Raw genomic sequence first — 57,181 nt, 5'->3', positions numbered from 1 at the left:
GCCTTATCGCCGATCTTGCCGGTGAAAGCGTTGGAATTGCCCGAGTTCACGATGATCGCCGCACCGTTGCCGGGCGCCGCCTTCAGAGCCAGTTTCGCCTCGCAATCCCGCACACAGCCCGAACGGGTGGTCGAACGGGTGAAGGCCCCGGCCATCACCGTGCCCGGGGCAAGCCGCACGAGCATCACATCCTTGCGGTTGCGATATTTGATCCCGGCCCCGATCGAGGCAAATTCCGCCCCCCGGATCACAGGCAGTGCCGGGAAACTGGCCGGAGCCAGCGGCGACACCGGATGCGCGGCCTTATGGACCACCGCCGCGACCTCGTTCAGCGCGCCCGAGGCCGCGCCGGAGACCGCTTCGGTCACGCGGTCTTTCAGCTTGCGCACCTTCTTCTTCAGGTTCTTCGCTTCGGCTTTCCAGTCAGTCTTTGCCATTCTATCCCCCGCCGCTCAGTCAATCAGAGCGTTGTTCTTCAAAAGAGCCGGATCGATCCCCTCACCCGGCTTTGTGATTGTCGCCGCGCCGGTCAGCTCGGTGATCTTCGCCGCAATGGCACGTTCCTCGACTTCGCCCGCGAGCACATCGCGCACCTCGTCCAGCGTCGGCGCCGGGCGGTCGCGGCTTTCATGAACCAGGATCAGGTGCCAGCCGAAATCGCTCTGCACCGGATCGGTCACTTTGCCTTGGGTCGCAGCCGCCACCCCATCCGCGAAGGGCTTCACCATGCGGTCCAGCGTGAACCAGCCCAGCTCGCCCCCCTGCTCTCCCGACCCCGGATCATTCGATGCTTCCTTCGCGAGAGCCGCGAAATCCGCGCCGCCATCCAGTTCGGCCTTCAGCTCCTTCGCCTCGGCCTCGGTCTCAACCAGGATATGCGCCGCACTGTATTCCTTTTGTGGCACGTAATCGGCGTATTTCTCATCCCAGGCCTTTTGCAGGGCTGCATCGGTCACCGCCGCACTGGCCACATCCGAAATCACAATCCCCGAGAAATAGCCGCGCTCGTTATTGACGATCACCGCCTTGTCGCGCGGGCTTTTCTGGCTATGGGCCTGAGCCAGGGCCTCTTGCTGGATCAGCTGTTCCAGGATGCCCTTGAAGAGAACGTCATCGGCGAGGCTCAGATACTGGTCGGGCAGGCTTTCCCGCAGGGCGATCATCTGGCCGAGCGTGATCTCGGTCCCGTTCACGGTTGCAACCACGGTCGCGGCGGTTTCCCCCTCTGCCAGGGCCGGCCCGTTCGCAAGCCCGGTCGCGAGCCCGGCGAAAGCAGCGGCCACCCAGAAAACGGCAGCCCCCAGACGCTTTTCTATGGCCATTTCAGCTTCTCCCGATCTGCCGCAGAGCCTGCGAACGTTGACTATGATCCTTGCAGCCCTTACATCGCGACAGTCGCGTGATCGGGGCGCAAATACGGACCTACCCGGCTTTTCTATGGAAGGCGTTAAGGGCGGGCAAGTCACAGCCTCACGAGATCACGCAGGAACGACCGCACGGAGAGATCATGCTGGGTCTGGGAACGCTCGCGAAAAAGGTCTTTGGCACCGCCAATGACCGCAAGGTCAAGGCCACTCGGTCGCTGGTCGCCAAAATCAACGCGCTCGAGCCGGAATTTGCCGCGCTGAGCGATGAGGGCCTTGTCGCGAAGACCCGGGAATTTCAAAAGCGCGTGCAGGACGGCGGCGAAAGCCTCGACGATATCCTGCCCGAAGCTTTCGCGAATTGCCGCGAAGGGGCGAAACGTTCGCTGGGGCTGCGCGCCTTTGATGTGCAGCTGATGGGCGGGATCTTTCTGCATCAGGGCAATATCGCCGAGATGCGGACCGGCGAAGGCAAGACGCTTGTCGCGGCTTTTCCGGCCTATCTCAATGCCCTGACCGGCAAGGGCGTGCATGTCGTGACCGTCAACGACTATCTCGCGAAACGCGATGCTGACACCATCGGCAAGGTTCATGCGAAACTCGGTCTGACGACCGGCGTGGTCTACCCCTGGCAGCCCGACCCGGAAAAGCGCGCCGCCTATGCCGCCGATGTCACCTATGCGACCAATAACGAGCTCGGCTTCGACTACCTTCGCGACAATATGAAGGGCTCGATTGAAGAGATGATGCAGCGCGGCCATAATTTCGCGATTGTGGACGAGGTCGACTCGATCCTGATAGACGAAGCCCGCACGCCGCTGATCATCTCGGGGCCGAGCCAGGACCGCAGCGACCTTTATCTCTCGGTCGACCGGCTGATCCCTTCGCTGGTCGAAGAGGATTTCACCCTCGACGAAAAAGCCCGCAACGTCACCTATACCGAAGCCGGCAACGACCATATCGAAGAGCTTTTGCGTGAAGCGGGCGTGCTGCCGGAAGGCCAGCATCTTTTCGCGCCGGAATCGACCTCGATTGTGCATCACATCAACCAGGCGCTGCGCGCCCATAAGATGTTCCACCGCGACCAGCAATATATTGTCCGCGATGACGAAATCGTGCTGATCGACGAATTCACCGGCCGCATGATGAAGGGCCGCCGGTTGTCGGACGGCCTGCATCAGTCCATCGAGGCGAAAGAGGGCGTGACGATCCAGCCCGAAAACGTGACGCTCGCCTCGGTGACGTTCCAGAATTACTTCCGCCTTTACAACAAGCTGGCCGGCATGACCGGCACCGCCGCGACCGAGGCCGAAGAGTTCATGCAGATCTACGGGCTGGGTGTGGTCGAAGTGCCCACCAACCGCCCCGTGGCGCGCAAGGACGAACACGATCAGGTCTACCGCACCGCCCGCGAAAAATTCCAGGGCATCGTCGAGACCATCCGCGAGGCGCATGAGATCGGTCAGCCGCTGTTGGTCGGCACCACCTCGATCGAGAAATCCGAAGAGCTTTCCGCCATGCTGAAAGCCGAAGGTATTGCCCATAACGTGCTGAACGCCCGCCAGCATGAGCAGGAGGCGAAGATTGTCGCCGATGCCGGCCGTCTGGGTGCGGTGACCATTGCGACCAATATGGCCGGACGCGGCACCGATATTCAGCTCGGCGGCAATGTCGAGATGAAGGTGATCGAAGAGCTTGACGCCAATCCGGATGCAGATCCGGTGGCGCTGCGCGCCCGGATCGAGGCGGAACATGCCGATGAAAAGGCGAAGGTGCTCGACGCCGGCGGGCTTTTCGTGCTTGCCACCGAACGCCATGAATCGCGCCGCATCGACAACCAGCTGCGCGGACGTTCGGGCCGTCAGGGTGACCCGGGGCGGTCCTCGTTCTTCCTGTCGCTGGAAGATGACCTGATGCGGATCTTCGGGTCCGAACGGCTCGACAAGATCCTCTCGACGCTGGGGATGAAGGAAGGCGAGGCGATTGTTCACCCCTGGGTCAACAAATCGCTGGAAAAGGCCCAGGCGAAAGTCGAAGGCCGCAATTTTGACGTGCGCAAGTCGCTCCTGCGGTTTGACGATGTGATGAATGACCAGCGCAAGGCCGTGTTCAGCCAGCGCCAGGACATCCTCAGGGCTGAACATGTCTCGGAAATTGCCGAGGACATGCGCCACCATGTGATCGACGACATGGTCGATGAATTCATGCCGCCGAAAACCTATCCCGACGCCTGGAACCTTGAGGGCCTGCGCGAGGCCGGCCGCCAGCGGCTGAACATGGATATGCCCATCGAGACATGGGCCGCCGAAGAGGGTGTCGATCAGGCCGCGATGGCCGAGCGCATCATCAAACACTCCGACCGCTATATGGCTGAAAAGCTTGAAGCTTTTGGCTCCACAACCATGGTGCAGATCGAAAAGCAGGTGCTTTTGCAGGCCATCGACGGCAAATGGCGCGATCATCTTCTGCGGCTGGAACACCTGCGGTCGGTGATCCATTTCCGCCAATATGCGCAGCGCGATCCGCTGAACGAATACAAGACCGAGGCGTTCCAGCTGTTCGAGACCATGCTCGGCAGCCTGCGTCTGCAGGTGACGGAACAGCTGTCGCGCATCCGCCCGCTCTCGAAAGAAGAGCAGGATGCGATGATGGCGCAATTGCTGGCGCAGCAACAGGCCGCCGCCGGGATCGAGGTCGGGCCGGCCGCTGCGCCTGCAGACCCCGCGCCCGCCGAATCCGCGCCGGCAGCCCCGCTTGCGTCAGGCTTTGACGAATCGGACCCTGCCAGCTGGGGCAATCCTGGCCGCAATGATCCCTGCCCCTGCGGATCGGGCGAGAAATTCAAACATTGCCACGGCAAGCTGGTCTGAAAATCCGGAAAAAATGACATAAAAGGGGCGGCATTAACCGCCCCTTTTCAATTCGGTGGTTCCCTTATGGGAAACATTCCACAGGCTCGCCACGGGATTGCCGCGATCTCTCGCGATATTGGCACCAATGCGGGCGATTCCGGGTATGCTGACTATGGGTACGAAACGCACTATTTTGCGCGTGACGGTGGTTCTCTTCCTTGCTCTCGGGGCGGGGCATCTTGTGCAGACGATGCATAAGAACCAGCCCGGGCAGGTGGCAAAGTCTGGTTCACTCGGTGGCCTGCAACAGGTTGTCGCCGGGGCAGAGCACCGGATCCGTCCGAAATCCGGGGATGACGCGCGCTCTGCCGTGACAGTCATCCATCCACCGCAGATCCAGGATGAGCCCGTGGCCGCCCCCGCCAGACCGGTGCGCAGCGATGATCAGTCCGCACTGACCGGTGGCACTGACAGATTTGCAAATATTGCGCTGCCGAGGCCTCTGGCCGCCATCACAGATCCTGGCGTCTGAGCATCACACCGCTGGGCCTGGCTCAGCTGAGGCCGGTTCCCTCCATTAAGGTGTTGAAGAATCCGGCATCGCAGCAGAAAATGGCGGTGGTGAATTAATCCCGGTGGGAAAAGATGCTAACGCGGCCAGGCGCGGCGATTTTCTTCGCTGTGCTGTTTTTCCTGTCTCACTCGCCTGTCGTGCAGCCCGCCCAGGCGCAGGATATCACGCTGATCTCGCGTGAGGGGAGTATCGTCCTGCCCGGCAGCCTTCAGGGCTATGATGGCGAGTTTTACCGGATCGAAACCGCCTGGGGGCTGCTGACCGTCGATGGCCAGGGCGTGATCTGCGAGGGACCCGCCTGTCCGGATCTGACCACCCCTCATGCCGATATCCGCGTGGTCGGCGCCCCGGATGCCGGGGCAAGGCTGTTGCCCGGCCTTTTCGGCAGCTTTGCCGCCGTGCGCGGATTGGCCTTTCGCGAAGTGGCACCGCAGAATGGTGCCTCATGGGCTGCGCAAATCTACAAGGCACAGGATGAAACCGTCCTTGCCGATGTCTCTTTCTCGCCAATGCTGCCGGGCCAGGCCCAGGCGGCGCTGGCAAGTGGCGCCGCTGAAATGGAACTCTCCGCTTCGCCCTCGCGTGCTTCGGGAGCGCGCCCGATAGCGCTGGACGCCCTGGTGCCGGTTATGGCCCCGGGCAATCCGACGCCGAAGATCTCGACGGTCAATCTGGCGAAAGTTCTCGCCGGTCAGCTGAAGAACTGGCGCGATCTCGGCGGGCCGGACATGCCGATCGTCCTTCACGCGCTGGAGCCCGATACCGACATGACGCGCGCCCTGTCGGAACGCCTCGGCGCGCCGATAAAGGCCGATATTGTTCACCCCGATATGAAGAGCCTCGCCGAGGCGGTGGCGAAAGACCCCTGGGCCCTGGCAATCACCGGACGTGCCGAGATGGCCCCCGCGATTCCCGCACCGCTAGTCGACAGCTGCGGCTTTCCACTGCTGCCGCTGCCGATTTCTGTCAAAGCCGAGGACTATCCCCTGGCTTTGTCACAATTCCTGATCCCCGCCCCGCGTCGCATTCCGGTCTTCGCGCGCGAGTTCCTGGAGTTCACCGCCACCCCCCGCGCGGGCCATGTCGTATCCGCGGCCGGCTTTATCGACCGCTCTGTCGAAGCCGCGCCGATGACCCAGGACGGTCTGCGGCTGATCAATGCGATCCTCGGCGCCGGCGATGATGTGACGCTTGGCGATCTGAAACGGCTCGCCGAAGTGATGAACGGCGCTGACCGGCTGTCGCTGACCTTCCGCTTTGAAGAAAACACCTCCATTCTGGATGCGAGCAGCCAGGAGAACCTGGCCCAGCTGGCGCGGATGATCGCGTCCGAGAGCTTCCCCTCCAAAACGCTGATTCTTGCCGGATTTTCTGACGGCAAGGGCGAAGCAAGTGCCAATAAGGCGCTTTCGGCGGAACGCGCCGAACGGGTGGCTCAGGATCTGGCGGATCTTGCACCGGATCTGCGGGCTGATCAGATACCCGTGACCGAAGGTTTTGGCGAGGCGCTGCCGATGGCCTGCGATGAGACTGTCATTGGCCGCCGGCTGAACCGGCGTGTCGAATTGTGGATCGTGCCGAATTTCACGCCTGAACCGCTCTGATCAGAGATAGCCCTGCGAGCGGAAGCTCATTTCCCTTCCCTTGCCGATAACCAGATGGTCGTGAAGCGTGATGTTCAGTGCGCGGCAGGCATCCTGAACCTGAAGTGTCATGGTGACATCGCAATCCGAGGGCGTCGGGTCGCCCGATGGGTGGTTGTGGACCAGGATCAGCGCCGAAGCGTTCAGTTCCAGCGCCCGTTTCACAACCTCGCGCGGATAGACCGGGACGTGATCGACGGTGCCCCGCGCCTGTTCCTCATCTGCGATCAGTACATTCTTGCGGTCGAGAAACAGGATGCGGAACTGTTCAGTCTCGCGATGCGCCATCACCGTATGACAATAATCCAGCAGCGCATCCCAGGAGGAAAGCACCGGCTGGTTGATCACCCGCGCCCGCATCATCCTCTGCGCCGCCGCGCCGACGATATGCAGCTCCAGCGCCACTGCCTCGCCAACACCCTTCACCTGCATCAGCCGGACCAGCGGCGCCGTAACCACGCGGTTGAAATCGCCAAAGGTCTCGAGTAGCAGACGCGCCAGCGGCTTTACATCCTGCCGGGGGATCGCCCGGAACAACAGCAGTTCCAAAAGCTCGTAATCGGGCATCGCCACCGCCCCGCCTTCGAGAAAACGGGTGCGCAACCTTCGGCGGTGGTCCTGGATATAGCTCGGAAGCCGCCCACCAGGCGCAGTTGCCACCGGCGTGGCAAGGGCCTCATCCCCGAAAGGGAGGAAGGGCGGCAAGGGTGATTCTGCGAAGGAATGATGCTGTGCCATGGCAGCAGATTGCGGCCGAGCAGTTTAGAAAGACTTAACAACACAGTTAACCACGGAAATATCCACAGCTGCATGCGGGCGGCAAAAAGGCCGGCCCCGCCTGCGGAACCGGCCCTATATCATCAGGACTGAACGGGTCAGCCCTTCATCCCATCCCAGAAGCCTTTGACTTTCGAGAAGAAATTTGACCCCTCCGGGTTGTTTTCTTCTGAGAGCTTCTCGAATTCGGTCAGCAGCTCTTTCTGGCGCGACGTCAGATTGACCGGCGTTTCGACCCGCAGTTCGATCACCATATCGCCAACCCCGCCGCCGCGCAGCGCCGGCATGCCCTTGCCCCGCAGCCGCATCTGTTTCCCGGATTGCGCCCCGGCGGGGACCTTCACGCGGCTCCGTCCGCCGTCGATGGTCGGCACTTCGACCTCGCCGCCAAGCGCGGCGCGGGCCATGGAAATCGGCACCGGGAAGAAAAGATGCACGCTGTCGCGCTGGAAGAGAGCGTGCTCTTTCACCTCGATAAAGATGTAGAGATCGCCGGAGGGTCCGCCGCGCAGCCCCGCCTCGCCCTCACCGGCGAGCCGGATGCGGGTGCCGGTCTCGACACCGGCCGGGATATTCACCGACAACTGGCGGTCTTTTTCAAGCCGCCCTGCCCCGTGGCAGTTTTTGCAGGGGTTCTTAATGATCTGACCGGTGCCCGAGCAGTTCGGACAGGTGCGCTCGACGGTAAAAAAGCCCTGCTGCGCCCGCACTTTGCCCATGCCCGAACAGGTCGGGCAGGTCTGCGGCTCGGCGCCGCCTTCTGCGCCCGACCCGTGACAAATATCGCATTGCACCGAGCCCGGCACCGAGATCGTCTTATGGACGCCCTTCCAGGCTTCCTCCAGCGACACCCGCAGGTTATAGCGCAGGTCGGATCCGCGCTGCGCCCGTTGCCGGCCACCACCGCCGCCGCCGCCCTGGCCTCGCCCGCCCATAAAGTCGCCAAAGAGATCCTCGAACACATCCGAGAACGCGCTCGCGAAATCGCCCTGCTGGTTAAAGCCGCCGCGCTGGCCACCGCCACCCATGCCGCCCTCGAACGCCGCGTGACCAAAGCGGTCATAAGCGGCTTTCTTCTCGGCATCCTTCAGAACGTCATAGGCCTCGTTCGCTTCTTTGAACTGAGCCTCGGCCTCGGGATTGTCAGAGTTGCGGTCGGGATGAAGCTCTTTCGCCTTCTGGCGATAGGCTTTCTTCAACTCATCAGCGCTGGCCCCGCGGGATACCCCGAGAACCTCGTAGTAGTCGCGTTTTGCCATAGCAAAAGCCCTCTCCTGACCGGCGAAGGGCGACCCATTGGGCCGCCCCCGTTTCCGGTCAAATCGGAATTACTTCCGCTTGTTGTCGCCAAGATCCTCGAAGTCGGCATCGACGATGGTGTCATCATCGACCGGACGCGCCGCGTCGCCATCATCGTCGCTGGCCTCGCCGGCCTGCGCCTTGTAGATCGCTTCGCCAAGCCGCATTGCCGCCTCGGTGAGGTTCTGGATCCCCGATTTGATCTTGCCGGGATCTTCGCCTTTCAGCGCCTCTTCCAGCGGGACCATGGCGAATTCAATCGCCTCAACCGTCGACGGATCGACTTTCTCGCCGTGTTCCTTCAGCGATTTCTTCGTGGAATCGAGCAGGCTCTCGCCCTGGTTCTTGGCCTCGACCAGCTCACGCCGTGCCTTATCGGCATCGGCATTGGCCTCGGCGTCGCGGACCATTTTCTCGATATCCTCATCCGAGAGACCGCCCGAGGCCTGGATGGTGATCTTATGCTCGCGATTGGTGCCCTTGTCTTTCGCCGACACCGACACGATGCCGTTGGCATCGATGTCGAAGGTCACTTCGATCTGCGGCACACCGCGCGGCGCGGGCGGGATCTGTTCCAGGTTGAACTGGCCGAGGATCTTGTTATCCGCCGCCATTTCGCGCTCGCCCTGGAAGACGCGGATCGTCACAGCCGACTGGTTGTCCTCGGCGGTCGAGAAGACCTGCGATTTCTTGGTCGGGATCGTGGTGTTGCGGTCGATCAGGCGGGTGAAGACACCGCCCAGCGTCTCGATGCCCAGCGACAGGGGCGTCACGTCGAGCAGAACCACGTCTTTCACGTCGCCCTGCAACACGCCGGCCTGAACGGCTGCGCCCATTGCGACGACTTCGTCCGGGTTCACGCCTTTATGCGGCTCTTTGCCGAAGAACTTGGTGACCTCTTCGATCACGCGCGGCATCCGGGTCATACCGCCGACCAGAACCACCTCGTCGATATCGTCCTTCGACAGGCCCGCATCTTTCAGCGCGGCTGCACAGGGCTTCATCGACTTGACGATCAGGTCGCCAACCAGGTTTTCCAGCTTCGCACGGGTCAGCTTGACCACAAGGTGGAGCGGCTGGCCGGTGTTCTTGTCCATCGAGATGAACGGCTGATTGATCTCGGTCTGGCTTGCGCTGGACAGTTCGATCTTGGCCTTTTCAGCCGCTTCTTTCAGACGCTGCAGCGCCATTTTATCCAGCGTCAGATCGACGCCGTTGTCCTTTTTGAACTCATCGGCCAGATACTGGACGATGCGCATGTCGAAATCTTCGCCACCGAGGAAAGTGTCGCCATTGGTCGATTTGACCTCGAACAGGCCGTCATCGATTTCCAGAATGGTGATGTCGAAGGTACCGCCGCCAAGGTCATAGACCGCGATGGTCTTGGTCTCTTTCTTATCGAGACCATAAGCCAGCGCAGCTGCGGTCGGCTCGTTGATGATGCGCAGCACTTCGAGACCGGCGATCTTGCCGGCGTCTTTGGTGGCCTGACGCTGAGCGTCGTTGAAATAGGCGGGAACCGTGATCACGGCCTGGGTGACGGTTTCACCCAGATAGGATTCAGCGGTTTCCTTCATCTTCTGCAGGATGAAAGCCGAGATTTGCGAGGGCGAATACTTCTCGCCGCGCACCTCGACCCAGGCGTCGCCATTGCCCGAATCGACAATGTCATAGGAGACGAGCTTCTTGTCTTTTTCGACTTCGGCATCGCCGATGCGGCGGCCGATCAGACGCTTCACCGCGAAAACGGTGTTCGAGGCATTGGTCACAGCCTGGCGCTTGGCAGCCTGGCCGACCAGACGCTCGGTCTCGGTGAAGCCGACGATGGACGGGGTGGTGCGGGCGCCTTCCGCATTCTCGATGACGCGCGGTTGCGAGCCATCCATGATGGCGACGCAGGAGTTGGTGGTGCCGAGGTCGATACCGATGACTTTGGCCATATTTGTATCCCTTTCTTCAGGCGATCTCCCCTGTCGCTGCCCGGAAACTTCGGCACAGGATCAGGGTTATGGATTGGAACGGGTGACGCATCACCCTTTGACTGGCCGTATATAGGCAGGGGCAATTCCGCCTGCAACGGGACATGGGCGGAGTCTGCGGCGATTTTTCACGATCCTGTGCCTGATCTGCACGCAATCGGGCGCCTCACAGGGCAAGGCTCAGCGCGCGTCAAGGGTGCAGCAGCCCTGGAAGGCCCGCGCCTCGCCCTTCGTCTGGCGCGCGACAAAGGCTTCGAAGCCGTAAACCCGGTCGGACATGCCGTCAGAACAGGTGCCGCGCGTGACGGTCAGGCTGAAGATCTCGGCCGCACCGCTTGTGGCTCTTCCGGCAAGGGTCACGAACCAGACCATATCCCCCGAAGGTGTGGCGAAGCGGGGTTCGGACAGGTCCAGCGCAGACAGCACCACAAGGGATTGCGGCCTGTCCTCCGGTGCGGCCCATGCGCCGCTTTGCGTGCCGGTCCCGGCGCCACTGTTCAGGCTCCAGAACGGTTCCGTTCCGTGACAGAGGAAGGGGCGCGGAGTCGCGCGGGTCGCCACCGGCAGCGGGCGCAGATAGCGCATCGCAACCCAGCCATTGCCCTCAGCGGTGCCAACCTGACCCCATTTACCGCTTTCGCTCAGCCGGATCACTTCGACCCCTTCGGTGCCTGGCGCGATGGTGCCAAGGATCGCCGCCCCCGCCTCAGGCGCGGCCCGGATGTTCAGCACATCATCAGCGGCCACGCCCTCAACAGAATAGAGCGCGGGCAGGGTCTCGGCCCGCAAAACCGCGCCCGCAGACAGAGCGATAATGGCCAGGGCCGCAACGGCGAGACCCGTGAGAAAGCGTCGGATCACCGGCGTTTCCCCCAACTGGCCGAGGCATATTTGCGGGTGAAGAACTGGCCCATCAGCCCGATCATCAGACAGATCATCACTGCCCAGATCGGATATTCGATATTGGTATAGCGCGGCTGATAATTCAGGAAAATATCGCCACGCGCCTGGTCAATCGTGTGATAGAGCGGGTTCCAGTCGAACTTGCTGCGCAGCCAGGACGAGGCCTGATTGGCCACGAACATCTTGCCCGAAGCGATCATGTTCGCGCGCTGATAGATCGTCGACAGAATGCCCACCAGATCCGGTTGCCAGGGCTTTGCAGCGTAGAAGATCAGCCCGATCGCCGCGCCCGAGGCCCAGGACAGGATGAACATTCCCATAGTGCCGATCGGGTCGAAAATCGTGATCGGCCGCATCACCGCATGATAGACGAACAGGATGACCCCGGCGGCGAATGTCTGCTTATACAGCGCCGCCAGCGCGGCTGAGACCACCGCGATGATCGGGTTCATCGGCGCATGCATCATCATGGCCGAGGCCGGGCTGTCTGCCGCCGCCACGGCGCCAAGCGCTTTCACATGGGTCAGGAACATGAAGACGCCCGACATCACGTAAAGGATGAAATCGCCGCGCAGCGCCAGCCGCCGCATCCCCAGCAGATCGAACATCACCACAAACAGCACCAGCACCAGCACCGCCTGCAGCACATTCATCACCAAAGCGACCACCGCATTGGAATGCGAGCCGCGCAGCTGGCGCACCGTGGCGTGGTAGATCACCTCGATAAGCTCGAAGCCGGTCCGCATATGCGAGATCCGTTGCGCCTCTGGTCGGAACATGGATGGTGCCCTTGCTGCCTCTGGCCGTCGCGCCGTGCTTCGCTGCCGAACCGCGGGCAGCGCCCCCTGCGGTCGGCCGACTATCCCCTGGAAAAGCGTCTGAAACGGGGCAGTTCCTGGAAATCTCGCAGCGATTGCTTGCCGATCCCTTCCTGCGCGAGGATAAAGGGCTGCAAACCCTGTGGCAACAGGCGCCATTTCGCGCCCCATCAGACCCGACCGGAGCATTTAATGGACTTTGACCGCCTCGTCACCGTCATCCGCCGCCTCGCGCTCGAGGCCGGCGACCGGATCATGGAAGTCTATAACGGCCCGGATTTCGAGGTTAAGGCCAAGGGCGATTCGAGCCCGGTGACCGAGGCTGATGAGGCCGCCGATGCGCTGATCTCGGCCGGGCTGCGCGCGGAGTTTCCAGACCTGGTGCTGATCACCGAGGAACAGGCCGCAAGCCATGCCCTGACCGCCTCGACCTTCCTGATCGTCGATCCGCTGGACGGGACCAAGGAATTCGTGCAGCGCCGCGGGGATTTCACCGTCAATATCGCCTATGTCGAAAATGGCGTGCCGCGCCATGGTGTCGTCTATGCGCCTGCAAAGGAACGGCTTTTCTATACCCTGGCCGATGGCACCGCCGTCGAGGAGGCCGGCCCCTTTGACAAAGACCTGGCCGGCGCACTGACGCCGCTGCGGGTCAATGCGGCGCCGGATAACGGCGCGCTGATGGTTGTCGCCTCGAAATCGCACCGCGATGCGGCAACGGATGCTTATATCAGTCACTATGCGGTCAGGGATTCGAAAAGCGCCGGTTCCAGCCTGAAATTCTGCCTGGTCGCGACCGGTGAGGCCGATCTCTATCCGCGACTGGGCCGTACCATGGAATGGGACACTGCCGCAGGAGATGCCGTATTGCGCGGGGCCGGCGGCGAGGTGCTTCATTTCGACAGCCACATGCCCCTGACCTATGGCAAACCCGGCTGGGACAATCCTTTCTTCATTGCCCGCGCGCCCGCAGTCTCACTTAAGGATCCGGGCTGAACCCCATTGGCTAAGGTTTGCCCAATTCAATCTGAGGCAGAATTCGCCTCACGCTTTCGCGCTGTACTTTAGCAGAATCTCGCCTAGAAACACGTTGGTGCCAAATTCAGGACAAATTGTTCTGGGAAGAGCTCAAATTGAGGTGCACATGCTGCGCCGGAATAAACACGAGTGCGATCATGAAGCCCCAAAAAGTCACTAAAGCCGTCTTCCCTGTCGCTGGCCTCGGTACCCGTTTCCTTCCTGCCACCAAGTCGGTGCCCAAAGAGATCATGACCCTCGTCGACCGCCCGCTGATCCAATATGCGATCGACGAAGCGCGGGCTGCAGGGATTACCGAGTTCATTTTCGTGACCTCGCGCGGGAAATCCGCGCTTGAGGATTATTTCGACCGCGCCCCCGAGCTTGAAAGCGAGCTGAACCGCAAGGGCAAGACCGACCTGCTGAAGGTGCTGGAAGACACCAATATGGATTCCGGCGCCATCGCCTATGTCCGCCAGAACCGCCCGCTTGGCCTTGGTCACGCCGTCTGGTGTGCCCGCCGCCTGATCGGGGATGAGCCTTTCGCGGTGCTTCTGCCCGATGACGTGATCGCTGCAGAGCAATCCTGCCTCGCGCAGATGGTCGAGGCCTATCAGGAAACCGGCGGCAATATGGTCGCGGCGATGGAAGTTCCGCCGGAGAAAGCATCGTCCTATGGCATGCTCGATATCGCCGAGGACCGTGGCTCTATCGTGCGTGCGAAGGGGATGGTCGAGAAGCCGAAGGCCGGGGATGCGCCTTCGAACCTCGCGGTGATCGGTCGTTACATCCTTGACCCGAAAGTGCTGCACAACCTGCATGAAACCAAGCTTGGCACCGGCGGCGAGATCCAGCTGACCGATGCCATCGCGGAAGAGGCGGGCTGGGGCGGCACCGGGGTTTACGGCTACCGCTTCCGGGGTATGCGCTATGACTGCGGCTCGAAAGCGGGCTTCCTGCAGGCAACCGTGGCTTTCGGCATGTCGCGCCCCGATCTGCGCGATGAATTCACCGCCTATCTCAATGACATGATGGCACAGCTGAAGGCGGCTGAGTAACCGCATGACGGCGGGCGCAGCCCCCCGCCTGACATATGCGATCGGCGAATTGCCGGCCGCTGAAGACAGCCGCCAGAGCCTGATCGTGGCCTGGCGGTTGCGCAACCGGCGCCGCATGTTGCTGGCGCGGGCGCTGCGCAAAAGGCGCGAACTCACCCGGCTGACCGATCGTACCGGAGCGATCCGGAAAGGCGCCATCCTCTGTGCGATGGTGGTCAGGAACGAGGCGGCGCGGCTGCCCTGGTTTCTGGCACATCACCGCCGGCTCGGCGTGGATCATTTCCTGATCATAGACAATGCCAGCACGGATGGCAGCGAAGCCCTGCTGCGCGATCAGCCGGATGTCTCGCTCTGGTCCACCACCGGCTCTTACCGCAAATCGCGCTTCGGGCTGGACTGGCTGAACTGGGTGCTGATGCGGCACGGGAATGGCCATTGGTGCCTCGTGCTCGATGCCGATGAACTGCTGGTTTACCCCTGGCACGAGACCCGGCCTCTGCCCGCGCTGACCGCCTGGCTGGACGGCAAGGGCCACCGGTCGATGCCCGCGATGATGCTGGATCTCTACCCCGAAGACCGGTTGGGAGAGCGGCCCTATACCCCCGGCACCGACCCGCTTGATCTGTTGCAATGGTTTGATTCCGGCAATTACAGCCTCAAGGTGCAACAGCCGCTGCGCAATCTCTGGATCCAGGGCGGCCCCCGCGCCCGGGCGTTCTTTGCCGATGATCCCCGTCGTGCGCCAACCCTGAACAAGATCCCGCTTGTGAAATGGTCCTGGCGCTATGCCTGGCACAACTCGACCCATTCACTGCTGCCGGCGCCGCTTAACCATGTCTTCGACGAAACCGGAGGCGAGATGACCTCGGGCGTTTTGCTCCACACCAAATTCCTGCCTGAAATCATTGAAAAATCCGGTGAGGAGAAAGAGCGCCGCCAGCATTTCGCCGATCCCACCCGCTTTGGCAGCTATTATGACGGGCTGATCGCCGCCCCACTGCTGAAGACCGCGCAATCGCGCCGTTATACCGGCTGGCGGCAGCTGGAGGCGCTTGGCCTCATGTCACGCGGGGGCTGGATATGAGCCGCCGTCCGCTAAGGTCTTTCAGCCTGGTGAAATGTTTACTTTGTGACGGCATTTCTCTAGCTAACAGGATAGCAATTTCCATAATGGAAACAATGCGAGGTGACAGAAGCAAGGCTATGGTGCCGGTTCATGTAAAACCCAGTCCAGGCCGTCGAGGTGAGGGCGGACGACAGGCCCGGCGCTCCCCGGTCCGGGTCGGAGCGCCCGGCTGCGACCGGAGGCCCGTATGAGCCTGACCGGATCTTACCGCCTGCGCCTGCGCCGCAAGCGCCTGATCGGCCGCGCGATGTTGCGGGGCCGCGAGCTGCGCCCGATTGCGCTGCGAACCGATACGATCCGCAGTGGCGCCGTCCTGCTTTTTTGTACCCTGAGAAACGAACGGATTCGCCTGCCCTGGTTTCTGGCCTATTACCGCGAGCTCGGCGTCAGCCATTTCCTTTTCGTGGACAATGACAGCGACGATGGCAGCCGCGACTATCTCGCGAGCCAGCCGGATGTCTCGCTCTGGACCACGAAGGCCAGCTATAAGAACAGCCGTTTCGGCATGGACTGGATCACCGCGCTGCTGCGGCGCTACGGTCATGGCCACTGGTGTCTGACCGTCGATGTCGATGAATTCCTGATTTACCCGTTTTGCGAGACGCGGCCCCTGCGCGCGCTGACCGACTGGCTCGACACCAGCGGCATCCGTGCCTTTTCGGCAATGCTGCTGGATATGTATCCCAAAGGCCCGGTCCAGGATCAGCCCTACCGCGAGGGCCAGAACCCTTTCGAGATCGCGGAATGGTTCGATTCCGGCAATTATACGATCAGCCGCAACTGGGGCTATGGCAATCTCTGGATCCAGGGCGGGCCAAGGGCGCGCACCTTCTTTGCCACCAATCCGCGTGCCGCACCGGCGCTGAACAAGGTGCCGCTGGTCCGCTGGCACAAAAGCTATGCCTATATCAGTTCGACCCATATGCTGCTGCCGCGCGGGCTGAACCTCGCCTTTGACGAATGGGGGGGCGAAAAGGCCTCAGGTTGCCTTCTTCATGCCAAGTTCCTGGATACATTTGCTGCCAAGGCGCAGGAAGAAATGTCGCGCGGTGAACATTATGCCGACAGTCGTGAATACAAGGCCTATCTGGAGGGGCTGAAGCAACAGCCCGATTTCTGGTGCAAATGGAGCGAGAAATACATCAACTGGCGCCAGCTGGAGATTCTGGGCCTCATGTCCAAGGGGAACTGGGCATGAGCACCGGGAAAAGCAGCCCGGGGCAGAACAGTCTGGGCTTCGTTATGCTCTGCCATACCGCGCTGCATCGCGCGGCACAGGTGGCGCGCTACTGGGCCGAACGCGGCTGCCCGGTGGTGATCCATGTCGACCGCTCGACCCCGGATGCCAAATTCGACTTCCTGTGCGATGCGCTTAAGGATCTGCAAAACATCCGCTTTTCGCCGCGCCATATCTGCGAATGGGGCACCTGGGGGATTGTAGCAGCCACCCAGGAAGCAAGCGAGCTGATGCTGAAGGATTTCCCCGAGGTGCGCCATGTCTGCCTTGTCTCGGGATCCTGCCTGCCGCTGCGCCCGATCGAGGAATTTCGCGACTATCTCGACGCCCGGCCGCGCACCGATTTCATCGAAAGCGTTACCACCGCGGATGTCGGCTGGACGGTCGGCGGGCTGAATGCCGAACGGTTCACGCTGCGCTTCCCGTTTTCCTGGCGCAAGAACCGCTGGCTTTTTGACACTTATGTCGAGCTGCAGCGCCGGCTGAAAGTACGGCGCAGAATGCCGCTGAACCTTGTGCCGCATCTGGGCAGCCAATGGTGGTGCCTGACCCGCCAGACGCTTTCGGCGATCCTGGAAAGCCCCGACCGCGCCAGCTATGACACCTATTTCCGCCGCGTCTGGATTCCGGATGAAAGCTATTTCCAGTCGCTGGTGCGGCTGTTTTCCACCAGCGTCGAAAGCCGCTCGCTGACCCTGTCGAAGTTCGATTTCCAGGGCAAACCGCATGTTTTCTACGATGATCACCTGCAGCTCCTGCGCCGCTCGGATTGCTTTATCGCGCGCAAGATCTGGCCGCGGGCGAACCGGCTCTATAACACCTTCCTGCATCCCGACGCCGCCAGCCAGCCCCGCGCCGAGCCCAATCCCGGCAAAATCGACCGGCTTTTCGCCAAAGCGGTCGAACGCCGTACCATGGGCCGCGCCGGGCTTTACATGCAGTCACGCTTCCCCAATCGTGAACAGTCAAACGGCCGCACCGCCGCCGCCTATTCGGTGTTTGAGGGCTTTTCCGAACTGTTCGAGGATTTCGACACCTGGCTTTCCCGGGTCTCGGGCACCAGGGTCCATGGCCATCTCTTCGCCCCGGAAGGTGTCGAATTCGCCGGCGGTGAGGTGATCTATAACGGCTCGCTGAGCAATTCCGCGCGGCTGCGCGACTACAACCCGCGCAGTTTTCTGACCAGCCTGATCTGGAACACCAGGGGCGAACGGCAATGCTTCCAGTTCAGCCCGCGTGACAGCCAGAAGATCATCCCTTTTATCGCCGGCGATCCCCATGCCCAGATTTCAGTCGTCTCCGGCGCGTTCTCGGTTCCCCTGTTCCACTCCAACCTGAATTTCAGCGAGATCAGGGCCGAAGCGGCCCGGCTTCAGCGCATCGAGGCCGAAATGCTGACTCTGTTGCGCGCCCCCGATGTAAAGGCGCGCGTCCGGGTCTGGAACCTCGCGGAATTCGTCGAGAACCCGATGGAGCCGCTGCAAATGATTGTTGACGAAATCAGCCCGCGTTCGCTCCGGCGCCTGACAGAGGTGCCACGCCTCAGGGATCTGACCGGCTTTGGCCGGTTCCTGCAAAACCTGCGCAACCAGGGAATGAAGCCCGAACTGATGGGCGATTTCCCCGCCGGCGGCGAGATACCCGGCCCAGGCAACCGCCGCCCGCGCCCCTATCTGGTGAAGTGACCCCCAATGTCTGACACAGCCGCGGCGGGGCCGCGCTTTACCTCATTCGTCATGCTGGCTGAGATGCGGACCGGCTCGAATTTCCTCGAAGCCAATCTGAACGCACTCGATGGCGTCACCTGCCTCGGCGAGATGTTCAACCCGCGCTTCATCGGCGGCTCAAAGCGGCAAGAGGGCTTCGGCTATGATATGGAGGCGCGCGAGAAGGATCCGCTGGGCCTGTTGCGTGCCATGCGTGACCAGACCCCGGGCCTTTCGGGCTTTCGCTATTTCCACGATCACGACCAGCGCATCCTGCCCGCCGTGATGGAAGATCCGGCCTGCGCCAAGATCATCCTGACCCGTAACCCGCTGGAAAGCTACATTTCCTGGCAGATTGCCCGCGCGACCGAGCAATGGCGGCTGACCAATGTGAAGAACCTGAAAACCGCCCGGGCTGAATTTGAGCCCGCCGGGTTTGAGGCCCATCTGGAAAATGTGCAGGAGTTCCAGATCCGGCTGATGCACAGGCTGCAGGTCTCGGGCCAGACGGCCTTTTATATCGATTATGAGGACATCCAGGATCTTGATGTCCTGAACGGGCTTGCGGCCTGGCTGGGCGTCAGCGCCCGGCTTGAGGCGGTTGACGCATCGCTGGTCAAGCAAAATCCCGGCGCGATTTCCGACAAGGTGACCAATCCGCAGGTGATGGAAGAGGCGCTGTCGCGGCTGGACCGTTTCAACCTCGCACGGACGCCGAATTTCGAACCCCGCCGCAGCGCTGCCGTGCCGTCATTCATCGCCTCAGACCAGGGCCGTCTGCTCTATATGCCGGTCAAGGGCGGGCCGGTGGCCGAAGTGACGGCCTGGCTTGCGGCACTTGGCGATGTGAGGGGCGAGTTCACCCGCAAATCGCTGCGCGACTGGGAAATGTCGCATCCCGGCAATCTGAGCTTTACCGTGCTGCGCCATCCGCTCTTGCGCGCCCATACCGCCTTTCTCCACCTGATCGTCTCGGGCCGCCTGAAAGAGCACCGCAATGCGCTGATCCGCGCCCATCACGCCGAACTGCCGCCCAAAGGCCAGGATTTCGCCGATATCGACAGCCACCGCGCGGCCTTCCTTGCGTTTCTGCGTTATGCAAAACTCTCGCTGAGCGGCCAGACCAGCCAGCGCGTCGATCCGCACTGGGCGAGCCAGACCGCGATCCTGCAGGGCTTTGCCGGGCTGCGCAGCCCCGATCAGGTGATCCGCGAAACGCGGCTGAGCAGCGGGCTTGCGCATCTCGGCGCGGAACTCGGCTTCAAACCGCCGCCCCTGACCATAGACCCCGAACCCGCCCGCGCACTTGAAAGCATCTGGTGCGAAGAGCTGGAGACCGCCGCACAAGAGGCCTGGAGCCGGGACTATACCGCATTTGGTTTCGACCGCTGGAAGATCTGACGCATCCGCATCTGGTTGCGGGGGATGCCTCCGGCGGGGATATTCAGAGACAGATGAAATCGGCTTTTCATCTGTCCTTAAATATCCCGGGGGAGCCTCCGAAGGAGGCGGGGGCAGCGCCCCCGGCAACGCCGGCCAAAAAAGATTGCCGCAGTTGACCGGGACGGGGTGGAGGATTAGTTCCATCTGGCATCCGTGTGAAAGTGACCCAATTGGCTATTCATCTGCATCAGAACGACCTGCCCGACGGGCTCGACCTCGGCGCGGTCGTCGCTATCGACACCGAAACCATGGGGCTTGACCCGCGCCGCGACCGGCTTTGTGTGGTGCAGCTCTCGGATGGCAAGGGCGACGCGCATCTGGTGCAGATCGCGCGCGGCCAGACTTCGGCCCCCAATCTGGAACGGCTGCTGACCGATCCGGCGGTGCTCAAGCTCTTCCATTTCGGCCGGTTCGACATTGCTGCCATGAAGCGCGCCTTTGGCGTCACCACCGCTCCGGTCTGGTGCACCAAGATCGCCTCCAAGCTGATCCGCACCTATACCGACCGTCACGGGCTGAAATACCTGCTTGCCGATCTCGTTGGTGTCGATGTGTCGAAACAGCAGCAGACCTCGGACTGGGGATCGGCGGAGCTGACCGAGGCACAAAAGGAATATGCCGCGTCAGATGTGCTTTACCTGCACCGGCTGAAAGCGGCGCTGGAGGAGAAACTGATCCGCGAGGACCGGCTGGAGCTGGCGGAGAAGCTTTTTGTTTTCCTGCCGGTGCGGGCTGAAATGGATCTGCTGGGCTGGGATGATCTGAATGACATCTTCCACCATTGATCCGGCCGCCCTGCTGGCCACCGGCCAGCGGGTGATCCGGCGCGAGGCCGGGGCGCTGGACGTACTGGCCGGAGCCATCGGCCAGAGTTTCGCCGATGCGGTCGCGCTGATCCTGAAGGCAAGCGGGCGCGTGGTCGTTTCGGGCATGGGAAAATCGGGCCATATCGGCAAGAAACTTGCCGCGACCTTTGCCTCGACCGGCACGCCGGCGCAATTCGTGCATCCGGCTGAGGCCAGCCATGGCGATCTTGGCATGATTGCCGAAGGCGACGTCCTTCTGATGCTGTCGAATTCCGGCGAGACGCCGGAGCTTGCCGATATGCTGGCCCATGCACGCCGCTTTGGCATTCCGCTGATCGGCATTGCGGGCCGCGAGGGGTCGACGCTCTTGCGCGAGGCCGATGTGGCGATCCTGTTGCCGACTGTGCCTGAGGCCTGTGAGACCGGCATCGTGCCGACCACGTCGACCACGATGACGCTGGCACTTGGCGATGCGCTGGCGATTGCGCTGATGGAACATCGCCGGTTCACGCCTGACCATTTCCGCACCTTCCATCCGGGCGGCAAGCTGGGGGCGCGTCTGCTCAGGGTGCGAGATCTGATGCACCGTGACCCGCCGCTGATCGCCCCTGACACGCCGATGCCTGACGCGCTGATCACCATGACCCGGGCCGGGTTCGGCGTGGTCGGCGTGGCCGGCACCGACCGGCATCTGCAGGGCATCATCACCGATGGCGACCTTCGGCGGCATATGGACGGGCTTTTGAGCCTCAGCGCCGGTGAAGTGATGACCGCCCGCCCGCTGACCATCGCGCCCGAGACCCTCGCGGTCGAGGCGCTTGGCCTGATGAATGAGCGCAAAATCACCTGTCTGATGGTCACCGACCCGACCGGGCTGGCAGAGGGGACCCTGCATATCCATGATTGCCTGCGCGCAGGCGTGGCCTGAAACCGGAGGACGGATGCCGAGGCTCGACCGACATTCCCGGCTGGTCGGCTGGCTGAAAGTGGCGCTGCCGCTTTCGGCGCTGGCGCTCTTGTCGACGCTGTTCCTGCTGGCCGACCGCATCGATCCGACCGCCGCGATCCGCTATGCCGAAGTTGATGTCGAAGATCTCGTGCGCGACCCGCGGATGACCGCGCCGACCTATGCCGGCACCACCTCGGATGGCAGCGCCATCACCATGACCGCCAGCGCCGCGCGGCCCGCCACTGGCACCCGCACTGCCGGGGCCAGCGATGTGGTGGTGCGCCTTGATATGCCAGGCGGCGGCAGCACCGATATCCGCGCCAAAGATGCCGAACTCGACACCGGCACCGATCAGCTGCGGCTTTCGGGCGGGGTCGAGATCGACACATCCTCGGGCTTTCATATCGTCACCGAGCGGCTGACCACCGCGCTTGACCGGTCAGGCGCCGCAAGCGACAGCGCGGTCACCGCAAGCGGCCCCCAGGTCACCATTGACGCCGACAGCTTCACCCTGACACAGCAAAGTGACACCGGGGCCGCCTCCCCCTATCTTCTGGTTTTCTCAGGTTCGGTAAAGCTGGTATATGAGCCAGGCGCACCAGGACGCGAAACGGATACGCCATGACACCGATTGCCCGCCTTTTGCTTTCGCCGCTGACGCTCATTCTGGCGCTGGCTGTATCGCCCGTCTTTGTGCAGCCCGTTTTGGCGCAGGGAGCGACAATCTCTTTCGGCCCTATGACCCAGGACACCAGCCTGCCGGTCGAGATCAAGGCCGATACGCTTTCGGTGAACAATGCCGATGGCTCGGCGGTGTTTTCAGGAAATGTTCTCGTAGGCCAGGGCGAGATGCGCCTGACTGCGGCAGAAGTGCGGGTCGAATATGCCGCCGACAGCCGGGCGATCAGGCGTCTTCACGCCACCGGAGGTGTAACCATCGCCAGCGCGCAGGATGCCGCCGAATCACGCGAAGCGGTCTATGAAATCGATAGCGGGCTTGTCGTCATGACCGGTGATGTGCTGCTGACCCAGGGCGCCAGCGCGCTTTCCGGGCAAAAGCTGACGATTCGGATGAAATCCGGTACCGGCCTGATGGAGGGCGGCGTTTCGACCACCTTCCTGCCCGGAGCCAACTGATGGTTCTTGCCGATAATGTGCAGCCGCCGGCGGCCCGGGACGCTACCGAATCCGCCGGGCTGCAGATCCGCAACCTTCGGAAAAGCTACAAGAAACGCCCTGTTATCCGCGATGTGACAATGGATCTGCGGCGCGGCGAAGTGGTGGCGCTTCTGGGCCCCAATGGTTCGGGAAAGACCACCTGTTTCTATTCCATCGCCGGTCTTGTGACGCCCGAAGGCGGCCAGGTGCTGATTGACGGGCGCGATGTGACGCCTTTGCCGATGTATCGCCGTGCGCGGCTTGGGATCGGCTATCTGCCGCAGGAGGTCTCGATCTTTCGCGGCCTTTCGGTCGAGGACAATATCCTCGCCGTGCTGGAAATCGCCCATGCCGACCGCCACAAACGGCGCGAGCGGCTGGAGGAGCTGCTGTCGGAGTTTTCGATCACCCATCTGCGCCAGGCCCCGGCCCTGGCATTGTCGGGCGGCGAGCGCCGGCGGGTCGAAATCGCGCGCTGCCTTGCCGCTGATCCGAAATATCTCCTGCTTGATGAACCCTTCGCCGGGGTCGATCCGATTGCGGTGAATGAGATCCGGCACCTGGTCCAGGACCTGAAATCGCGCGGCATCGGGGTGCTGATCACTGATCACAACGTGCGAGAAACGCTGGGTATCGTCGACCGCGCCTATATCCTGCATGACGGCAAGGTGCTGATGTCCGGCACCACCGATGAAATCGTCCGGGACGAGACCGTCCGCCGCGTCTATCTGGGCGAAAATTTTCGTATGGCCTGAGCCATTTGCGCGATCTCGTGCAGAGGCCTGACGATTCGGTTGACAGGCCGCGCGCGCTGTCACCAAATGGTCATATGAGCGCAAGCATTGCCCACCGCGACCGAGGTCAGGGCGGCCGTAAATGGCCCCGCCGCCTTGCGGTCCTTCCCGCCAGCCCCCAGATCAGAAAGACGACCCGACAGACGACATGTCTTTGAAGACCCGGGTTCGTGACAGCATGTTCACCGGCCCGGCCCTGAAAGCAGAGGAGTTATCATGCGCTACCAGATCAGCGGCAAACAAATCGACATCGGAGAGGCCCTGACCACTCATGTCAAAGCCGAAATTGGCGAGTTGATCGAAAAATATGCGCAGCGTGCCACCGATTGCCTGGTGGTCTTCTCGCGCGCGGCGCATGAATCCGTCTGCGAGACGACGATCCACCTGGCCACCGGCCTGAATGTCTCGGCCAAAGGCAATGCAACGGAAATCTATGCCGCATTCGAGAGCTGCCGCGAACGTCTGGACAAGCAGGTGCGCCGCTACAAGCGCCGGTTGCGCAGCCATCACGTCGATCGCAAGGGGCCAGTTGAATTCGGCGCCGCCTCGTCCTATATCCTCGCCCCATCCGAGGAACACGAGGATGCCGAGCCAGAAACCCTTGCTCCGGTCGTAATTGCCGAGATGGAGACGAAGATTCCTTCGATCACCGTCGGCGAGGCCGTGATGCAAATGGAGCTGGCGGGGCAAAAAATGCTCGTGTTTCGCAATGAAGGCCATGGGGGCGTGAACGTGGTGTATCGTCGAGACGACGGCAACATCGGCTGGATTGACCCTCGCAACAGCGGGTGACGGGCCGGTGCCCTTCCCTGCCTGACCACAGGATTTCTGCTTTCTCATGGAACTATCCAGTCTTCTCGTCCCCTCTGCCGTCCGCGTGGTCGGCCAGTTCACTTCGAAGAAACGCCTCTTCCAGGAGCTGGGGGATATCGCGCAATCGGCCTGGAACATCCCGGCCGATCCCGCAGTAGACGGGTTGCAGGAACGTGAGACGCTGGGTCCGACCGGCGTGGGGCATGGCATCGCCCTGCCCCATGCACGGATCGAAGAACTCGACCGTATCGCCGGTATTTTCATCCGGCTGGAAAAGCCGCTGGATTATGATTCAGTCGACCGCCAGCCGGTGGATCTGATCTTCTGCCTGCTCGCGCCAAAGGATTCCGGGGTCGACCACCTGAAGGCACTCGCCCTGGTCAGCCGCACCATGCGCGACCAGAGCGTGGTCTCGAAACTGCGCTCTAACACCGATCCCGCAAAGCTGCATGCGATCCTCGTAGAGGCGCGCAGCACTCAGGAAGCGTAAGTTCGCGCGCGGGCGACAGCCGGGGGCTTCACCCCCGGACCCGCAGAGTAATTTCCTCAAGAGGAAGCAGGCTGTCTTCCTCTTGACTTAAATCCTCAGCTCACTGCCAGGCTCAGCTAAAGCGCTGTCGCGGAACGTGTGTCCCGATTTCGGGGATTACGCGCGATATCACCCCAGCACGAGGATCAACGCACCCTTTGCGAGACGCAGCGGGTGAAAGCCGAAGTTCGCCTAGGGGACGCCGTCCAGCTCTGGCCCGCCGCACACCACGGGGTCACCTGCCGGCTCCGGCAGACGCGCGGTGGCGCGGGCGCTGCGCATAGCAACCATGACGCGAAAGCCATGCCGGCCTTTGATCCTGATCAGGCACCGCGCCGCCCGGGCACGAGGACAGGGCGTCGCCCAAAGGAGGCAGCCTTTGTGATCACAACCGGGTACAATCCCCGGCCCGCAGAGGCTCTTTGATCATCACAATGTCGCGCTGACGCCGCGAAACCATGGAAAAGCCGACATTTTCCTGCCGGTTTCGTCTGTTATGGGGTTGTAATCCAGGGCCTGTATCTTCCATTTTGGAAACAACTTCCCCCCCGGTTTTCCCCGGAAACCTTCCGCGCCTTGTCAGCCATGACAAGCGACTCGCCGCAGCCGAGCCCTCCGGGGCACGGAGAGCGGCGTGTCAGAGTGTGGTTTCAGGCGCGCGCGGGGGCATGGATATGACAAGCGACAAAACAGGAGTGACGGCCACAGAATGATCGAGCAGAACCTGATCCTCATTCTCGTGTTGCTGCCGTTTCTGGCAGCAATTGCCGCAGCCACGCTTCCGGTGAATTCGCATGGCGCGGCCGCCTGGGTCTCGGGCCTTTCGCTTGCCGGTGGCCTTGTGATCCTGATCACGCTTTACCCGCAGGTCTCGGAAGACGAGGTGGTGCGCAGCCTTGTGCGCTGGCTGCCGATCCTCTCGATCAACCTGAATTTCCGGATGGATGGTTTCGCCTGGATGTTCACCTTCATTGTGCTGGCGATCGGCATTCTGGTGGTGATCTATGCGCGGTTCTATCTGGCCAAAACCGATCCGGTGCCACGGTTTTACAGCTTTCTGATGGCGTTCACCGGCGCGATGATCGGGATGCTCCTTTCGGGCAATATCCTGATGCTGGTCGTGTTCTGGGAACTGACCTCGATCATGTCCTTCCTCCTGATCGGCTACTGGCATCAGAGCCAGTCGGCCCGCGACGGTGCCCGGATGGCGCTGATCGTGACGGCGGGGGGCGGCGTTGCGCTGACAGTTGCGATGCTGGTTCTGGGCCAGATCGTTGGCGGCTATGACCTTGATCTGGTGCTGCGCTCGGGTGAGATCATCACCGCGCATCCGCTCTATCCGGTGGTGCTGGTGCTGTTCCTGATCGGCGCTTTCACAAAATCGGCGCAGTTCCCGTTCCATTTCTGGCTGCCCGGTGCCATGGCCGCGCCGACGCCGGTTTCGGCCTATCTGCATTCCGCGACCATGGTGAAGATGGGGGTCTTTCTGCTGATCCGCTTCCAGCCCAGCCTTGGCGCCACCGATCTGTGGTTCTGGCTGGTTTGCGGCATCGGGATGCTGACCTTCACGCTGGGCGCCGTGATCGCGCTGTTCCGCCATGACCTGAAGGGGTTGCTGGCCTATTCCACCATCTCGCATCTTGGCCTGATCACCGCGCTTGCGGGCATGGGGACCGAAGGGGCGATCATCGCCGCCATCTTCCACATCTGCAATCACGCCGCCTTCAAGGCGTCTTTGTTCATGACCGCCGGGATCATCGACCATGAGACCGGGACGCGTGATCTGCGCAAGCTTTCGGGCCTGCGAAAGGCGCTGCCGGTGACCTGTGTGCTGGCGGTGATCGCCTCGGCCGCAATGGCCGGTGTGCCGCTTCTGAACGGGTTTCTCTCCAAAGAGATGTTCCTGACCGAGACCATGGCCTCGCATGGCGGCAATGTGCTGGACACTGCCTTGCCCTGGATCGCCGCCTTCGCTTCGGTCTTCTCCGTCGCCTATTCGCTGCGCCTCGTGATGGAGGTGTTCTTTGGCCCCGAGGCAAAGAACCTGCCCAATGAGCATGTGCATGAGCCGAAACACTGGATGCGCTTCCCGGTCGAGCTGCTGGTCGCGGTCTGTGTGGTGGTGGGTCTCCTGCCCTGGCTCGCCGATCCGATCCTGAATGTCGCGGGCCGCGCGGTTCTGGGGCCGGATATGCATGACGCGCATGTTGCGATCTGGCACGGGTTCAACACGCCGCTGATGATCAGCATTTTCGCGCTCGCCGCAGGCGCGGCGCTCTGGGTCACGGCACGGGGCCGGATCAATGCCGGACCCGAGGGTCCGCCGGTATTGTACCGGATCCGGGCGCAGAAGATTTACGAATGGCTGCTGCTCAGGCTCACCTGGGTCTGGCCGCGCGCGCTGCACCGGCTGTTTGGCACCGAGCGGCTGCAGACGCAGCTCAGGCTTCTGGTGGTGCTTGGGATCTGCGCGGCTGCGGTCGCGGTCTGGGGCGACCTTGCCCCGGCGCAAAAGCGGATCGGCAATGACCTGAACCCCGCTTTCGCGATCATGTGGCTGGTCGGTGGCGCCTGTGCCATCGGCGCGGCCTGGCAGGCGAAATATCACCGCTTTGCGGCGCTGGTGCTGCTGGGCGGCGCCGGGCTGATCACCTGCGTGACCTTCGCCTGGTTCTCGGCCCCGGATCTGGCCGTGACCCAGCTGGTGGTCGAGATTGTGACGACGGTTCTTCTGCTCCTCGGGCTACGCTGGCTGCCGAAACGGCGCGAAGAGATCGCGGGCGATGACCTTCTGATCTCAAAGGCGCGGCGCGGGCGTGACCTGATCATTGCCGCCATTGGCGGCGGCGGGCTCGCCGCGCTGGCCTGGGTTGTGATGACCCGGCCCCTGGTCCCGAATATCGGCGACTGGTTCCTCAGAAACGCCTATTACGAGGGCGGCGGCACCAATACGGTAAATGTCATCCTCGTCGATTTCCGCGCCTTTGACACTTACGGCGAAATCACGGTTCTGGCGATTGTGGGCCTGACGGTCTATGCGCTGCTGCGTCGCTTCCGTCCCGGATCCGAAAGCATCGGCGCGCCCGAGCAACAACAGGGCTATGCTGCCGACCGGCTTGAGAATTTCATGCTGATCCCTTCGGTGATCATGCGCTGGATGTTCCCGGTCACCCTGGTGATCGCAGCCTATCTGTTCTTCCGGGGCCATGACCTGCCCGGCGGCGGATTCTCGGCCGGCGTCACGGTCGCGATCGGGCTTTTGCTGCAATATATCGCGTCGAATGTGCGCTGGATCGAGGCGCGGATCATCATCCTGCCGATCCGCTGGATGGGATTTGGCCTGCTGATCGCCACCGCAACCGGCATCGGGGCCTGGCTTTTCGGCTATCCGTTCCTCACCGCACATGCGCGCTATCTTGATGTGCCGCTGATCGGCAAGGTGCCGATGGCAACCGCGATGGCCTTTGACCTTGGCGTCTTCCTTGCGGTGGTCGGCGCGACCGTGCTGCTGCTGATCGCGATTGCCCACCAGAGCCTGCGCGCCGCGCGTCTGCGCGAGCTGGAAGAGGAAAAGGCAGAAGAGAAAGCCGCGAAACAGAAAGGGGCCGCCTGATGGAAATCGTGCTTTCCGCCGCCATCGGGGTGTTCGCCGCATCGGGCATCTGGCTTTTGCTGCGCCCGCGCACCTTTCAGGTGATCATTGGCCTGTGCCTTTTGTCTTACGCGGTCAATATCTTCATCTTCTCGATGGGGCGCCTGACCATCGGCAAGCCCGCGATCATGCCGAAAGGCGGCTGGATCAATGCCGCCGAATATGCCGACCCGCTGCCCCAGGCGCTGGTGCTGACCGCCATCGTGATCAGCTTTGCCACCACGGCGCTGTTTCTCGTGGTCATGATCGCCTCCAAAGGTCTGACCGGCACCGACCATGTCGATGGCCGCGAACCCGACCGCAGCGGTGAGACCAAATGATGCTTGCGACCGAACACCTGATCATTGCCCCGATCCTGATCCCGCTGATCGCGGGCGCCCTGATGCTGCTTTATGATGAGAGCCAGCGGAAGGCGAAGCTCGGGATCTCGATCGGTTCGACCATTGCGCTTTTGTTTGTCGCGATCGAACTGCTGAATCGCTCCAAAGGCTCGCCTTTGTCGGGCGGCAATGAGATCAGCTTTTACCTGCTGGGCGACTGGGCGGTGCCCTTTGGCATCATCCTGGTGCTGGACCGGCTGTCGGCTCTGATGCTGTTGCTGGTCGCGCTGCTGGCGATCCCGACGATGATCTATGCCGGCGCCAACTGGCACAAGCAGGGCCAGCATTTCAATTCGATGTTCCAGTTCCTGCTGATGGGGCTGAACGGCGCGTTTCTGACCGGCGATATCTTCAACCTCTTCGTGTTTTTCGAAGTGCTGCTGGCGGCGTCCTACGGGCTTTTGCTGCATGGATCGGGCCAGGTGAAGGTGCGCGCCGGGATCCACTACATCGCGATGAACCTCGCCGGTTCTTTGTTCTTCCTGATCGGGGTTTCGCTGATCTATGGCGTCACCGGCACGCTTTCGATGGCGCATCTGTCGCAGATGGTGGTCAATATCCCCGCGAGCGAGCGGCCGCTGTTCCATGCCGGGGCGGCGATCATGGGGGTCGCGTTTCTGGTGAAAGCCGGTCTCTGGCCTTTGTCCTTCTGGCTGCCGATCACCTATATGGCCTCGGCCGCGCCGGTCGCGGCGATGTTCTCCGTGATGACCAAGGTGGGCGTCTATGTGATCCTGCGCCTTTCCATGCTGTTCTTCGGTCTCGGCGCCGGGGCCTCGGCAGGTTTTGGCGCCGACGTGCTGATCTGGGGTGGCATGGCCACGATGGTTTTCGGGATGCTGGGCGTGTTGAGCAGCCAGAGCCTTGGCCGTATGGCCGCGCATCTGGTGCTGATTTCCTCGGGGACCGTGCTGGCGGTGATCGGCCTTGCGCTTTCGGGGGGCGGCAGTTCGATGCTGTCGGGGGCGCTTTATTATATGGTGTCTTCGACGCTCGCGACCGCGACGCTGTTTCTGCTGCTGGAACCGATGAGCCGCGAGGAAGGCGGTATCGCCGCCATGCTGGCCCTGACCGCGGACGCTTACGGGCTGGAAAAGGACGAGGATGAGGATGAAGAGGTCGGTCTGGCGATTCCCGGCACCATGACCATTCTGGGCCTCAGCTTTGGCGTCTGCCTGCTGGTGCTGGCGGGGTTGCCGCCTTTGTCGGGCTTTATCGGCAAAGTGGCGATCCTGTCGGGGATGCTCGGGGTCGGAGGCGTGCCCGCCTATCTGACCTGGACTTTCCTCGCAGTGCTGATGATCTCGGGCTTTGCCACCATCCTTGGCCTGGTGCGGATCGGGATCCAGACCTTCTGGGCCTCAGATTCGAAACCTCCCAAGGTGCTGGCGATGGAATTCGCGCCGGTGATCCTGCTGGTCGCGATGATGCTCGCGATCACGGTCCGGGGTGATTCCGTGCTGCGCTATACCGATGCCACCTCGCGTGCGCTGCATGACCCGCTGGTCTATTCCGACGGGGTGTTCTCGACCCGGCGGACCGTGGGCGCGGAGGACCAGGAATGACCAGGCTCTTCCCACATCCCCTTCTGACCTGCGCGCTGCTGCTTTTGTGGCTTTTGCTGACCAGTTTCTCGCTGGGCAATCTGGTTCTGGGCTTTGGCGTGGCCGCACTGGCCTCGCGGGCCTTTGCCGCCATCGAGCCGGTTCGGGTGAAACTGCGTGCACCCATGGCCCTGCTGAGGCTCTTCTTCATCGTCGGACTCGACATCATGCGGTCGAATTACGCGGTGGCCCGGCTGATCCTGACCGGCGGGCGACATGGCAAACGGCATTCCGGCTTTGTCGAGATCCCTCTGAGGCTGCGCGATCCGGCGCCGCTTGCGCTTTTGGCGATGATCGTCACCGCCACGCCGGGCACCGCCTGGCTGGAATATGACGAAGAGACCAGCACACTTCTGCTGCATGTCTTCGATATGATCGAAACCGATGACTGGGTGGAACTGATCGGCACCCGCTATGAGTCCCTGTTGCTGGAGGCCTTTCCCGCATGAGCGCCCTCGTCATGTCCGTCGCCCTGAGCTATGCCCAGATCGCCCTTGCACTGGCCGCCTGTCTTGGGGGCTACCGGCTGCTTTACGGGCCGCGCGCCCAGGACCGGGTGCTGGGGCTTGATACGTTTTACGTCACCGCGATGTTGCTCTTTGTGGTGACCGGTATCCGGGTCGGCTCGCCGTTTTTCTTTGAGGCGGCGATGGTGATCGGCGTGCTGGGCTTTGTCGCCACGGTCTCGCTTGCGAAATTCCTGATCCGGGGCGAGGTGATCGAATGACCTATCTCGAAACGCTTCCTGCCTGGATCGCGCTGCCGGTGGCTTTCTTCCTGGTGCTTGGCTCCACGCTGACGCTTTTGGGCACCATCGGTCTTGCGCGGCTGCACAGCTTTTACGACAGGCTGCACGCACCGACACTCGGCACCTCCTGGGGGGCGGCGGGGATCCTGCTCGCCTCGATGATTCTGGTCAGCTGGACCGAGGGCCGCGCGGTTCTGCACGAGCTGGTGATCGGAATTTTCCTGATGATCACCACGCCGGTCACACTGATGTTCCTTGGCCGTGCCGCGCTGCACCGCGACCGGATCGAGGGCACTCCCGGCATCCCCGGGGCCGTCGCGCGCTCGGATGTGCCGATCGGGCCGGTCTCGCCGCCCGAGGGAGAAGCCGCCTTTGCCGATCCTGCGGATGCGCCGGGTGAAGACTGAGACCGAGGACTGTGGCGGCGGCTCACAGCTGCCGGAAATGACAAAGGGCAGCCCCTGAACGGCTGCCCTTCTGCATTGTGATATGCGGACTCTGGATCATTGGAGATCCGGGACTGTCTGGCTCTGGCTTCGTGGCGCGGGTGGCGTCTGGCTGCCTGCTGCGAAGCTTGCGGGATGGTTGGCTGCCTGGCTGGCCGGACCGCCCGAGGCGGTCTTTCGCGTGCGGGGAGGCGGAGAATCCTGGCTGTCCAACTGGCTGGATGATCATGGGGGCTGGCCTGGGTGGCTTTGGGCTGCCGGGCGCGCTGCCGTCATCTTGCTGGCGGGAATTCTGTCGAGAGCTGGCTGACCCTGGCGCTTAGGCTAACGGCTGGCTTGCTGTCGTTAAGAATCGTTCTAAACCGAAAAATCGGATCCGTCAAGAAAAAGTTGAATGGATTCAAATAGTTGACTATTTTACCTGGGTGTTTGGCGAAAAGTGAAACACTCGGAAATCTGTAAAATCGGTCCCCCAACCACCGCCCTGCCCCAACGCCGGTACCCAACCGAAGAACCTGGGCCTGACAGCTAGGCAGACCAAGAAGCACCGGTTAAGGTGAGCCAGACAAAACCTGTTACACATCCGTTACATCGTGGTTATGTCCCCGATACATACCGGCTCTAGGCAGGCGGCGTCAGACATTCAATCCTGCCCCGGCCAATCCCGGCCAGGACAGGTCAAGCGGAGATCATAACAGTGACCCTCATCAACCGCCGTTCATTTGTCCGGGGCGCCGCTGTCGCCTCGCTCGCCGCCCCCCTCGTGTCGCGTGGTGCACTGGCGCAGGGCTCGTCGGGCTCGGTCAATATCTTTGCCTGGGCCGGCTATATTTCCGACGACCTGCTGGCCGCTTTTGAAAAGGCCACCGGTATCAAGGCGACCTATACGCCCTATGGCACCAATGACGAATTGCTGAACCAGATGCGCGCCTCGAATGGCACCGGCTATGACATCATCTGGCCGGCGGTCGACCGCGTGCCGAACTATGTAGAATTCGGCCTCCTGAAAGAAATCGACGATTCGAAAGTCGAATGGGACAAGTGCCTTCCTTCGGCTGCGAAATCCTCGGAAGTGCTGGGCGCCGTGGTTGACGGCAAGCGCTACCAGGTTCCGACCGACTGGGGCACCGAGGCGCTGGCCTTCGACAAGAACGATAATCCGCTGGAATATGGCACCGCATCCTACGGCGACATCTGGAAGCCGGAATCGGCTGGCAAGGCCACCGTGCGCGGCCATTCCGGCCTTGTCGGCCTGGCGCTGTGGATGGAATCGGAAGGCAAACTGCCGCATCCCTTCCTCGACAGCTTCAAAGACGAAGCCATCATGAAGGCCAATTACGACGTCGTGCTGGCCGAAGCGATTGCCCGCAAGGGAAATATCATCCAGTTCTGGTCGAATGAGAATGAGGCCCAGGGCGCGTTCCGCACCAATGGCGCCAAGATCGGCCAGACCTGGGACAGCTCGGCTGCGACCCTTGCGAAGGAAGGCCTGCCGGTTGGCTTCATCGCCCCGAAAGAAGGTGCCCTTGCCTGGATGGAAGGGATCTCGATCCCGACCGGCGCGCAGAATGTCGATCAGGCCTATGCCTTCCTGAACTTCATGCTGTCGCCCGAGGCCGGCGCGCTTTACGCCAATCACACCTCGATCAACTCGACCGCCGTCGGCGCCGAGGCGCATCTGTCGGAAGCCTCGCGCACCTTCTTCACCGGCGCCTATCCGGGCGATGCGCTGGAGAAGCTGTGGTGGTGGCCGGTGCAGGAAAACTGGTTCGTTGCCCTGCGCAACGAATACCAGGACAAGTTCCTCTCGGCCTGATCTGGCCTTTCACAAGACCCGCTGCGGCGCGCAACCTCGCGCCGCAGCCTTTCCATTGAGCAACTGGTGAGAGAACCCGCATGTCGCATTCGGTCGAACTGATCGACGTTGAACAGGCTTTTGGCGATGTGAAGGCGGTTCACCACTTCTCGGCCCATATCGCCGGGGGGGAATTCTTTTCGATCCTGGGCCCTTCCGGTTGCGGCAAGACGACACTGTTGCGCCTGATCGCGGGCTTTACCGAGCCAACTGCGGGCCGCGTGCTGATCGGCGACAAAGATATGGCCGGCATTCCGGCAGACCGTCGCCCGACCGCGATGATCTTCCAGTCGCTCGCCTTGTTCCCGCTGATGCCGGTCTGGGAAAATATCGCTTTCGGGCTTGAGGCGCGCGGCGTTCCGAAAGCGCAGCGCCGCAAACGCGCGGAAGAATTGCTCGAGCTGATCGCGCTGCCCGGATACGGCGACCGCATGGTGCATGAACTCTCCGGCGGTCAGCGCCAGCGGGTCGCCATCGCCCGCGCGCTGGCGGTAGAGCCGCAGGTCCTCTTGCTGGACGAGCCGCTTTCCGCGCTGGATCTGAAACTGCGCCAGCATATGCGGGCGGAACTGCGCGCCCTGCAAAAACGCACCGGTGTCACCTTTATCTATATCACTCATGACCAGTCCGAAGCGCTGGCCATGTCTGACCGTGTGGCGGTCATGAATGCGGGCGTGTTGCAACAGATTGCCACCCCGCAAGAGCTTTATGCCAATCCCGCCACGCCCTTCACGGCGCGCTTTGTCGGCGAAACCAATGGCATCATCGGCACTGTGCGCGGGCTTGAGGCTGGCCTCGCCACCCTCACCACCGCCGAGGGCCGTTTCACCGGGCGCGCCGGCGCCGGCCTTGAAGATGGCGGGCGCGCCAGCATCTTCATCCGCCCCGAAGCCATGGCGATGAGCCGCATCGCGCTGCCCAACAGTCTGAGTGCGCGCGCCGTTTCGCTGGAATATGAAGGGGCGAGCGCCATGCTGCGCGCCGTCTCGGAACATGGCCAGGAATTGCTGGCCACCGTCCCGAACCGCCAGCTTGGCGAGGCCCCGCAAGCGGGCGAACAGGTCTGGCTGAGCTTCCAGCCCGAAGAGGCACTGATCCTTTCCGAGAAGGGCGCCGCCGCATGACTGAAATGATCAAACGTTTCGGGCCGGGCCTTGGCGGGTTTTTCATCGCCCTGGTCGCGCTCTGGATCATCGGCATGGTGCTGGCGCCCAATCTGATGATGCTGAACTTCTCGCTGAAACCGATGCTGTTCCCCAATGACATCGGCGGGCCGAAGGATGTTTATACGGTCGAGAATTACACCGCGCTCTTTGGCGACAAGGTCCATCGCGCGATCTTTCTGAAAACCGTCTGGGGCTCGGGCCTCGTCATGATTGCGACGCTGGCGATTACTTATCCGCTGGCCTTCTGGATGGCGAAGGTCGCCACCATCCGCGGCGCGCGCGCCATGCTGATCGCGCTGATCATTCCCTTCTGGATCAATGAGGTGCTGCGGACGCTGGCCTGGTTCATCATCCTTTCCTTCAACGGGCCGCTGAACGCTTTCCTGCTGTCGATCGGGTTGATCGACGCGCCGGTACGCTGGCAGGGCGATTTCGGCGTGCTGGCCGGGATGGTTTACGCCTATATCCTCTTCATGCTCTTCCCGATCTACAACTCGATCTCGACGCTGGAGACGGCACAGCTCGAGGCCGCCAAAAACCTCGGCGCCTCGACCTGGCGGATCCACTGGCGGATCGTGATCCCGCATGCCAAAGCCGGGATCGCGACGGGCTGCGTCTTTACCTTCATGCTGGCGGCCGGGTCTTATGTGGCACCTGCGCTGCTCGGATCGCCCGGCTCGCGCTGGTTCACCGAGATCATCTATAACTGGTTCTTTGAAGGCGGAAACTGGAACCGCGGCGCCGCTTACGCGCTGGTGCTGCTGGTTCTGTGTATGGCGGTGGTGATGGTCACGCTGAAGATCTTCCGCGTCAATCTGGCGGATGTTGCGAAATGACCATGGCAAGCCCCTCCCCCGCCCGCCCTGTAACGGCCCTTGACCGGCTGTCGCGCGCTTTGCCGAAACTGCTGTTCATCGCCTATCTGACGCTGTTTCTGGCCTATCTCTTCCTGCCGCTGATCATCATGTCCGCGGCAACCTTCAACACCTCGAAATTCCCGACGGTCACGCCCTGGCTTGGCACCACGATGGGCTGGTTTCAGGAGCTGTGGAACGACAGGGCAATGTGGAAGGCGCTGTGGCTTTCCCTCGGGATCGGCCTTGCCGTGGTTGCTTTCGCTTTGCCGGTCGGCACCGCTGCCGCTTTGTTCCTCACCAGCCTCGATGCACGTGCAAGGGGGATTTTCTACGCGGTCATGGTGTCGCCCCTGCTGACGCCCGGCGTGGCCATCGGGATCGCCACGCTGATCCTGTGGCGCCAGGCCGGGATCGGCGGCGGCACCTTCCTGATCGTGCTGGCCCAGGCGACCTTTATCACCGCCTATGTCATGCTGATGGTGGTCGCGCGGCTGCAAAGGTTCGACCGCGCCCAGGAAGAGGCCGCGCTTGGCCTTGGCGCGTCGAAATGGATGATCTTCCGCCGGGTTCTGCTGCCATTCCTGAAACCGGCGCTGATCGCGGCGGCGTTCATCGCCTTCCTGCAATCCTTCGAGAACTACAATACCACGCTGTTTGTCCGTGGCACCGACACGCCGCTGACCGTCTATATCGCAACCAAGGTCCGCACCGGGCTGACGCCTGCGGTTAACGCCCTTGCGCTGATCCTGATCGCACTGACCATTGTCACAGCCCTGGTGATGGAGCTGAACCGCCGTCGCAAAGAAGGCGGGCGCAAAGAAGGCTAAGCCAGCGCGGCGGCAATCCGCTCTGCAAGCCGCCGCGCGACCTGCTCTTTGTGCATCCGGGGCCAGGTCTCAGCGCCCTGATCCGTGATCAGCACCACCGCGTTTTCCGTCCCGCCCATGATCCCGGTGGCGGGCGAGACATCATTCGCCACGATCCAGTCGCAGCCTTTCCTGAGCCGTTTCGCCGTCGCGTGTTGCACCACATCGGTGGTCTCGGCCGCAAAACCGACAATGAGGCGCGGGCGCGGGCTGCCTTTGGACACCCCCGCCAGAATATCCTCATTCTCGGCAAATTGCAGCGCGGGCAGATTCCCGGTTCCATCCTTCTTGATCTTCTGCGCGCCCTGATTGTCCACGCGCCAGTCTGCAACTGCCGCCGCCATCACCGCCGCATCCGCCGGGAGCGCAGCCTTCACCGCACGCGCCATCTCTGCCGCCGTCTCGACCGCGACCACATCAACACCCTGCGGCGGCGGCACGCTTGCCGGGCCGGTGACAAAGGTCACCCTCGCCCCCAGATCCCGCAGCGCGCCCGCAATCGCCGTGCCCTGCGCGCCGGAGGACCGGTTCGCAATATAGCGCACCGGGTCAATCGGCTCATGCGTCGGGCCGGAGGTCACCAGCACATGTTTGCCCCGCAAGGGCTTTGGCCCGAAAACAGCCTCGATCGCCGCAAGGATCACCGCAGGCTCTGCCAGCCGCCCGGCGCCGAACTCGCCGCAGGCCATCTCGCCCTGGTCAGGGCCAACCACCAGCACACCATCCTCTTGCAGGGTCGCGAGGTTGCGCTGCGTCGCCGGGTGGTGCCACATCCGCACATTCATCGCCGGCGCGATCATGACCCGTTTGTCGGTTGCCAGAAGCAGGGTCGAGGCCAGGTCATCCGCCCGGCCCGTCGCCATCTTTGCCATAAGATCAGCGGTCGCCGGCACGACAACCAGCAGATCCGCCGCCCGCGACAGCTGGATATGGCCCATTTCGGCCTCTTCCATCAGATCGAACAGCTCTTGGTAATGCCGCTCTCCGGCCAGCGCCGACAGCGACAGAGGTGTCACGAATTCCGACCCGGCTTTTGTCAGGACCGGGGTCACAGACGCGCCCGCCTTGCGCAGCAGCCGCACCAGCTCCAGCGCCTTATAGGCCGCGATGCCGCCACCCACGATCAGAAGAATGCGTTTACCGGCAAGCATGACTGGCCCTCCATTGCGAAAGGGAACTTAGGTTGCATGTGGCGGGAACTCAATCGTCACGCCGCTGGCACATCGCGGCGCCCGCGCTATAGTCGCGCCATGACCCTGCTCCCTCCCTTGACCCTGATCACCGGTGGTGCCCGTTCCGGAAAATCCGCCTGTGCCGAGCGCCTTGCCTTCGGGTCGGGGCTGCAGCGGCGCTACATCGCCACAGCCCAGGCCTTTGACGCCGAGATGGCCGAGCGCATCCGCCAGCATCGCGAAGACCGTGGCCCGGACTGGGAGACCTTCGAGACCCCGTTCGACGCCGCCCCTGCCGTCGCCGCCGCGCCCGGGGGCAGTGTGACGCTGTTTGACTGCGCGACGCTCTGGCTGACCAATCATCTGCTGGCGGAAAATGACATTGGCAATGAGACCGAGGTGCTCCTGATCGCACTGGCCGCCGCACGCGGTCCGGTGATCATGGTCACGAATGAGGTCGGTCAGGGCATTGTTCCCGGCGACGCGCTGTCCAGGCGGTTTCGCGATGAACAGGGGCGGCTGAACCAGCGCCTTGCGCAGCAGGCCGGGCTGGTCGTCGCGGTGATGTGCGGCCTGCCGCTGGCCCTGAAAGGCACGCTCCCGGAGATGGCGCCATGAGCCGCTTCTGGCTGGTACGTCATGGCCCGACCCATGCGAAAGCGATGGTGGGCTGGACCGATATTCCCGCCGATCTGTCGGATCATGCGCAGATCGCGCGGCTGAACGCTTATCTGCCGGATGTCCCGGTGGTGTCCTCGGACCTGTCGCGCGCGATCTGCACCGCCGACTGTCTCGCGCCCCGCTTGCGCCTGGCCCATGACCCGGATCTGCGCGAGATCCATTTCGGCGCCTGGGAGATGAAGACCTATGCCGAGGCCGAAGTCTCAGACCATGTCCTGATCCGCGCCTTCTGGGACCAGGCTGGTAGCCCACGCGCGCCGGGCGGAGAAAGCTGGGACGATCTGACCGCCCGGATCGGAACCGCGCTGAACCGCCTGGCCGAACAGGCCGATGAGCTGATCATCGTCGCCCATTTCGGCGCGATCCTTGCGGCGGTGCAGCTGGCAGGCGGTCTCACCGCGGCTGAGGTGCTGTCGCATAAAATCGATAACCTCTCGGTAACCTCAATCAGTTTACGCCCGGGCCAGCTGCATCAGATCAATCACATTCCGTGATGGATCCGGCCACAATTCAGCATTTCCCTTCCCGGCCACGCCCCGCCAGTCTGCGCGCCAAAGGAGACCCGGGATGAGTTACGATCTGGTGATCGGCGACCGCGCCTATTCCAGCTGGTCGCTGCGTGGCTGGCTGTTGTTTGATGCATTTGGAATTCCGGTGCGGTTGCACACGGCCCGGCTCTATTCAGATGAATTGCCGCGCCTGCTTGCCAGTTATGCGCCCTCGCGCACCGCCCCGACCGCACGGATGCCCGAAGGCACCGTGGTCTCGGAAAGCCTCGCCATCGCCGAGGAACTGGCCAGCCGCCACCCAGAGGCCGGCCACTGGCCAAAGGATCCCGCCCATCGCGCCACGGCCCGAATGCTGGCCTCGGAAATGCATGCCGGTTTCGGCGCGCTGCGCGACTATTGCCCGATGAATCTGCGGGTGTCCTACCAGGACGCGCAACCGCCCGAGGCAGTGCTGAAAGACCTCGCACGCCTCGAGGTGATCTGGGATCACGCACGCCGGGTCTCTGGCGGGCGCGGTCCCTGGCTTTTCGGCGACTATTCGGCAGCAGATGTGTTCTTCGTGCCGGTTGCGGCCCGGATCGCGGGCTACAACCTGCCGGTCGGAGCGGCGGCCAGCGCCTATGTGAACGCGCATCTCGCGCATCCCTCATTCCGGCGCTGGCGCGCAATGGGGCTGGTGGATGGCGCGGAGCAACAGGTTTACCGCCGCGACTGGCCGCGCCGCGACTGGCCCGGCCCGGTGCCGCTGCCCGCGAAAGCTGTCGCGGGAACCGAAGCCGAGAACGCGGCCTGCCCCTATTCCGGCAAGCCGGTGACGCATGTTCTGGAACTGGCCGGGCGTCGGCTCGGGTTTTGCAATGCGTTTTGCCGCGACAAGACCGCGGCCGATCCGGAAGCCTGGCCCGCCTTCATGCCGCTGCTCCGGGGTGTTGCGGCGTGAGGGGCGAACGACGTTCCTGAAGGTAATTTCGTTAACCCTTCGCTAACCAGTCTTCGCGCAAGCTGACGCCCTTCGGGCAAGGGGAAGCGCGCATGATCGCCAGCGCCTATAGCGTGGCTTTTGAAGGGGTTGAAGCGCGGCTGGTCGAGGTGCAATGCGCGATCCAGGGCGGGGCCGCGGCTTTCATGCTTGTCGGAATGGCCGACAAGGCGGTCAGCGAATCGCGCGAAAGGGTGCGCAGCGCGCTGCAATCTTTGTCCATCGCCCTGCCCAACCGGCGCATCACCATCAACCTCGCGCCGGCGGATCTGCCGAAAGAGGGCAGCCATTTCGACCTGCCGATTGCGCTGGCGCTGCTTGCCGCCATCGACATCCTGCCCCGCGATGAGGTCGCGCGGGTCCTTGCCCTGGGCGAGCTGTCACTGGATGGCCGCCTGCTGCCGGTCGCCGGCGCTCTGCCTGCGGCGCTTGCCGCTGCCGAAGAGGAATGTACCCTGCTCTGCCCCAGTGCCTCCGGTGCGGAAGCGGCCTGGGTAGGCGCGACCGAGGTCATCGCCGCTGCGTCACTGGCCGAGGTGGTACGGCATTTCACCGGTCAGGCGGTGCTGGCGCCACCGCGCCCGGGAGAGATCCGGGCTGGCACCGCCGGGCCTGACCTGCGTGAGGTCAGAGGCCAGGAACGCGCCAAGCGTGCGCTTGAAATCGCGGCCGCCGGGCGCCACCACCTCATGATGACCGGCACGCCAGGATCAGGGAAAAGCATGCTCGCCGCGCGTCTCCCCGGGCTTTTGCCCGGGTTGAGCCCGGCCGAGGCACTGGAAACCTCGATGATCCATTCCCTTGCGGGGCTGTTGACCGGCGGTGGCATTTCGCGCAGCCGCCCGTTTCGCACGCCGCATCACACCGCGTCGATGGCGGCGATGTCAGGGGGCGGGCGTGGCGCGAAACCGGGCGAGATCAGTCTTGCGCATAATGGTGTCCTGTTTCTTGATGAATTGCCCGAGTTTTCCCGCCAGGTGCTGGAAGTGCTCCGCCAGCCGATCGAGACCGGCGAAGTGACCGTCGCCCGCGCAAATGCGCATATCCGCTATCCGAGCCGTTTTCAGCTGGTTGCCGCCGCCAATCCCTGCCGCTGCGGCTATCTGACCGACCCTTCCCGCGCCTGCGCGCGGGTGCCGGCCTGCGGGGCGGAATATCTGGGGCGGATCTCTGGCCCGCTGATGGACCGGATCGACCTGCGAATTGAAATTCCGCCGGTCGCTTTCACGGATCTTGACCTGCCGGCGAATGGCGAAAGCTCTGCCGTAGTCGCGGCCCGGGTGCAGTCCGCGCGCGATGTCCAGGCCGATCGGCTGGGGACCGAGGGGCAGACCAATGCCGATCTCGCCGGCGAATCGCTGGAGCGCTTTGCCAGTCCCGATGCCGGGGGCCGCGCGCTGATCGGCCTGCTGGCCGACCGCATGGGATTGTCTGCGCGTGGCTATCACCGCCTGTTGCGGGTCGCCCGGTCAATCGCGGATCTGGAGGGAAGCAACGCGCTGCGCCGCAACCATATTGCCGAAGCGGCCTCTTACCGGCTTTCGCCCGGCGCAATCGGATAGGGTCAGCCCGCGCGCTTCGCTTCAATCACCTGCCAGATTTTCTCGGCGGCGTTGGTGCCGTCAAACCGCTCCAGCTCCTGGATGCCGGTGGGAGAGGTCACGTTGATCTCAGTCAGCCAGTCACCGATCACGTCGATACCGACGAAGATCTGGCCATGTTCGCGCAGGATCGGACCGATGCGGCGGCAGATCTCGAGATCGCGGTCGCTGAGCCCGATCTTTTCGGGCCGCCCGCCCACATGCATGTTTGACCGCGTCTCCCCCGCCTGCGGCACCCGGTTGATCGCACCAACCGGTTCACCATCAACCAGAATAACCCGCTTGTCGCCCTTGGCCACGGCGGGGAGGAATTTCTGTACGATCATCGGTTCACGCGACATCGAGGTAAAGAGCTCGTAAAGCGACGAAAGGTTGCGGTCATTCTCATCCAGCCGGAACACACCGGCGCCGCCATTGCCGTAAAGCGGCTTGAGAATGATGTCGCCATGCCGGGCTTTGAAGGCGCGAATCGTTTCAAGGTCGCGGGCAATGGCCGTCGGGGGGGTGAGGTCGGGGAACCGCAGCACGAGCAGCTTTTCCGGGAAGTTCCGGACCCAGAACGGATCATTGACCACCAGCGTTTTTGGCTGGATCAGATCGAGCAGATGGGTCGTGGTGATATAACCCATGTCGAAAGGCGGGTCCTGGCGCAGCCAGACGACATCAAAATCGGCAAGATCGACCTCGGTTTCCTCCCCGAAACTGACGTGATTGCCCTTTTCGCGGCGCAGCTCGATCCATTGACCGCGCGCGATGACTCGCCCCTCGACAAAGGCCAGCCGGTCGGGGGTATAGAAAAACAGCCTGTGCCCACGGATCTGGGCTTCCAGCGCGATGCGGAAAGTGGAATCGGCGTCGATATTGACCGACCCGATCGGGTCCATCTGAAGGGCGACCTTGAGTGCCATAACATGCTCCGGCTGTTCTGCCCCTTTGATGACGCAAGGCGGCAGCCGATGCAAACCCGTCTGTGCCTTTTGCCAGGCTTTGGATCAGAGAAAAAAGGCGGCCTCTGCGATGTCGATGCGCCCGAGGCCATCAACCAGCGCCAGATCAAAACGCATATCCACAATTGTCATCGGATCGCGGCCGCCCAGGTGGACTTCCCGGAGATATTCCTCGGCGCAGGCGCCAAGCCGGATCTGCTGCGCGCGCCCGAAATACCCGGCTGCGATATCATGACTGCGCGCGCTTTTGACTTCGACGACAGCGAGATCATCGCCTTTGCCGGCAATAATATCAACCTCGCCAGCCATCCCACGCCAGCGCCTGGCGAGGATCTTATAGCCCTGAGCCTGGTACCTGCGGGCAACCGCCTCTTCAGCCGCGAGGCCGGTCAGATGGCTGCGCAATCCGCGCCTTGCCCGGGCGCAGGGAACAAGTTCATCGTGAACGAAATCGAGGGGCATGGCTGGTCCTGCGTCATTCGGGTTTCTGACTGCGCGCAAGGGCCATCTGATAGACATCTCGCCGCGGCACATTCAGAGTTTGCGCGACAAATGCTGCTGCATCCTTAACGCGCATCGTTGCAAGGGCCTGATCCAGCGCCAAGGCGATGGCGTCAGGTCCGGCCTGTTCGGGCGCGCCGCGATCGACAACCAGCACAATCTCGCCTTTTGGATCCTGATCTCCAAGACGTTCCAGCACTTCGGCCAGCGACCCACGCAGGATTTCTTCGTGTCTCTTCGTCAGTTCGCGGCACACGGCAACCGGACGATCCGGCCCGCAGATCGCGATCAGCTCCGCAAGCGTCTTACGGATCCGGCGGGGCGATTCGTACAGGACCAGGGTCGCATCCCCGCGCGTGGCCCCGGTGAGAAACCGCTGCCTCTCGCCTGCAGCGGCCGGCGGAAAGCCCGCGAAGAGGAACCGGTCGGTCGGCAACCCGGCCACCGCCAGAGCGGCCAGGAGCGCCGAGGCCCCGGGGGCGGCCAGCAGCTTTGCCCCCGCCTCCACCGCCGCCCGCGCCAGGCCAAAGCCCGGATCCGAGATCAGTGGTGTCCCCGCTTCCGAGGCATAGGCCACCGATTTCCCCTCGGCGAGAAGCCCGGTGATCCGTGATGCGATGCCTTTCTCGTTATGGTCATGCACCGCGATCAGCGGCCGTCCCTCCAGCGCGATGCCGTGGATCTCCATCAGGTGCCGGAGCGTCCTGGTATCCTCGGCCGCCAGCACATCGGCCCCGGCAAGGATATCCAGCGCCCTGAGCGTGATGTCACGCGCCGCCCCGATCGGAGTGGCGACCATATGCAGACCAGGCTCGACCCGACCGGCGGAGGCCCGCCAGCGGGGAGAATTTTCCGAACTTCCCACCATCTCATTCCTCTGCGCGCGTTTACTTCGATCCCGGAAACAACTAACCTTCGCGCTGTCGTCGCGCCCTTGTTCAGGGCGGTTCCCGCGTGAGGAGACCTGATGTTGTCCGCATTCCCGATGGCCCGCAAGTCCCTGGGCCGGTTCCTTTTTGTCTTCTTCGCGCTCTTTGCTGCCGCCTGCGTTCCGCAAGGCGGTGGCGGCGGCACGCCCGGCAAATCCGACCGTTCAAAGCCGGTACAGGTTGCCTTGCTGGTGCCGGGCGGGTCGGGCCAGGCCAGTGACCAGGTCCTGGCCAACAGCCTGACCAATGCTGCGCGCCTTGCTGCGGCAGATCTTTCGGGCGTCAAAATCGATCTTCGCATCTACCAGACAGGCGGCAACCCGTCGCAGGCTTCTGCCGCCGCGATCCAGGCTGTGGCCGAAGGCGCCGAAATCATCCTTGGCCCGGTCTTCGCGCAGGAGGCCAATGCCGCAGGCGTCGCCATGGCCGGCAAGGGCATCAACGTTCTCGCCTTCTCGAACAATGTCGATATCGCCGGCGGCAATGTCTTTGTGCTGGGCCCGACCTTCGACAATGCTGCCCGCCGCATGGCGACTTATGCGGTCAGACAGGGCCGCAACCGCATCATGATCGTGCATGAAAAGAACAGCGCAGGCGAGGCCGGCAAACGCGCCATCCAGCGTGGTGTCTCGGCCGCAGGCGGAACGGTCGTAGGTGTCTCCGGGTATGATTTCAGCCAGCAAGGCGTGTCGGCTGCTGCACCGGGCATCGTTTCCACCGTGCGTGACACCGGGGCATCGGCCGTATTCCTGACTGCGGATACCGCAGGCGCGCTGCCGCTTTTGAGCCAGCTGTTGCTGGACAATGGCCTCGACCGCAATGCCGCGAAATTCCTTGGCCTGACCCGCTGGGATGTGCCCGCGCAGACGCTGGGCTTGCCGGGCGTGCAGGGGGGCTGGTTCACCCTGCCCGACCCCAATCTTTATGCACAGTTCCAGAATCGCTATCAGGCCTCTTACGGCGCGGCGCCACATCCGATTGCCGGTCTCGCCTATGACGGGATCGCTGCCATCGGCGCGCTGGCGCGGCAGGGCAACGATCTGTCCGCAGGCTCGCTGACGCAGAATGCCGGTTTCGTGGGCGTCTCCGGCATCTTCCGGCTGCGCAGCAATGGCACCAATGAACGCGGCCTCGCCGTCGCCGAAATCCGCAACAATCAGGTGGTCGTGATTGACCCTGCGCCCCGCAGCTTCTCCGGCGCCGGGCTCTGATCCCGCCCCGCGCAAGCGGGCAGGACAGGGTGCCTCCGGAACCGGCCCTGAACCGGACGACAAGGCAGCCGGATTTGTTCCGGCTGTCATTCCGCTTTTGCTGCCCGAAGACGCGATCATCGACACAGAGGCCGTGACGGTCGCGATCCTCGCCGATCTTGCGCCGGAGCTTGACGGAAAGGCCTTGCGCGCCGTTGCGGTCGCGCATCTGGCTGCGGCAAAAACCCGCGCCAATGCCGCCCTGGCCGAGGCATTCCGCGACCATCCGGCCGAGGCAAGACCGCTGATCTCGGCCCAGGCATGGCTGACGGATCAGCTGGTGATCATCGCCTTCACCATCGCGCAAAAGCTGCATCCGGTGGCGATCCCGACCGATGCCGAACGGCTCGCGATCCTCGCGGTCGGCGGTTACGGCCGCGCCGAGATGGCGCCGCATTCCGATATCGACCTTCTGTTCCTGACCCCGATGAAAACCACGCCATGGGCCGAATGCGTGGTTGAATCAATGCTTTACATGCTCTGGGATCTGAAGCTGAAGGTTGGCCATGCGGTCCGCACCATCCGCGATTGCCTCCGCCTTGCGCGCGAAGACATCACGATCCGCACCGCGATGCTCGAGAAACGCTTTATCACCGGTGACAAGGCGCTGGCCGGGGAACTGGCCGAAAAACTCTGGAATGAGGTTTTCCGCAAAACCGGGCCTGAATTCATCGAGGCAAAACTTGCGGAGCGAGCCGAGCGCCACCGCCGCCAGGGCGGGCAGCGCTATGTGCTGGAGCCGAATGTCAAAGAGGGCAAGGGGGGGCTGCGCGACCTCCAGACGCTGTACTGGATCGGCAAATATCTGCACAGGGTGCCGAAAGCGGCGGGGCTGGTGAATGCCGGTCTCTTCACCCGCGAAGAATATGAGACCTTCCGCGCCGCCGAGGATTTCCTCTGGGTGGTGCGCAGCCATCTGCATTACATCACCGGCCGTCCGACCGATCAGCTGACCTTCGATCTCCAGCCCGAGGTGGCGTTGCGCATGGGCTATAAGGATGCCCGTGGCCGGCGCGCGGTCGAGATCTTCATGCAGGATTACTTCCGCCACGCCACCCGCGTCGGCGAGCTGACCCGCATCTTCCTGACCGGGCTGGAGGCACGGCACGCCAAACGCGAGGCCTCGCTGATGGGGCTGTTCAAGCTGACCAAACGCGTCCGTCCGGGCTATCGCCTGGTCCAGGGCCGGATCGACGTGGTGAACCCGGCAGAGTTCCTGAAAGATAAGCTGAACCTTCTGCGCGTTTTTGAGGAAGGGCTGCGGACCGGCTATCTGCTGCACCCGAATGTCATGCGTCTGGTCACCGCGAATCTCGCGCTGATCGATGACGAGATGCGCGAAGACCCCGAAGCGGCACGGATCTTCCTTGATCTGCTGCTGAAACATGGCAACCCGGAACGCTCGCTCCGGCGGATGAACGAGCTCGGCGTGCTTGCCGCGTTCATCCCCGAATTCGAGCCCATCGTCGCGATGATGCAGTTCAACGTCTACCATTCCTACACGGTGGATGAACACACGATCCAATGCATCTCGACCCTGGCGCAGATCGAGCGCGAAGAGCTTATCGAAGAGCTGCCGCTGTCATCGGAAATCCTCAAGACCGGCGTGAGCCGCAAGGTGCTTTATGTCGCGCTTTTGCTGCATGATATCGGCAAGGGCCGACCCGAGGATCATTCGATCCTTGGCGCCCAGATCGCCCGGCGGGTGACGCCGCGTCTTGGGCTGAATGATGAAGAATGCGAGACGGTCGAATGGCTGGTGCGCTGGCACCTCCTGATGTCCGACATGGCGCAGAAACGCGACATCGGCGATCCGCGCACGGTCAGGGATTTTGCCAAAGCGGTAAAGACCCGCAAACGCCTTGACCTGCTGACGGTGCTGACGGTCTGCGATATCCGGGGAGTCGGGCCGAACACCTGGAACAACTGGAAAGCGATGCTGCTGCGTCAGCTCCACCAGGTCACCGCCGAGGCGCTGGAGGCGGGGCTGGAAACCGTCAACCGCGAGAACCGTGCCGATGAGGCGAAGCGGGCCCTGCGTGAGGCCCTGCCCGACTGGGACGCCAAAGACCTGCGCGCCGAGACGCAACGCCATTACCCGCAATACTGGCAGGGGCTTGAAACCTCGACCCAGGCCGTTTTCGCGCGGCTGCTGCTCGGGATCGGCGATGACGAAATCCGCATCGATCTGGAACCGGATCTTTCGCGCGATGCCACCCGCGCCTGTTTCGCGCTGGCCGATCACCCCGGCATCTTCTCGCGACTTGCAGGCGCGCTGGCGCTGGTCGGCGCGAATGTGGTCGATGCCCGCACCTATACGTCGAAAGACGGCTATGCCACGGCGGTGTTCTGGGTTCAGGATGCCGAGGGCCACCCCTATGAGATCTCCCGCCTGCCCCGGCTGCGCGGCATGATCGAAAAGACGCTGCGCGGCCAGGTCGTGGCGCGCGAGGCCCTGAAAGATCGCGACAAGGTGAAACGGCGCGAGCGGGAATTCCGCTTTCCGACCCATATCACCATCGATAACGAAGGCTCGGATATCTACACGATCATCGAGGTCGATACCCGCGACCGCCCGGGTCTGCTTTATGACCTGACCAGGACGCTGGCGAATAACAACATCTCGATCGTTTCGGCGGTGATCGCGACTTACGGCGCCCAGGTGGTCGACACATTCTATGTGAAAGACACGTTCGGGCTGAAACTGCACGAAAAACGGCGCCAGGAAGCGCTGGAAAAAAAGCTGCGCCAGGCGATAAGCGATGGTGCAGAACGGGCGCAGGCCCAGGGCTGAACAACACAGATCGCAGACGCGAGGAGCAGATCCCGAAATGAAACCGATCCGGCTGGTGGCGGGCTTCCTCACCGTAGGCTTCTGGACGCTGATCTCGCGCGTCGCGGGCCTCGTGCGAGATATGTTCATGGCGGCCTATCTTGGCGACGGGCCGGTCAGCCAGGCGCTGGTCGCGGCGCAATCCTTGCCAAACATGTTCCGCCGGTTGTTCGCCGAGGGCGCGTTCAACATGGCCTTCGTGCCGATGTATGCCAAAAAGCTTGAGGCGGGCGAGGATGCCAATGGCTTTGCCCGCGACGCGTTCTGGAGCCTGGCGGCCTTTCTCGCGGTCTTTTCGGCGGTCTGTATCGTGGCGATGCCGGTGCTGGTCTGGATCCTTGCGGCCGGGTTCGAGGTGGATACCCGTTTTGATCTGGCGATCACCTATGGCCGGATCGCCTTCCCCTATATCCTTTTCATCTCGCTGACGGCACTGCTGTCCGGCGTGCTGAATTCCATGGGGCGCTTCCTTGCGACCTCGGCCGTCACCGCGCTTTTGTCGCTGACGATGATCGCCGGCATGATCTTTGCGCGCCGGTTCGGCTGGGATATGGGCGTCACGCTGGCCTGGGCGATTTCGATTTCCGGCGTGTTGCAGCTTGTGGCCGTGTGGCTGGCGCTGAAGCGGCTTGGCTTTTCGCTGCCCTTCCAGCTCCCGAAATGGACGCCCGAGCTGAAGCGCCTTGCCATCATCGCCGCGCCCGCGGCGCTGGCGGGGGGCGTGGTGCAGGTCAATCTCGTCGTTGGCCGCCGGGTGGCGAGCTATACCGATGGCGCCATGACCTGGCTTTACAATGCCGACCGGCTTTATCAGCTGCCGCTGGGCGTGGTGGGGATCGCGATTGGCGTCGTCTTGCTGCCGGAACTGGCGCGGCGGCTGCGGGCCTCGGATGCCGAGGGCGCGCGGTTCAGTTTCTCGCGCGGCGCGGAATTTGCGCTTTTGCTGACCCTGCCCGCCGCTGTGGCGCTGATCGTGATCGCGCGGCCCATCATCGGCGTGATTTTCGAGCGTGGCGCCTATAGCGCCCATGCCGCCGACAATACCGCGCTGGCTCTGGCGATCTACGGCGCGGGCCTGCCGGCCTTCGTGTTGCACAAGGTTCTGCAACCGCAGTTTTACGCCCGCCATGACACGAGGCGTCCGTTCAATTATGCCGTGGTCGCGATGGTGGTGAACCTGGTTGTCGCCGTTGCGTTGATGCCACTGATCGGCTTTCTCGCGGCGGCGATTGCGACCACGGTCTCGGCCTGGATCATGGTGGTCCAGCTCTGGCTTGGCTCGCGCAACATGGGGATCTCGGCCACAATGGATGACCGGTTCCGCAAGCGGCTGCCCCGGATCATCCTGTCCTCACTTCTGATGGGCGCGGTTCTGCTTGGGCTGGTCTGGATCATGGGCGATGCCGTAACCGAAAAAGGCACCCGGACGCCTTTGCTTCTGGTCCTGGTTCTGGCGGGGATGGCGAGCTATTTCCTTGCCGCCACCCTCACCGGCGCCATGAACCTCGCCGATCTGAAATCCTCGCTCAGACGCGGCAAGCGGGCGTGAACCTCAGCGCGCCGCCATGGCGCGCTGATTGATCAGAAGCGATGCGATCACCACCACAACCCCGGCGATCTGCAGCGCCGTGGGCATGATCCGCAGCACGGCCGCATCCAGCACCAGCGCCGTTACCGGCGTCAAAAGGATCAGGGGCATGATCGCGACCGCCCCTACGGCCTCGATCCCCCGGAACCACAACAGGAACGGGATCCCGGTCAGCACGATGGCAAGGATCACAAAGGCCACGATGTTCAGCCCGGTCAGCGGCCCCTGGAAATCGCCGATCAAAAGCGCGACCAGCGTCAGTTCGATACCGCCGATCAGCAATTGCCAGGCGGTGAAAGAGGTGATGCTGATCCCCGGGCTGCCCCAGCGGCTGAGGAGCACGCCCCCGAGCGAGATCGACAGCACACAGCCCAGCATCGCCGCGACCCCGATCCCGTCAATCGACGCGCCGTCCTTCAGCACCACCATCGCCACACCCAAAAGGCCCAGAAGCACCGCGAAGAATTGCAGCCCTGTCGGCCGGCGGTGCAGGATCGCCCAGGCCATCAACAGCACGAGCACGGGCCCAAGCGCCTGAAACACCGCCGCAACCCCGCCCTGGAGCCGCATCGCCCCGATGAAAAACAGTCCGAAGAAAAACCCGACATTCAGCGTGCCGAGGACGATCATCCGGCCCCACCAGCCCGCCTTAGGCAATTCACGGCTCAGAAGAAACAGAAAGCCCGCACCGCCCACGGCCCGCACCGCGCCGGCCATTTCCGGATGCGGCGGCAGCCAGCGCCCGGCCAGCATATAGGTGAAGCCCCAGAGAATGGTGCAGATGGCGGCTCCGGTTTTTGGTCCGATCATGGGTCTTTCCTGCGGCGCTTGTGATGCGCCCCTCTGTCACCCATCTCCGCCACAGGCGCAACCGACCGCCGCGCGCAGCCAGAATGCCCGGGCCGCACCAAGCGCGCTCAGCGGTTGCGCAGCCGTGCGCGAACCCGCCCCCAGCCGCCGGGGCTGACAAGGAAGGACAGCGCGAAACCGGCGGCGAAACCGGCCACTTCGGCGATCCATTCAAAGCCGCCGCCGAACAGCACGCCGAACAGAAGCTGCACAAACAGAAGCATCCCGATCAGCGTGAAGGCGCGATAGCCATTCGAGCCGGTCCCGATCAGCTGCACCCACAAAAGGAAGGTAAAAGCGCCGATCAGCCCGTAAACCCCGGAATAGGCCCCGATCAGCGGGTAATTGTCATAGGGCACCAGGGCGATAAAGGCGAAAGCCCCGGCCCAGCTTGCCCCGTAGAACACGCCCAGGACAGCCCACCAGCGGAAGACCTCGCCGACCATCTTGCCAAGCGCCAGCAACAGGACAACCGCAAACAGCGCGCTGGTCGTGGTCTGATGCACGAAAGGGAAGGCGACAAAGCGCAGCGCCAGTTCGTCCCAGACCCGGTTGGCCCAGAAATATTCAACGACATTGCGCGCCACCGCGTAATCCATCAGGGCGCTCTGGCGCCAGCCAATGCCGCCCGGCCCTCCGATCACCCCGGCCTCGGCGAGACCCAGCACGATCTCGGCCGCGATCATCGGAAGCGCCAGCACCCAGACGACCCAGGGCAGCTGGTTGATCGGGCTGGCATTCGGATCGGTATCATACATGCGGCACGCATCCCCTTCGGGCGCGATGTTGACGCCCCTCCTGCGAAGCCTTACGCCGTGCAGGTCAGTTTTTCCAGACGGAGAGCATCATGTCCTCGCAAGACACCCAGGGTCAGGGCGGCTCCAATCCAGGTTTCACGCCGCGGATCTTTTCCGGCATCCAGCCCTCGGGCGGTATGACGCTGGGGAATTACCTCGGCGCGCTGAAGCGGTTTGCCGAAAAGCAGGATGAGGGGATCGAGACGATCTATTGCGTCGTCGATCTGCATGCGATCACCGTCTGGCAGGATCCCGAAAAGCTGCGCCACCAGACACGCGAGATCACGGCGGCCTATCTGGCCAGCGGCATCGACCCGGCGCGCTCGATCATCTTCAACCAGAGCCAGGTGACGGGACATGCCGAGCTGGCCTGGATCTTCAACTGCGTCGCCCGCATCGGCTGGATGTATCGGATGACACAGTTCAAAGATAAAACGGCGGGCAAGAATGCCGAAAATTCCTCGCTGGGCCTCCTGGCCTATCCGTCCCTGATGGCGGCGGATATCCTGCTTTATCAAGCGACCGGCGTGCCGGTGGGCGAAGATCAGAAACAGCATCTCGAGCTGACCCGCGACATTGCCGCGAAGTTCAACCATGATTACGGCGTCAATTTCTTCCCGATCACCGAACCGCTGATCGAAGGCTCGGCCACCCGCGTGATGTCTTTGCGCGACGGCACGAAAAAGATGTCGAAATCCGACCCGTCAGATGCCAGCCGGATCAACCTCACCGATGATGCCGACACGATCGCGAAGAAGATCCGCAAGGCGACCACCGATCCGAATCCGCTGCCCGAGACCGTTGAGGGCCTGAAGGACCGGCCCGAGGCGAAGAACCTCGTGAATATCTTCGCAGCCCTGGCCGGGGTCAGCGCCGAAGCGGTGATCCAGGAATTCGCCGGCGCGCAATTCGGCACCTTCAAGCCGCGCCTCGCCGATCTGGCGGTGGCAAAGCTTTCGCCGATCACCGAGGCGATGAACCGCTATATGCAGGACCCGGCCGGGATCGACCGCATCCTTGGCGAAGGCGCTGACCGCGCCGATGCCATAGCCAGCCCGATCCTTGCCAGGACGAAAGAGATTGTCGGCATGATTGGCTCTCGCGGCAGGTGACTGGCCGCAGGGCCACACTGTCACACGCCTGAATCGACGCGCTGGCAGGATCCGAGTCGCTTCGGGAGGTCCTGTCCCCCCTTTGCCGGTGTGGCATCCCCTGCCCCTCCGGCCCCCCCCGATGACCTGGCCCCCGTGCACTCTGCGCGGGGGTCATTTTCTGGCCGCGGGCGCCTTTGCCATTTACACCGCGCCCGCCGGTCATCATGATAAGGGCGTTGTAACAACACGCCGCGCCTCAGCGGCTATCTCCCATGAAAATGACAGGTTTTGACCGGCTGGCAGGCGAAGTCTGTGCCAAATGCGGTTTCTGCGGCTCTGGCCATACCGGGGTCTTCGTGCATTTTACCGATTTTCTTCCGGAAACCGGCCCGGTCACAGCCGAAGACTTCACCGACTGGCTGCTGATCGCCGATGGTTATGATCCGAAAAGGCATGCAGAGGTCTTTGAGCAGTTCGGAGCCATTTTTCGTCCCATCTTCACAAAGCATATGGGCGCAGACTGTGTGGATGCCAGCTTGCTCTATTATTCTCAGGGCAGCAGCGATGGTCCCTTTCATCCCCGCCGCTGGGCCAAAACGCAGCCCGGGCCGGAAAGCTGACCCGGATTGCAGTTTGCCCCGCCCGGATTGCAATTTCCTGTGGAAAGCCCGGTTTTCCACAGGGTCCTCCACAACAAACTGCTTTACATGATTCGCGGAACGAATCAGGATAAATCAATATCTGGTGGGAGCTGTGGATAAATCCGCATAACCTTGCAGGTTCCCCAGCTTCTGGTGGTTATCCACAGGGCAGAAGCGTCATGATGAGGCCGGGCATGTCACTTTCCGAAGATTATCTGCTCTCGGATGAGATCCACCCCATCGACATCGTCGAGACGCTGGCCGCCAGTAATTCCTGGGAATTCGACCGTGTCACCGATGACCAGATCGCCATGGCGGTCGAGGGCCTGTGGCGCACCTATTCGCTGACCCTCGCCTGGTCCGACCAGGACGAGACCCTGCGCCTGATCTGTACCTTCGAGATGGAGCCCCCCGAGGGCCGCATGGCCGAGCTTTACGAGCTGATCAACCGTTGCAATGACACGGTCTGGACCGGCGGTTTCACCTGGTGGGATGATCAAAGACTGATGGTCTGGCGCTATGGCCTCTGCCTTGCCGGCGGCCAGATGGCCGGGCCGGAACAGATCGACAAACTGATTTCCTCGGCGGTGCTGGCGGCGGAACGGTTTTACCCGGCCTTCCAGCTGACTCTTTGGGGGGACCGCGCGCCGGTCGATGCGATGAAAGTCGCCATTGCAGAGGCTTACGGCCGCGCCTAACCTCGCCGCCCGAACGGGCGGAAAGGCAGGACCATGTCAGCTGATATCAAAATCGAACACGGGCTTTTGCTGCTTGGTTGCGGCAAAATGGGATCGGCGCTGCTCAGGGGCTGGCTGGATTTCGGCGTGCCTGCCAGCAATGTCTGGGTGATCGAGCCGCATCCCTCGGACTGGCTACAAGCAACCGGGGTACATCTGAATAAAGGCGTGCCGGACCGCGCGGAAATCGCCATTCTTGCCGTGAAACCGCAGATGATGGGTGCCGCGCTCCCGGGGCTGACCGCGCTTGGGAATGGCGAAACGCTGTTCATCTCAATCGCCGCCGGGACGACGATTGCCACGCTGGAACAGGTGCTTGGGGCCAGGACACCGATCGTCCGGGTGATGCCGAACACCCCGGCGATGGTCGGGCGTGGCATTTCGGGCCTTGTCGGCAATGCCCATGCCTCTGCTGCGCAGATCGCGCAATCACGGCTGTTGATGCAGGCCGTCGGCGAGGTGGTCGAGCTGGAGAACGAGGCACAGATCGATGCAGTGACGGCCGTTTCCGGCTCTGGCCCGGCCTATGTCTTCCATCTGATCGAGGCGCTGGCTGCCGCCGGTGAAGCTGAAGGCCTTTCCCCCGGGGTCGCGATGAAACTGGCGCGGGCGACCGTCACCGGCTCGGGCGAGCTGGCCTATCGGTCGGAAGACAGCGCCGAACAGCTGCGGATCAATGTGACCTCGCCCGGCGGCACCACCGCCGCCGCCCTTGCAGTGCTGATGGAAACGGAGACCGGTTTCCCGGCGCTTCTGAGGCGGGCGGTGAAAGCAGCGGCAGACCGCGGCCGGGAATTGGGCAAATGAGCACGGAAATGACAGATCAGATCAGCTATGACGACTTCGCGAAGGTCGATATCCGGGTGGGCCGGATCATCGAGGCCGAGCCCTTCCCCGAGGCGCGCAAACCCGCTTTCAAACTGCGCATCGATTTCGGGCCTGAGATTGGGGTGAAACGGTCCTCCGCCCAGATCACCAGACACTACACGCTTGAGGGGCTTATTGGTCGCCAGGTGCTGGCGGTGGTGAATTTCCCGCCGCGCCAGATCGGGCCGGTGCGCTCTGAAGTGCTGGTGCTGGGCGTGCCGGATGAGGCGGGAGAGGTGGTGCTGCTGACCCCCGGCCATGAGGTTCCGCTGGCCGGGAAAATGTTCTGACAAACCGCTTGCCCCTCTAGTGACTAGAGGGATTAGAACTGATTCGATGATAAAAGGCCGCTGCCGGTTCCCGCCGGGCCAGCGGTCGGAGGATCGGTGATGCAAGAGACGAACAGACGTGAATGGCAGGTCGGGGGCATGGATTGTGCCTCCTGCACGGTGAAGGTGACGAAGGCGGTCGAAAAGCTGCCCGGCGTTGGCGATGTCCGCGTCGCGCTGATGAGCGAGCGGCTTTCGGCAACGCTGAGCGAGGGTGGTGCCAGCCCCGAAGAGGTCGAAGCGGTTGTGCGCCGCCTTGGCTATGAGATCAGCGTCGGCAAGGGTGGCCCGACGACGGCGCGGCGTGATCACGCGGATCATGACCACGATCACGGCGGGGCGGGAGAAGACCCCGGTCATAGCGCTCCAGATCATGGCGCCCCGGGACATGTTCATTCGCATGACGATCCGGCAGATCGCGGCAAGGCCTGGTATGCGACGGCCAAAGGGCGGCTGGTGATCTTTACCGGCATCCTGCTGGCGCTGGCCTGGATTTTCGAGCTGCTGACCAGTGCCGAATATGGCTATTGGGCCTTCCTCGCCGCCTGTGTGATCGGCGTCGCCCCGGTCGCGAAACGCGCTTTCGAAGCGTTGCGGATGGGTCAGCCCTTCACGATTGAAAGCCTGATGACCATTGCCGCCATCGGCGCGCTGTTCATCGGCGCGGCGGAAGAGGCGGCACTGGTTGTCTTCCTCTTCGCAGTGGGCGAGGTGCTTGAAGGCGTTGCTGCGAACAAGGCGCGTGACGGCATCCGCGCGCTGGCGAACCTCGCGCCGAAAACCGCCTTGCTGGAAGAGGGCGGCACGACGCGCGAGGTCCCGGTCTCGGCGCTTGCCATCGGGCAGACGGTCCTCGTGCGCCCCGGCGACCGCATCCCGGCAGATGGCACGATCCTTGAAGGGTCCAGCGGCATTGATGAAAGCCCCGTCACCGGCGAGAGCATTCCTGTCAGCAAAGGCCCCGAAGACGCGGTTTTCGCAGGCTCGATCAATACCGAAGCCGTGCTGCGCATCTCCGTCAGCCGCGAGGCCTCGGACAATACCATCGCCCGCATCATCCGCCTCGTCGAAGAGGCGGAAGAGGCGCGGGCCCCGACCGAGCGCTTCATTGACCGCTTCTCGCGGCTTTACATGCCGGCCATTGTCGGGCTGTCGGCGCTGGTGATCCTGATACCACCGCTTGTGGGCGGCGGTGACTGGGATACCTGGATCTATCGCGGCCTTGCGCTTTTGCTGATCGGCTGCCCCTGCGCGCTGGTGATCTCGGTGCCCGCCTCCATCGCCTCGGCGCTCTCGGCCGGCGCGAAAAAGGGTCTGCTGCTGAAAGGTGGTGCGGTGATCGAAGCCGCCGCCACCACGCGCCGCATCGCCTTTGACAAGACCGGCACGCTGACGCATGGCAAGCCCGTCGTGACCGATCTGGTGCCGGCGCCTGGGGCGACCGAGGCCGAACTTCTCGCGGTTGCAGGCGCCGTCGAGACCGGCTCGTCCCACCCGCTGGCCCGGGCGGTGCTGGACCGTATCGCGGCAGCTGGCATTACCGCCCTGCCCGCACGCGAAGCCCGGGCGATCATCGGCAAGGGCGTCGAGGCGCTGGTCGCAACGCCCGGGGGCGAGGTCAGGGCCTGGGTCTCATCCCCGCACCACGCGCATGCGAGTGGTGGCATCGACGCCGCGCTGAACACCCGCGCCGGCACGCTGGAATCCGAAGGCAAGACCGTGGTTGCGGTCTATGACGAGACGCGGGCCCTCGGCCTGATCGCCATGCGCGACGAGCCCCGCAGCGACGCTGCCGAAGCGATGCGGCAATTGCAGGCGATGGGGATCGGCGCGACCATCCTCACCGGCGACAATCCCCGCACCGCTGCCGCCATCGCCGGCGGCCTCGGGATGGAGTTCCGCGCCCAGATGATGCCCGAAGACAAGCTTGCGGTGATCCGCGAGATGGGGGCGGAGGGCGGCGTCATGATGATCGGCGACGGCATCAATGACGCACCGGCGCTGAAACAGGCAGGCGTGGGCGTCGCTATGGGCTCGGGCACCGATGTGGCTCTGGAGACGGCGGATGCCGCGATCCTGCGCGACCGGGTCTCGGACGTGCCGGCGCTGATCCGGCTGTCGCGCGCGACCATGGCGAATATCCGGCAGAACATCACCCTGGCCCTGGGGCTGAAGGCGGTGTTCCTGGTGACCTCGGTGCTGGGGATCACCGGGCTCTGGATCGCCATCCTCGCCGATACCGGCGCAACTGTGCTGGTGACGCTGAACGCGCTGCGGCTCCTGGCCTATGATCCGGGGCGCGAGGGCTGAGCTGGCAACGCCGCCTGCTTAAAGCCGGCGCGGTCGCGCCAGAGCGCCACGCGGGGGGTCCGGGGGGGCTTAACCCCCCGGCCTTGCCAGGGAAACCACCTTCACCCGCGCGCAAGCCGCGCCAGCCAGGCCCGACCCAATCGTGCGG

General features: G+C 62.9%; 52 protein-coding genes and 1 pseudogene (2 of these 53 running past the window's edge). 39 read left to right on the top strand and 14 right to left on the bottom strand.

Going from position 1 to position 57,181, the window contains the following annotated elements; translation table 11 throughout:
• Both argJ and AC4FS3_RS11395 read right to left on the bottom strand, forming a co-directional pair.
• Positions 1–437 carry the beginning of a bifunctional glutamate N-acetyltransferase/amino-acid acetyltransferase ArgJ gene (argJ, locus tag AC4FS3_RS11400; RefSeq protein WP_283176262.1) on the bottom strand. Its footprint begins 934 nt before the window's first position, so only the first 437 of its 1,371 coding nucleotides appear in the window; the start codon lies at positions 435–437; its stop codon lies beyond the left edge, outside the window.
• 15 nt (positions 438–452) lie between these two features.
• Complete coding sequence (locus AC4FS3_RS11395) at positions 453–1,322, bottom strand: peptidylprolyl isomerase (protein WP_491020655.1); 870 nt, start codon at positions 1,320–1,322, stop codon at positions 453–455.
• A 185-nt stretch (positions 1,323–1,507) separates the two neighbouring features.
• Here AC4FS3_RS11395 and secA point away from each other — a divergent pair, with 185 nt between their 5' ends.
• The 3 genes from secA to AC4FS3_RS11380 all read left to right on the top strand — a co-directional run bounded on the left by secA (position 1,508) and on the right by AC4FS3_RS11380 (position 6,394).
• A complete protein-coding gene (gene secA, locus AC4FS3_RS11390) occupies positions 1,508–4,234 on the top strand; it encodes a preprotein translocase subunit SecA (protein ID WP_491020654.1) in 2,727 nt (908 codons plus the stop codon).
• 154 nt (positions 4,235–4,388) lie between these two features.
• Positions 4,389–4,748: a hypothetical protein gene (locus tag AC4FS3_RS11385; RefSeq protein WP_491020653.1), complete on the top strand. Its 360-nt coding sequence runs from the start codon at positions 4,389–4,391 to the stop codon at positions 4,746–4,748.
• 113 nt (positions 4,749–4,861) lie between these two features.
• A complete protein-coding gene (locus AC4FS3_RS11380; RefSeq protein WP_491020652.1) occupies positions 4,862–6,394 on the top strand; it encodes an OmpA family protein in 1,533 nt (510 codons plus the stop codon).
• Here the strand turns inward: AC4FS3_RS11380 and radC are convergent, their stop codons facing one another.
• The 5 genes and pseudogenes from radC to AC4FS3_RS11355 all read right to left on the bottom strand — a co-directional run bounded on the left by radC (position 6,395) and on the right by AC4FS3_RS11355 (position 12,170).
• Positions 6,395–7,171 carry a RadC family protein gene (radC, locus tag AC4FS3_RS11375; RefSeq protein ID WP_491020651.1) on the bottom strand — a complete coding sequence of 259 codons (777 nt, stop codon included), beginning with the start codon at positions 7,169–7,171 and terminating at the stop codon, positions 6,395–6,397.
• A 137-nt stretch (positions 7,172–7,308) separates the two neighbouring features.
• Positions 7,309–8,469, bottom strand: coding sequence for a molecular chaperone DnaJ (gene dnaJ / locus AC4FS3_RS11370; protein WP_283176268.1), 1,161 nt, complete (start codon positions 8,467–8,469; stop codon positions 7,309–7,311).
• Positions 8,470–8,538: 69 nt separating this feature from the next.
• Positions 8,539–10,455: pseudogene (gene dnaK, locus AC4FS3_RS11365) on the bottom strand (molecular chaperone DnaK); the annotation flags it as partial.
• Positions 10,456–10,668: 213 nt separating this feature from the next.
• Positions 10,669–11,349 carry an SH3 domain-containing protein gene (locus tag AC4FS3_RS11360; protein ID WP_491020650.1) on the bottom strand — a complete coding sequence of 227 codons (681 nt, stop codon included), beginning with the start codon at positions 11,347–11,349 and terminating at the stop codon, positions 10,669–10,671.
• Positions 11,346–12,170, bottom strand: coding sequence for an ABC transporter permease (locus AC4FS3_RS11355; protein ID WP_283176270.1), 825 nt, complete (start codon positions 12,168–12,170; stop codon positions 11,346–11,348). The genes AC4FS3_RS11360 and AC4FS3_RS11355 overlap by 4 nt, the downstream gene beginning before the upstream one ends.
• A 231-nt stretch (positions 12,171–12,401) precedes the next feature.
• Between AC4FS3_RS11355 and cysQ the strand changes: the two genes are divergently transcribed.
• From cysQ to AC4FS3_RS11240, 23 genes are all read left to right on the top strand, one after another.
• On the top strand, positions 12,402–13,205 hold the full coding sequence (cysQ, locus tag AC4FS3_RS11350) for a 3'(2'),5'-bisphosphate nucleotidase CysQ (protein WP_491020649.1): 804 nt from the start codon (positions 12,402–12,404) through the stop codon (positions 13,203–13,205).
• 179 nt (positions 13,206–13,384) lie between these two features.
• Positions 13,385–14,284, top strand: a complete 900-nt coding sequence (galU, locus tag AC4FS3_RS11345; RefSeq protein ID WP_491020648.1) for a UTP--glucose-1-phosphate uridylyltransferase GalU — start codon at positions 13,385–13,387, stop codon at positions 14,282–14,284.
• 4 nt (positions 14,285–14,288) lie between these two features.
• Positions 14,289–15,368: a glycosyltransferase family 2 protein gene (locus AC4FS3_RS11340; protein WP_491020647.1), complete on the top strand. Its 1,080-nt coding sequence runs from the start codon at positions 14,289–14,291 to the stop codon at positions 15,366–15,368.
• Between the two features lie 229 nt (positions 15,369–15,597).
• Entirely contained in the window at positions 15,598–16,608 is a 1,011-nt protein-coding gene (locus tag AC4FS3_RS11335) for a glycosyltransferase family 2 protein (protein WP_491020646.1), read from the top strand.
• Complete coding sequence (locus AC4FS3_RS11330; RefSeq protein ID WP_491020645.1) at positions 16,605–18,332, top strand: DUF5927 domain-containing protein; 1,728 nt, start codon at positions 16,605–16,607, stop codon at positions 18,330–18,332. The genes AC4FS3_RS11335 and AC4FS3_RS11330 overlap by 4 nt, the downstream gene beginning before the upstream one ends.
• A 6-nt stretch (positions 18,333–18,338) precedes the next feature.
• Positions 18,339–19,754 carry a nodulation protein NodH gene (locus tag AC4FS3_RS11325; RefSeq protein WP_491020644.1) on the top strand — a complete coding sequence of 472 codons (1,416 nt, stop codon included), beginning with the start codon at positions 18,339–18,341 and terminating at the stop codon, positions 19,752–19,754.
• A gap of 212 nt (positions 19,755–19,966) precedes the next feature.
• A complete protein-coding gene (locus AC4FS3_RS11320; protein ID WP_491020643.1) occupies positions 19,967–20,581 on the top strand; it encodes a ribonuclease D in 615 nt (204 codons plus the stop codon).
• The gene (locus tag AC4FS3_RS11315) at positions 20,562–21,530 is read left to right on the top strand and encodes a KpsF/GutQ family sugar-phosphate isomerase (RefSeq protein ID WP_491020642.1); all 969 of its coding nucleotides are present in this window, start codon (positions 20,562–20,564) and stop codon (positions 21,528–21,530) included. Before AC4FS3_RS11320 ends, AC4FS3_RS11315 begins: the two co-directional genes overlap by 20 nt.
• A gap of 13 nt (positions 21,531–21,543) precedes the next feature.
• Positions 21,544–22,176 carry an LPS export ABC transporter periplasmic protein LptC gene (gene lptC, locus AC4FS3_RS11310; RefSeq protein WP_283176278.1) on the top strand — a complete coding sequence of 211 codons (633 nt, stop codon included), beginning with the start codon at positions 21,544–21,546 and terminating at the stop codon, positions 22,174–22,176.
• Complete coding sequence (locus AC4FS3_RS11305) at positions 22,173–22,688, top strand: LptA/OstA family protein (protein WP_249497300.1); 516 nt, start codon at positions 22,173–22,175, stop codon at positions 22,686–22,688. The genes lptC and AC4FS3_RS11305 overlap by 4 nt, the downstream gene beginning before the upstream one ends.
• Positions 22,688–23,464 (top strand): LPS export ABC transporter ATP-binding protein, encoded by a 777-nt coding sequence (lptB, locus tag AC4FS3_RS11300; protein WP_283176279.1) that lies wholly within the window; start codon positions 22,688–22,690, stop codon positions 23,462–23,464. The genes AC4FS3_RS11305 and lptB overlap by 1 nt, the downstream gene beginning before the upstream one ends.
• A 255-nt stretch (positions 23,465–23,719) precedes the next feature.
• Complete coding sequence (hpf, locus tag AC4FS3_RS11295; protein WP_491020641.1) at positions 23,720–24,295, top strand: ribosome hibernation-promoting factor, HPF/YfiA family; 576 nt, start codon at positions 23,720–23,722, stop codon at positions 24,293–24,295.
• Between the two features lie 46 nt (positions 24,296–24,341).
• Positions 24,342–24,806 carry a PTS sugar transporter subunit IIA gene (locus tag AC4FS3_RS11290; RefSeq protein WP_283176280.1) on the top strand — a complete coding sequence of 155 codons (465 nt, stop codon included), beginning with the start codon at positions 24,342–24,344 and terminating at the stop codon, positions 24,804–24,806.
• A gap of 748 nt (positions 24,807–25,554) precedes the next feature.
• Entirely contained in the window at positions 25,555–28,458 is a 2,904-nt protein-coding gene (locus AC4FS3_RS11285; RefSeq protein ID WP_491020640.1) for a monovalent cation/H+ antiporter subunit A, read from the top strand.
• A complete protein-coding gene (locus tag AC4FS3_RS11280) occupies positions 28,458–28,817 on the top strand; it encodes a Na+/H+ antiporter subunit C (RefSeq protein ID WP_092899698.1) in 360 nt (119 codons plus the stop codon). The genes AC4FS3_RS11285 and AC4FS3_RS11280 overlap by 1 nt, the downstream gene beginning before the upstream one ends.
• Positions 28,814–30,442: a monovalent cation/H+ antiporter subunit D gene (locus tag AC4FS3_RS11275; RefSeq protein ID WP_491020639.1), complete on the top strand. Its 1,629-nt coding sequence runs from the start codon at positions 28,814–28,816 to the stop codon at positions 30,440–30,442. Before AC4FS3_RS11280 ends, AC4FS3_RS11275 begins: the two co-directional genes overlap by 4 nt.
• Positions 30,439–30,930 carry a Na+/H+ antiporter subunit E gene (locus tag AC4FS3_RS11270; RefSeq protein ID WP_491020638.1) on the top strand — a complete coding sequence of 164 codons (492 nt, stop codon included), beginning with the start codon at positions 30,439–30,441 and terminating at the stop codon, positions 30,928–30,930. Before AC4FS3_RS11275 ends, AC4FS3_RS11270 begins: the two co-directional genes overlap by 4 nt.
• On the top strand, positions 30,927–31,208 hold the full coding sequence (locus AC4FS3_RS11265) for a K+/H+ antiporter subunit F (RefSeq protein ID WP_283176285.1): 282 nt from the start codon (positions 30,927–30,929) through the stop codon (positions 31,206–31,208). Before AC4FS3_RS11270 ends, AC4FS3_RS11265 begins: the two co-directional genes overlap by 4 nt.
• Positions 31,205–31,636: a monovalent cation/H(+) antiporter subunit G gene (mnhG, locus tag AC4FS3_RS11260; protein WP_092899706.1), complete on the top strand. Its 432-nt coding sequence runs from the start codon at positions 31,205–31,207 to the stop codon at positions 31,634–31,636. Before AC4FS3_RS11265 ends, mnhG begins: the two co-directional genes overlap by 4 nt.
• Before the next feature lie 736 nt (positions 31,637–32,372).
• Positions 32,373–33,491 (top strand): extracellular solute-binding protein, encoded by a 1,119-nt coding sequence (locus tag AC4FS3_RS11255; RefSeq protein ID WP_491020637.1) that lies wholly within the window; start codon positions 32,373–32,375, stop codon positions 33,489–33,491.
• 80 nt (positions 33,492–33,571) lie between these two features.
• On the top strand, positions 33,572–34,654 hold the full coding sequence (locus AC4FS3_RS11250) for an ABC transporter ATP-binding protein (RefSeq protein ID WP_283176287.1): 1,083 nt from the start codon (positions 33,572–33,574) through the stop codon (positions 34,652–34,654).
• Complete coding sequence (locus tag AC4FS3_RS11245; RefSeq protein ID WP_491020636.1) at positions 34,651–35,532, top strand: ABC transporter permease; 882 nt, start codon at positions 34,651–34,653, stop codon at positions 35,530–35,532. The genes AC4FS3_RS11250 and AC4FS3_RS11245 overlap by 4 nt, the downstream gene beginning before the upstream one ends.
• Positions 35,529–36,380, top strand: coding sequence for an ABC transporter permease (locus AC4FS3_RS11240; protein ID WP_491020635.1), 852 nt, complete (start codon positions 35,529–35,531; stop codon positions 36,378–36,380). The genes AC4FS3_RS11245 and AC4FS3_RS11240 overlap by 4 nt, the downstream gene beginning before the upstream one ends.
• Here AC4FS3_RS11240 and coaBC read toward each other — a convergent pair.
• The gene (gene coaBC, locus AC4FS3_RS11235) at positions 36,377–37,570 is read right to left on the bottom strand and encodes a bifunctional phosphopantothenoylcysteine decarboxylase/phosphopantothenate--cysteine ligase CoaBC (RefSeq protein ID WP_491020634.1); all 1,194 of its coding nucleotides are present in this window, start codon (positions 37,568–37,570) and stop codon (positions 36,377–36,379) included. The genes AC4FS3_RS11240 and coaBC overlap by 4 nt on opposite strands.
• Before the next feature lie 99 nt (positions 37,571–37,669).
• On the opposite strand from coaBC, the gene cobU reads away from it, so the two are divergent.
• From cobU to AC4FS3_RS11215, 4 genes are all read left to right on the top strand, one after another.
• A complete protein-coding gene (gene cobU / locus AC4FS3_RS11230) occupies positions 37,670–38,209 on the top strand; it encodes a bifunctional adenosylcobinamide kinase/adenosylcobinamide-phosphate guanylyltransferase (RefSeq protein ID WP_491020633.1) in 540 nt (179 codons plus the stop codon).
• Entirely contained in the window at positions 38,206–38,766 is a 561-nt protein-coding gene (locus AC4FS3_RS11225; protein ID WP_491020632.1) for a histidine phosphatase family protein, read from the top strand. Before cobU ends, AC4FS3_RS11225 begins: the two co-directional genes overlap by 4 nt.
• Before the next feature lie 73 nt (positions 38,767–38,839).
• Positions 38,840–39,721 carry a glutathione S-transferase N-terminal domain-containing protein gene (locus tag AC4FS3_RS11220; protein ID WP_491020631.1) on the top strand — a complete coding sequence of 294 codons (882 nt, stop codon included), beginning with the start codon at positions 38,840–38,842 and terminating at the stop codon, positions 39,719–39,721.
• Between the two features lie 92 nt (positions 39,722–39,813).
• On the top strand, positions 39,814–41,322 hold the full coding sequence (locus AC4FS3_RS11215) for a YifB family Mg chelatase-like AAA ATPase (RefSeq protein ID WP_491020630.1): 1,509 nt from the start codon (positions 39,814–39,816) through the stop codon (positions 41,320–41,322).
• A 2-nt stretch (positions 41,323–41,324) separates the two neighbouring features.
• Here AC4FS3_RS11215 and gshB read toward each other — a convergent pair whose 3' ends face one another.
• The 3 genes from gshB to rsmI all read right to left on the bottom strand — a co-directional run bounded on the left by gshB (position 41,325) and on the right by rsmI (position 43,608).
• Positions 41,325–42,269 carry a glutathione synthase gene (gshB, locus tag AC4FS3_RS11210; protein ID WP_491020629.1) on the bottom strand — a complete coding sequence of 315 codons (945 nt, stop codon included), beginning with the start codon at positions 42,267–42,269 and terminating at the stop codon, positions 41,325–41,327.
• Between the two features lie 84 nt (positions 42,270–42,353).
• On the bottom strand, positions 42,354–42,770 hold the full coding sequence (locus tag AC4FS3_RS11205; protein ID WP_283176295.1) for a YraN family protein: 417 nt from the start codon (positions 42,768–42,770) through the stop codon (positions 42,354–42,356).
• Between the two features lie 13 nt (positions 42,771–42,783).
• Positions 42,784–43,608, bottom strand: coding sequence for a 16S rRNA (cytidine(1402)-2'-O)-methyltransferase (rsmI, locus tag AC4FS3_RS11200; protein WP_491020628.1), 825 nt, complete (start codon positions 43,606–43,608; stop codon positions 42,784–42,786).
• A gap of 168 nt (positions 43,609–43,776) precedes the next feature.
• On the opposite strand from rsmI, the gene AC4FS3_RS11195 reads away from it, so the two are divergent.
• From AC4FS3_RS11195 to murJ, 3 genes are all read left to right on the top strand, one after another.
• Positions 43,777–44,949: a penicillin-binding protein activator gene (locus tag AC4FS3_RS11195; RefSeq protein ID WP_491020627.1), complete on the top strand. Its 1,173-nt coding sequence runs from the start codon at positions 43,777–43,779 to the stop codon at positions 44,947–44,949.
• 88 nt (positions 44,950–45,037) lie between these two features.
• The gene (locus tag AC4FS3_RS11190; protein WP_491020678.1) at positions 45,038–47,782 is read left to right on the top strand and encodes a [protein-PII] uridylyltransferase; all 2,745 of its coding nucleotides are present in this window, start codon (positions 45,038–45,040) and stop codon (positions 47,780–47,782) included.
• A 37-nt stretch (positions 47,783–47,819) separates the two neighbouring features.
• Positions 47,820–49,370 carry a murein biosynthesis integral membrane protein MurJ gene (gene murJ / locus AC4FS3_RS11185; RefSeq protein ID WP_491020626.1) on the top strand — a complete coding sequence of 517 codons (1,551 nt, stop codon included), beginning with the start codon at positions 47,820–47,822 and terminating at the stop codon, positions 49,368–49,370.
• 3 nt (positions 49,371–49,373) lie between these two features.
• Here the strand turns inward: murJ and AC4FS3_RS11180 are convergent, their stop codons facing one another.
• Both AC4FS3_RS11180 and AC4FS3_RS11175 read right to left on the bottom strand, forming a co-directional pair.
• Positions 49,374–50,219, bottom strand: a complete 846-nt coding sequence (locus tag AC4FS3_RS11180) for an EamA family transporter (RefSeq protein ID WP_491020625.1) — start codon at positions 50,217–50,219, stop codon at positions 49,374–49,376.
• A 107-nt stretch (positions 50,220–50,326) separates the two neighbouring features.
• Positions 50,327–51,016, bottom strand: a complete 690-nt coding sequence (locus AC4FS3_RS11175) for a rhomboid family intramembrane serine protease (protein ID WP_283176300.1) — start codon at positions 51,014–51,016, stop codon at positions 50,327–50,329.
• Positions 51,017–51,105: 89 nt separating this feature from the next.
• Here AC4FS3_RS11175 and trpS point away from each other — a divergent pair, with 89 nt between their 5' ends.
• The 6 genes from trpS to AC4FS3_RS11145 all read left to right on the top strand — a co-directional run bounded on the left by trpS (position 51,106) and on the right by AC4FS3_RS11145 (position 57,033).
• Positions 51,106–52,167, top strand: coding sequence for a tryptophan--tRNA ligase (gene trpS / locus AC4FS3_RS11170; protein WP_491020624.1), 1,062 nt, complete (start codon positions 51,106–51,108; stop codon positions 52,165–52,167).
• Positions 52,168–52,505: 338 nt separating this feature from the next.
• A complete protein-coding gene (locus AC4FS3_RS11165; protein ID WP_491020623.1) occupies positions 52,506–52,769 on the top strand; it encodes a hypothetical protein in 264 nt (87 codons plus the stop codon).
• A 215-nt stretch (positions 52,770–52,984) separates the two neighbouring features.
• Positions 52,985–53,488, top strand: a complete 504-nt coding sequence (locus AC4FS3_RS11160; protein WP_491020622.1) for a type III secretion system chaperone family protein — start codon at positions 52,985–52,987, stop codon at positions 53,486–53,488.
• A 33-nt stretch (positions 53,489–53,521) separates the two neighbouring features.
• Positions 53,522–54,334, top strand: coding sequence for a pyrroline-5-carboxylate reductase (proC, locus tag AC4FS3_RS11155; protein WP_491020621.1), 813 nt, complete (start codon positions 53,522–53,524; stop codon positions 54,332–54,334).
• Between the two features lie 8 nt (positions 54,335–54,342).
• Entirely contained in the window at positions 54,343–54,684 is a 342-nt protein-coding gene (locus AC4FS3_RS11150; RefSeq protein ID WP_491020620.1) for a tRNA-binding protein, read from the top strand.
• A 99-nt stretch (positions 54,685–54,783) separates the two neighbouring features.
• Positions 54,784–57,033: a heavy metal translocating P-type ATPase gene (locus AC4FS3_RS11145; protein WP_491020619.1), complete on the top strand. Its 2,250-nt coding sequence runs from the start codon at positions 54,784–54,786 to the stop codon at positions 57,031–57,033.
• 101 nt (positions 57,034–57,134) lie between these two features.
• Here AC4FS3_RS11145 and AC4FS3_RS11140 read toward each other — a convergent pair whose 3' ends face one another.
• Positions 57,135–57,181 carry the 3' end of a phosphotransferase enzyme family protein gene (locus tag AC4FS3_RS11140; protein WP_491020618.1) on the bottom strand. 973 nt of this gene lie beyond the right edge of the window, so the window shows 47 of its 1,020 coding nt (coding positions 974–1,020); its start codon lies beyond the right edge, outside the window; it ends in the stop codon at positions 57,135–57,137.

It is taken from the genome of Pseudogemmobacter sp. TB195, from assembly GCF_058313095.1.
This window is presented reverse-complemented; position numbering and strand designations above follow the sequence as displayed.

Bases quoted from the DNA above. Each gene is read 5' to 3' on its own strand.
- AC4FS3_RS11245 (WP_491020636.1), top strand. From the start codon at position 34,651: ATGACTGAAATGATCAAACGTTTCGGGCCGGGCCTTGGCGGGTTTTTC.
- AC4FS3_RS11275 (WP_491020639.1), top strand. From the start codon at position 28,814: ATGATGCTTGCGACCGAACACCTGATCATTGCCCCGATCCTGATCCCG.
- AC4FS3_RS11335 (WP_491020646.1), top strand. From the start codon at position 15,598: ATGAGCCTGACCGGATCTTACCGCCTGCGCCTGCGCCGCAAGCGCCTG.
- AC4FS3_RS11290 (WP_283176280.1), top strand. From the start codon at position 24,342: ATGGAACTATCCAGTCTTCTCGTCCCCTCTGCCGTCCGCGTGGTCGGC.
- galU (WP_491020648.1), top strand. From the start codon at position 13,385: ATGAAGCCCCAAAAAGTCACTAAAGCCGTCTTCCCTGTCGCTGGCCTC.
- radC (WP_491020651.1), bottom strand. From the start codon at position 7,171: ATGGCACAGCATCATTCCTTCGCAGAATCACCCTTGCCGCCCTTCCTC.
- AC4FS3_RS11240 (WP_491020635.1), top strand. From the start codon at position 35,529: ATGACCATGGCAAGCCCCTCCCCCGCCCGCCCTGTAACGGCCCTTGAC.
- trpS (WP_491020624.1), top strand. From the start codon at position 51,106: ATGTCCTCGCAAGACACCCAGGGTCAGGGCGGCTCCAATCCAGGTTTC.
- mnhG (WP_092899706.1), top strand. From the start codon at position 31,205: ATGACCTATCTCGAAACGCTTCCTGCCTGGATCGCGCTGCCGGTGGCT.
- AC4FS3_RS11175 (WP_283176300.1), bottom strand. From the start codon at position 51,016: ATGTATGATACCGATCCGAATGCCAGCCCGATCAACCAGCTGCCCTGG.
- secA (WP_491020654.1), top strand. From the start codon at position 1,508: ATGCTGGGTCTGGGAACGCTCGCGAAAAAGGTCTTTGGCACCGCCAAT.
- AC4FS3_RS11330 (WP_491020645.1), top strand. From the start codon at position 16,605: ATGAGCACCGGGAAAAGCAGCCCGGGGCAGAACAGTCTGGGCTTCGTT.
- proC (WP_491020621.1), top strand. From the start codon at position 53,522: ATGTCAGCTGATATCAAAATCGAACACGGGCTTTTGCTGCTTGGTTGC.
- murJ (WP_491020626.1), top strand. From the start codon at position 47,820: ATGAAACCGATCCGGCTGGTGGCGGGCTTCCTCACCGTAGGCTTCTGG.
- AC4FS3_RS11315 (WP_491020642.1), top strand. From the start codon at position 20,562: ATGACATCTTCCACCATTGATCCGGCCGCCCTGCTGGCCACCGGCCAG.
- hpf (WP_491020641.1), top strand. From the start codon at position 23,720: ATGCGCTACCAGATCAGCGGCAAACAAATCGACATCGGAGAGGCCCTG.
- lptB (WP_283176279.1), top strand. From the start codon at position 22,688: ATGGTTCTTGCCGATAATGTGCAGCCGCCGGCGGCCCGGGACGCTACC.
- AC4FS3_RS11150 (WP_491020620.1), top strand. From the start codon at position 54,343: ATGACAGATCAGATCAGCTATGACGACTTCGCGAAGGTCGATATCCGG.
- AC4FS3_RS11355 (WP_283176270.1), bottom strand. From the start codon at position 12,170: ATGTTCCGACCAGAGGCGCAACGGATCTCGCATATGCGGACCGGCTTC.
- AC4FS3_RS11285 (WP_491020640.1), top strand. From the start codon at position 25,555: ATGATCGAGCAGAACCTGATCCTCATTCTCGTGTTGCTGCCGTTTCTG.
- coaBC (WP_491020634.1), bottom strand. From the start codon at position 37,570: ATGCTTGCCGGTAAACGCATTCTTCTGATCGTGGGTGGCGGCATCGCG.
- AC4FS3_RS11205 (WP_283176295.1), bottom strand. From the start codon at position 42,770: ATGCCCCTCGATTTCGTTCACGATGAACTTGTTCCCTGCGCCCGGGCA.
- AC4FS3_RS11145 (WP_491020619.1), top strand. From the start codon at position 54,784: ATGCAAGAGACGAACAGACGTGAATGGCAGGTCGGGGGCATGGATTGT.
- AC4FS3_RS11325 (WP_491020644.1), top strand. From the start codon at position 18,339: ATGTCTGACACAGCCGCGGCGGGGCCGCGCTTTACCTCATTCGTCATG.
- gshB (WP_491020629.1), bottom strand. From the start codon at position 42,269: ATGGCACTCAAGGTCGCCCTTCAGATGGACCCGATCGGGTCGGTCAAT.
- AC4FS3_RS11220 (WP_491020631.1), top strand. From the start codon at position 38,840: ATGAGTTACGATCTGGTGATCGGCGACCGCGCCTATTCCAGCTGGTCG.
- AC4FS3_RS11385 (WP_491020653.1), top strand. From the start codon at position 4,389: ATGGGTACGAAACGCACTATTTTGCGCGTGACGGTGGTTCTCTTCCTT.
- AC4FS3_RS11225 (WP_491020632.1), top strand. From the start codon at position 38,206: ATGAGCCGCTTCTGGCTGGTACGTCATGGCCCGACCCATGCGAAAGCG.
- AC4FS3_RS11340 (WP_491020647.1), top strand. From the start codon at position 14,289: ATGACGGCGGGCGCAGCCCCCCGCCTGACATATGCGATCGGCGAATTG.
- AC4FS3_RS11195 (WP_491020627.1), top strand. From the start codon at position 43,777: ATGTTGTCCGCATTCCCGATGGCCCGCAAGTCCCTGGGCCGGTTCCTT.
- AC4FS3_RS11380 (WP_491020652.1), top strand. From the start codon at position 4,862: ATGCTAACGCGGCCAGGCGCGGCGATTTTCTTCGCTGTGCTGTTTTTC.
- AC4FS3_RS11180 (WP_491020625.1), bottom strand. From the start codon at position 50,219: ATGATCGGACCAAAAACCGGAGCCGCCATCTGCACCATTCTCTGGGGC.
- cobU (WP_491020633.1), top strand. From the start codon at position 37,670: ATGACCCTGCTCCCTCCCTTGACCCTGATCACCGGTGGTGCCCGTTCC.
- AC4FS3_RS11250 (WP_283176287.1), top strand. From the start codon at position 33,572: ATGTCGCATTCGGTCGAACTGATCGACGTTGAACAGGCTTTTGGCGAT.
- AC4FS3_RS11160 (WP_491020622.1), top strand. From the start codon at position 52,985: ATGTCACTTTCCGAAGATTATCTGCTCTCGGATGAGATCCACCCCATC.
- AC4FS3_RS11270 (WP_491020638.1), top strand. From the start codon at position 30,439: ATGACCAGGCTCTTCCCACATCCCCTTCTGACCTGCGCGCTGCTGCTT.
- lptC (WP_283176278.1), top strand. From the start codon at position 21,544: ATGCCGAGGCTCGACCGACATTCCCGGCTGGTCGGCTGGCTGAAAGTG.
- AC4FS3_RS11305 (WP_249497300.1), top strand. From the start codon at position 22,173: ATGACACCGATTGCCCGCCTTTTGCTTTCGCCGCTGACGCTCATTCTG.
- cysQ (WP_491020649.1), top strand. From the start codon at position 12,402: ATGGACTTTGACCGCCTCGTCACCGTCATCCGCCGCCTCGCGCTCGAG.
- AC4FS3_RS11265 (WP_283176285.1), top strand. From the start codon at position 30,927: ATGAGCGCCCTCGTCATGTCCGTCGCCCTGAGCTATGCCCAGATCGCC.
- AC4FS3_RS11395 (WP_491020655.1), bottom strand. From the start codon at position 1,322: ATGGCCATAGAAAAGCGTCTGGGGGCTGCCGTTTTCTGGGTGGCCGCT.
- AC4FS3_RS11280 (WP_092899698.1), top strand. From the start codon at position 28,458: ATGGAAATCGTGCTTTCCGCCGCCATCGGGGTGTTCGCCGCATCGGGC.
- dnaJ (WP_283176268.1), bottom strand. From the start codon at position 8,469: ATGGCAAAACGCGACTACTACGAGGTTCTCGGGGTATCCCGCGGGGCC.
- rsmI (WP_491020628.1), bottom strand. From the start codon at position 43,608: ATGGTCGCCACTCCGATCGGGGCGGCGCGTGACATCACGCTCAGGGCG.
- AC4FS3_RS11215 (WP_491020630.1), top strand. From the start codon at position 39,814: ATGATCGCCAGCGCCTATAGCGTGGCTTTTGAAGGGGTTGAAGCGCGG.